General features: G+C 59.3%; 60 protein-coding genes (1 of these 60 cut by a window edge). 25 read left to right on the top strand and 35 right to left on the bottom strand.

Annotated elements, in window-relative coordinates; translation table 11 throughout:
- From ACR0IP_RS12125 to ACR0IP_RS12100, 6 genes are all read right to left on the bottom strand, one after another.
- Nucleotides 1–746, bottom strand: partial view of a GcvT family protein gene (locus tag ACR0IP_RS12125; RefSeq protein ID WP_170690660.1) — the beginning only. Its footprint begins 1,702 nt before the window's first position; only the first 746 of its 2,448 coding nucleotides appear in the window; it begins with the start codon at nt 744–746; its stop codon lies off the left edge, out of view.
- A 16-nt stretch (nt 747–762) separates the two neighbouring features.
- Nucleotides 763–1,143 (bottom strand): GFA family protein, encoded by a 381-nt coding sequence (locus tag ACR0IP_RS12120; protein WP_170375541.1) that lies wholly within the window; start codon nt 1,141–1,143, stop codon nt 763–765.
- A 4-nt stretch (nt 1,144–1,147) separates the two neighbouring features.
- Nucleotides 1,148–1,771, bottom strand: a complete 624-nt coding sequence (locus ACR0IP_RS12115; RefSeq protein ID WP_170690661.1) for a LysE family transporter — start codon at nt 1,769–1,771, stop codon at nt 1,148–1,150.
- The gene (locus ACR0IP_RS12110; RefSeq protein ID WP_170690663.1) at nt 1,771–2,340 is read right to left on the bottom strand and encodes an XRE family transcriptional regulator; all 570 of its coding nucleotides are present in this window, start codon (nt 2,338–2,340) and stop codon (nt 1,771–1,773) included. Before ACR0IP_RS12110 ends, ACR0IP_RS12115 begins: the two co-directional genes overlap by 1 nt.
- A 125-nt stretch (nt 2,341–2,465) precedes the next feature.
- A complete protein-coding gene (locus ACR0IP_RS12105) occupies nt 2,466–2,918 on the bottom strand; it encodes a GAF domain-containing protein (protein ID WP_170471370.1) in 453 nt (150 codons plus the stop codon).
- Between the two features lie 94 nt (nt 2,919–3,012).
- Nucleotides 3,013–4,185: a thiolase family protein gene (locus tag ACR0IP_RS12100; RefSeq protein ID WP_480525756.1), complete on the bottom strand. Its 1,173-nt coding sequence runs from the start codon at nt 4,183–4,185 to the stop codon at nt 3,013–3,015.
- A 100-nt stretch (nt 4,186–4,285) separates the two neighbouring features.
- On the opposite strand from ACR0IP_RS12100, the gene ACR0IP_RS12095 reads away from it, so the two are divergent.
- The 3 genes from ACR0IP_RS12095 (at nt 4,286) to ggt (ending at nt 6,900) form a co-directional block, all read left to right on the top strand.
- Nucleotides 4,286–4,624: an STAS domain-containing protein gene (locus tag ACR0IP_RS12095; RefSeq protein WP_170375551.1), complete on the top strand. Its 339-nt coding sequence runs from the start codon at nt 4,286–4,288 to the stop codon at nt 4,622–4,624.
- Nucleotides 4,625–4,638: 14 nt separating this feature from the next.
- The gene (locus ACR0IP_RS12090) at nt 4,639–5,094 is read left to right on the top strand and encodes an ATP-binding protein (RefSeq protein ID WP_170690669.1); all 456 of its coding nucleotides are present in this window, start codon (nt 4,639–4,641) and stop codon (nt 5,092–5,094) included.
- Between the two features lie 228 nt (nt 5,095–5,322).
- Nucleotides 5,323–6,900, top strand: coding sequence for a gamma-glutamyltransferase (gene ggt / locus ACR0IP_RS12085; RefSeq protein ID WP_480525754.1), 1,578 nt, complete (start codon nt 5,323–5,325; stop codon nt 6,898–6,900).
- A gap of 25 nt (nt 6,901–6,925) precedes the next feature.
- On the opposite strand, the gene hspQ is transcribed toward ggt, so the two are convergent.
- Nucleotides 6,926–7,252: a heat shock protein HspQ gene (hspQ, locus tag ACR0IP_RS12080; protein WP_170690673.1), complete on the bottom strand. Its 327-nt coding sequence runs from the start codon at nt 7,250–7,252 to the stop codon at nt 6,926–6,928.
- Nucleotides 7,253–7,332: 80 nt separating this feature from the next.
- On the opposite strand from hspQ, the gene ACR0IP_RS12075 reads away from it, so the two are divergent.
- Nucleotides 7,333–8,214, top strand: coding sequence for an AEC family transporter (locus ACR0IP_RS12075; RefSeq protein WP_480525752.1), 882 nt, complete (start codon nt 7,333–7,335; stop codon nt 8,212–8,214).
- Between the two features lie 61 nt (nt 8,215–8,275).
- Entirely contained in the window at nt 8,276–8,857 is a 582-nt protein-coding gene (locus ACR0IP_RS12070) for a transglycosylase SLT domain-containing protein (protein ID WP_170375559.1), read from the top strand.
- Nucleotides 8,858–8,867: 10 nt separating this feature from the next.
- On the opposite strand, the gene ACR0IP_RS12065 is transcribed toward ACR0IP_RS12070, so the two are convergent.
- The 4 genes from ACR0IP_RS12065 to ACR0IP_RS12050 form a co-directional block, all read right to left on the bottom strand.
- Nucleotides 8,868–9,464, bottom strand: a complete 597-nt coding sequence (locus ACR0IP_RS12065) for an outer membrane lipoprotein carrier protein LolA (protein WP_170666088.1) — start codon at nt 9,462–9,464, stop codon at nt 8,868–8,870.
- Between the two features lie 39 nt (nt 9,465–9,503).
- Complete coding sequence (locus ACR0IP_RS12060; RefSeq protein WP_480525749.1) at nt 9,504–12,437, bottom strand: DNA translocase FtsK; 2,934 nt, start codon at nt 12,435–12,437, stop codon at nt 9,504–9,506.
- 14 nt (nt 12,438–12,451) lie between these two features.
- Nucleotides 12,452–13,633 carry an aminotransferase class I/II-fold pyridoxal phosphate-dependent enzyme gene (locus ACR0IP_RS12055; RefSeq protein ID WP_480525748.1) on the bottom strand — a complete coding sequence of 394 codons (1,182 nt, stop codon included), beginning with the start codon at nt 13,631–13,633 and terminating at the stop codon, nt 12,452–12,454.
- 109 nt (nt 13,634–13,742) lie between these two features.
- Nucleotides 13,743–15,071: an amidase gene (locus ACR0IP_RS12050; RefSeq protein ID WP_480525747.1), complete on the bottom strand. Its 1,329-nt coding sequence runs from the start codon at nt 15,069–15,071 to the stop codon at nt 13,743–13,745.
- Between the two features lie 51 nt (nt 15,072–15,122).
- Between ACR0IP_RS12050 and ACR0IP_RS12045 the strand changes: the two genes are divergently transcribed.
- Nucleotides 15,123–16,385 (top strand): FAD-dependent monooxygenase, encoded by a 1,263-nt coding sequence (locus ACR0IP_RS12045; protein ID WP_480525745.1) that lies wholly within the window; start codon nt 15,123–15,125, stop codon nt 16,383–16,385.
- 25 nt (nt 16,386–16,410) lie between these two features.
- On the opposite strand, the gene ACR0IP_RS12040 is transcribed toward ACR0IP_RS12045, so the two are convergent.
- From ACR0IP_RS12040 to ACR0IP_RS12015, 6 genes are all read right to left on the bottom strand, one after another.
- Nucleotides 16,411–16,596, bottom strand: coding sequence for a Trm112 family protein (locus ACR0IP_RS12040; protein WP_170460087.1), 186 nt, complete (start codon nt 16,594–16,596; stop codon nt 16,411–16,413).
- Nucleotides 16,593–17,234, bottom strand: a complete 642-nt coding sequence (locus ACR0IP_RS12035) for an LON peptidase substrate-binding domain-containing protein (RefSeq protein WP_170690679.1) — start codon at nt 17,232–17,234, stop codon at nt 16,593–16,595. The genes ACR0IP_RS12040 and ACR0IP_RS12035 overlap by 4 nt, the downstream gene beginning before the upstream one ends.
- A gap of 27 nt (nt 17,235–17,261) precedes the next feature.
- Nucleotides 17,262–18,179 (bottom strand): thioredoxin, encoded by a 918-nt coding sequence (gene trxA / locus ACR0IP_RS12030; RefSeq protein WP_480525742.1) that lies wholly within the window; start codon nt 18,177–18,179, stop codon nt 17,262–17,264.
- A 76-nt stretch (nt 18,180–18,255) separates the two neighbouring features.
- Complete coding sequence (locus tag ACR0IP_RS12025; protein WP_480525741.1) at nt 18,256–19,044, bottom strand: exodeoxyribonuclease III; 789 nt, start codon at nt 19,042–19,044, stop codon at nt 18,256–18,258.
- 125 nt (nt 19,045–19,169) lie between these two features.
- Nucleotides 19,170–19,559: a VOC family protein gene (locus ACR0IP_RS12020; protein ID WP_170471399.1), complete on the bottom strand. Its 390-nt coding sequence runs from the start codon at nt 19,557–19,559 to the stop codon at nt 19,170–19,172.
- 342 nt (nt 19,560–19,901) lie between these two features.
- Nucleotides 19,902–20,588: a response regulator transcription factor gene (locus tag ACR0IP_RS12015; RefSeq protein WP_170375588.1), complete on the bottom strand. Its 687-nt coding sequence runs from the start codon at nt 20,586–20,588 to the stop codon at nt 19,902–19,904.
- Nucleotides 20,589–20,750: 162 nt separating this feature from the next.
- Between ACR0IP_RS12015 and ribA the strand changes: the two genes are divergently transcribed.
- Nucleotides 20,751–21,845 carry a GTP cyclohydrolase II gene (gene ribA, locus ACR0IP_RS12010; RefSeq protein WP_480525740.1) on the top strand — a complete coding sequence of 365 codons (1,095 nt, stop codon included), beginning with the start codon at nt 20,751–20,753 and terminating at the stop codon, nt 21,843–21,845.
- Nucleotides 21,842–22,342, top strand: coding sequence for a L,D-transpeptidase family protein (locus ACR0IP_RS12005; RefSeq protein ID WP_170690688.1), 501 nt, complete (start codon nt 21,842–21,844; stop codon nt 22,340–22,342). Before ribA ends, ACR0IP_RS12005 begins: the two co-directional genes overlap by 4 nt.
- Here the strand turns inward: ACR0IP_RS12005 and ACR0IP_RS12000 are convergent.
- Together ACR0IP_RS12000 and ACR0IP_RS11995 are read right to left on the bottom strand one after the other, a co-directional pair.
- Nucleotides 22,326–22,985, bottom strand: coding sequence for a YggS family pyridoxal phosphate-dependent enzyme (locus ACR0IP_RS12000; protein ID WP_170690690.1), 660 nt, complete (start codon nt 22,983–22,985; stop codon nt 22,326–22,328). The two genes, ACR0IP_RS12005 and ACR0IP_RS12000, sit on opposite strands and share 17 nt — an antisense overlap.
- A gap of 102 nt (nt 22,986–23,087) precedes the next feature.
- The gene (locus ACR0IP_RS11995) at nt 23,088–24,143 is read right to left on the bottom strand and encodes a porin (protein ID WP_170375596.1); all 1,056 of its coding nucleotides are present in this window, start codon (nt 24,141–24,143) and stop codon (nt 23,088–23,090) included.
- Nucleotides 24,144–24,425: 282 nt separating this feature from the next.
- Here ACR0IP_RS11995 and ACR0IP_RS11990 point away from each other — a divergent pair, with 282 nt between their 5' ends.
- From ACR0IP_RS11990 to holA, 4 genes are all read left to right on the top strand, one after another.
- Entirely contained in the window at nt 24,426–24,914 is a 489-nt protein-coding gene (locus tag ACR0IP_RS11990; protein WP_170376039.1) for a DUF3576 domain-containing protein, read from the top strand.
- 73 nt (nt 24,915–24,987) lie between these two features.
- Nucleotides 24,988–27,540 (top strand): leucine--tRNA ligase, encoded by a 2,553-nt coding sequence (gene leuS / locus ACR0IP_RS11985; protein WP_480525737.1) that lies wholly within the window; start codon nt 24,988–24,990, stop codon nt 27,538–27,540.
- A complete protein-coding gene (gene lptE, locus ACR0IP_RS11980) occupies nt 27,527–28,030 on the top strand; it encodes an LPS assembly lipoprotein LptE (RefSeq protein WP_480525735.1) in 504 nt (167 codons plus the stop codon). Before leuS ends, lptE begins: the two co-directional genes overlap by 14 nt.
- Nucleotides 28,027–29,055: a DNA polymerase III subunit delta gene (gene holA, locus ACR0IP_RS11975; RefSeq protein ID WP_480525733.1), complete on the top strand. Its 1,029-nt coding sequence runs from the start codon at nt 28,027–28,029 to the stop codon at nt 29,053–29,055. The genes lptE and holA overlap by 4 nt, the downstream gene beginning before the upstream one ends.
- Here the strand turns inward: holA and ACR0IP_RS11970 are convergent.
- Entirely contained in the window at nt 29,052–30,230 is a 1,179-nt protein-coding gene (locus ACR0IP_RS11970) for a TIGR03862 family flavoprotein (protein ID WP_480525731.1), read from the bottom strand. The two genes, holA and ACR0IP_RS11970, sit on opposite strands and share 4 nt — an antisense overlap.
- 46 nt (nt 30,231–30,276) lie before the next feature.
- Here ACR0IP_RS11970 and ACR0IP_RS11965 point away from each other — a divergent pair, with 46 nt between their 5' ends.
- Nucleotides 30,277–30,573 (top strand): HNH endonuclease, encoded by a 297-nt coding sequence (locus ACR0IP_RS11965; RefSeq protein ID WP_170483195.1) that lies wholly within the window; start codon nt 30,277–30,279, stop codon nt 30,571–30,573.
- Nucleotides 30,574–30,673: 100 nt separating this feature from the next.
- Here ACR0IP_RS11965 and ACR0IP_RS11960 read toward each other — a convergent pair whose 3' ends face one another.
- Genes ACR0IP_RS11960 through ACR0IP_RS11950 form a run of 3 tightly spaced genes read right to left on the bottom strand, consistent with a single transcriptional unit; the run spans nt 30,674 to nt 32,756 of the window.
- Entirely contained in the window at nt 30,674–31,417 is a 744-nt protein-coding gene (locus ACR0IP_RS11960; RefSeq protein WP_480525728.1) for a VOC family protein, read from the bottom strand.
- On the bottom strand, nt 31,408–32,016 hold the full coding sequence (locus ACR0IP_RS11955; RefSeq protein WP_480525727.1) for an enoyl-CoA hydratase/isomerase family protein: 609 nt from the start codon (nt 32,014–32,016) through the stop codon (nt 31,408–31,410). Before ACR0IP_RS11955 ends, ACR0IP_RS11960 begins: the two co-directional genes overlap by 10 nt.
- Complete coding sequence (locus ACR0IP_RS11950; protein ID WP_170375609.1) at nt 32,013–32,756, bottom strand: SDR family oxidoreductase; 744 nt, start codon at nt 32,754–32,756, stop codon at nt 32,013–32,015. Before ACR0IP_RS11950 ends, ACR0IP_RS11955 begins: the two co-directional genes overlap by 4 nt.
- A gap of 139 nt (nt 32,757–32,895) precedes the next feature.
- Between ACR0IP_RS11950 and ACR0IP_RS11945 the strand changes: the two genes are divergently transcribed.
- The 5 genes from ACR0IP_RS11945 to lpxK all read left to right on the top strand — a co-directional run bounded on the left by ACR0IP_RS11945 (nt 32,896) and on the right by lpxK (nt 38,878).
- Nucleotides 32,896–34,416, top strand: a complete 1,521-nt coding sequence (locus ACR0IP_RS11945) for a DUF2125 domain-containing protein (RefSeq protein ID WP_480525725.1) — start codon at nt 32,896–32,898, stop codon at nt 34,414–34,416.
- A gap of 108 nt (nt 34,417–34,524) precedes the next feature.
- Nucleotides 34,525–35,871: a TldD/PmbA family protein gene (locus ACR0IP_RS11940; RefSeq protein WP_170375612.1), complete on the top strand. Its 1,347-nt coding sequence runs from the start codon at nt 34,525–34,527 to the stop codon at nt 35,869–35,871.
- Nucleotides 35,858–36,658 (top strand): inositol monophosphatase family protein, encoded by an 801-nt coding sequence (locus tag ACR0IP_RS11935; RefSeq protein ID WP_480525723.1) that lies wholly within the window; start codon nt 35,858–35,860, stop codon nt 36,656–36,658. The genes ACR0IP_RS11940 and ACR0IP_RS11935 overlap by 14 nt, the downstream gene beginning before the upstream one ends.
- On the top strand, nt 36,655–37,890 hold the full coding sequence (locus ACR0IP_RS11930; protein ID WP_419738420.1) for a 3-deoxy-D-manno-octulosonic acid transferase: 1,236 nt from the start codon (nt 36,655–36,657) through the stop codon (nt 37,888–37,890). Before ACR0IP_RS11935 ends, ACR0IP_RS11930 begins: the two co-directional genes overlap by 4 nt.
- The gene (gene lpxK, locus ACR0IP_RS11925; RefSeq protein ID WP_170471430.1) at nt 37,877–38,878 is read left to right on the top strand and encodes a tetraacyldisaccharide 4'-kinase; all 1,002 of its coding nucleotides are present in this window, start codon (nt 37,877–37,879) and stop codon (nt 38,876–38,878) included. The genes ACR0IP_RS11930 and lpxK overlap by 14 nt, the downstream gene beginning before the upstream one ends.
- 40 nt (nt 38,879–38,918) lie before the next feature.
- On the opposite strand, the gene ACR0IP_RS11920 is transcribed toward lpxK, so the two are convergent.
- Nucleotides 38,919–39,581: a DsbA family protein gene (locus tag ACR0IP_RS11920; RefSeq protein WP_170552315.1), complete on the bottom strand. Its 663-nt coding sequence runs from the start codon at nt 39,579–39,581 to the stop codon at nt 38,919–38,921.
- Nucleotides 39,582–39,594: 13 nt separating this feature from the next.
- Complete coding sequence (locus ACR0IP_RS11915) at nt 39,595–40,101, bottom strand: DUF721 domain-containing protein (protein ID WP_480525720.1); 507 nt, start codon at nt 40,099–40,101, stop codon at nt 39,595–39,597.
- A gap of 81 nt (nt 40,102–40,182) precedes the next feature.
- On the opposite strand from ACR0IP_RS11915, the gene mutY reads away from it, so the two are divergent.
- Together mutY and ACR0IP_RS11905 are read left to right on the top strand one after the other, a co-directional pair.
- The gene (mutY, locus tag ACR0IP_RS11910) at nt 40,183–41,238 is read left to right on the top strand and encodes an A/G-specific adenine glycosylase (protein ID WP_480525718.1); all 1,056 of its coding nucleotides are present in this window, start codon (nt 40,183–40,185) and stop codon (nt 41,236–41,238) included.
- 61 nt (nt 41,239–41,299) lie between these two features.
- Nucleotides 41,300–42,436 carry an alkane 1-monooxygenase gene (locus tag ACR0IP_RS11905; protein ID WP_480525716.1) on the top strand — a complete coding sequence of 379 codons (1,137 nt, stop codon included), beginning with the start codon at nt 41,300–41,302 and terminating at the stop codon, nt 42,434–42,436.
- Between the two features lie 78 nt (nt 42,437–42,514).
- On the opposite strand, the gene ACR0IP_RS11900 is transcribed toward ACR0IP_RS11905, so the two are convergent.
- From ACR0IP_RS11900 to ACR0IP_RS11885, 4 genes are all read right to left on the bottom strand, one after another.
- On the bottom strand, nt 42,515–43,897 hold the full coding sequence (locus ACR0IP_RS11900) for an adenylate/guanylate cyclase domain-containing protein (protein WP_480525714.1): 1,383 nt from the start codon (nt 43,895–43,897) through the stop codon (nt 42,515–42,517).
- A 138-nt stretch (nt 43,898–44,035) separates the two neighbouring features.
- On the bottom strand, nt 44,036–45,139 hold the full coding sequence (locus ACR0IP_RS11895; protein ID WP_170552302.1) for a site-specific DNA-methyltransferase: 1,104 nt from the start codon (nt 45,137–45,139) through the stop codon (nt 44,036–44,038).
- 107 nt (nt 45,140–45,246) lie between these two features.
- Nucleotides 45,247–45,864 (bottom strand): ribonuclease HII, encoded by a 618-nt coding sequence (locus tag ACR0IP_RS11890; RefSeq protein WP_480525711.1) that lies wholly within the window; start codon nt 45,862–45,864, stop codon nt 45,247–45,249.
- Nucleotides 45,865–45,973: 109 nt separating this feature from the next.
- Nucleotides 45,974–46,441: a hypothetical protein gene (locus tag ACR0IP_RS11885; protein ID WP_170375632.1), complete on the bottom strand. Its 468-nt coding sequence runs from the start codon at nt 46,439–46,441 to the stop codon at nt 45,974–45,976.
- A gap of 177 nt (nt 46,442–46,618) precedes the next feature.
- Here ACR0IP_RS11885 and ACR0IP_RS11880 point away from each other — a divergent pair, with 177 nt between their 5' ends.
- The 3 genes from ACR0IP_RS11880 to ACR0IP_RS11870 all read left to right on the top strand — a co-directional run bounded on the left by ACR0IP_RS11880 (nt 46,619) and on the right by ACR0IP_RS11870 (nt 49,230).
- The gene (locus ACR0IP_RS11880; protein ID WP_170375633.1) at nt 46,619–46,906 is read left to right on the top strand and encodes a hypothetical protein; all 288 of its coding nucleotides are present in this window, start codon (nt 46,619–46,621) and stop codon (nt 46,904–46,906) included.
- The gene (locus tag ACR0IP_RS11875; RefSeq protein ID WP_170460025.1) at nt 46,878–47,579 is read left to right on the top strand and encodes a winged helix-turn-helix domain-containing protein; all 702 of its coding nucleotides are present in this window, start codon (nt 46,878–46,880) and stop codon (nt 47,577–47,579) included. The genes ACR0IP_RS11880 and ACR0IP_RS11875 overlap by 29 nt, the downstream gene beginning before the upstream one ends.
- Nucleotides 47,580–47,652: 73 nt before the next feature.
- A complete protein-coding gene (locus ACR0IP_RS11870; RefSeq protein ID WP_480525709.1) occupies nt 47,653–49,230 on the top strand; it encodes a DUF427 domain-containing protein in 1,578 nt (525 codons plus the stop codon).
- Nucleotides 49,231–49,341: 111 nt separating this feature from the next.
- Here the strand turns inward: ACR0IP_RS11870 and ACR0IP_RS11865 are convergent, their stop codons facing one another.
- The 6 genes from ACR0IP_RS11865 to ACR0IP_RS11840 all read right to left on the bottom strand — a co-directional run bounded on the left by ACR0IP_RS11865 (nt 49,342) and on the right by ACR0IP_RS11840 (nt 53,023).
- Nucleotides 49,342–50,136: a DUF1217 domain-containing protein gene (locus ACR0IP_RS11865; protein ID WP_480525707.1), complete on the bottom strand. Its 795-nt coding sequence runs from the start codon at nt 50,134–50,136 to the stop codon at nt 49,342–49,344.
- Entirely contained in the window at nt 50,133–50,534 is a 402-nt protein-coding gene (gene flbT / locus ACR0IP_RS11860) for a flagellar biosynthesis repressor FlbT (RefSeq protein WP_170375637.1), read from the bottom strand. The genes ACR0IP_RS11865 and flbT overlap by 4 nt, the downstream gene beginning before the upstream one ends.
- Nucleotides 50,531–50,908 (bottom strand): flagellar biosynthesis regulator FlaF, encoded by a 378-nt coding sequence (gene flaF / locus ACR0IP_RS11855; protein WP_170483159.1) that lies wholly within the window; start codon nt 50,906–50,908, stop codon nt 50,531–50,533. Before flaF ends, flbT begins: the two co-directional genes overlap by 4 nt.
- Before the next feature lie 77 nt (nt 50,909–50,985).
- Nucleotides 50,986–52,197: a flagellin gene (locus tag ACR0IP_RS11850; protein ID WP_170375639.1), complete on the bottom strand. Its 1,212-nt coding sequence runs from the start codon at nt 52,195–52,197 to the stop codon at nt 50,986–50,988.
- Nucleotides 52,198–52,404: 207 nt separating this feature from the next.
- Nucleotides 52,405–52,761, bottom strand: a complete 357-nt coding sequence (locus ACR0IP_RS11845; RefSeq protein WP_170375640.1) for a flagellar biosynthesis protein FlgN — start codon at nt 52,759–52,761, stop codon at nt 52,405–52,407.
- Nucleotides 52,751–53,023 carry a rod-binding protein gene (locus ACR0IP_RS11840; protein ID WP_170375641.1) on the bottom strand — a complete coding sequence of 91 codons (273 nt, stop codon included), beginning with the start codon at nt 53,021–53,023 and terminating at the stop codon, nt 52,751–52,753. The genes ACR0IP_RS11845 and ACR0IP_RS11840 overlap by 11 nt, the downstream gene beginning before the upstream one ends.
- 112 nt (nt 53,024–53,135) lie before the next feature.
- On the opposite strand from ACR0IP_RS11840, the gene ACR0IP_RS11835 reads away from it, so the two are divergent.
- Both ACR0IP_RS11835 and ACR0IP_RS11830 read left to right on the top strand, forming a co-directional pair.
- A complete protein-coding gene (locus tag ACR0IP_RS11835) occupies nt 53,136–54,335 on the top strand; it encodes a flagellar hook-length control protein FliK (protein WP_480525704.1) in 1,200 nt (399 codons plus the stop codon).
- A gap of 3 nt (nt 54,336–54,338) precedes the next feature.
- The gene (locus ACR0IP_RS11830; RefSeq protein WP_480525702.1) at nt 54,339–55,001 is read left to right on the top strand and encodes a flagellar hook capping FlgD N-terminal domain-containing protein; all 663 of its coding nucleotides are present in this window, start codon (nt 54,339–54,341) and stop codon (nt 54,999–55,001) included.
- The last annotated feature ends 8 nt before the right edge of the window (nt 55,002–55,009 follow it).

The following is a 55,009-nucleotide window of genomic DNA, read 5'->3' as shown; positions in this document are numbered from 1 at the left end:
TCCTTCGACCATGCCTCAACCTCGGGGACTTCATCGGTCAGCAGGTACTGGTGGCTCATGACCATCGCGGGCACCATGCGGCCGCCATAGGGTTTGAACATCTTACCCACACGCTGCGCGTAATATCCGGCTGCGTTGACGACATAGTCACAGGCAATGTCGCCCTTTTCGGTGTGAACGGTCCAAGTGCCGTCATCGTGTTGCGTTACATCGGTGGCCGGGCAGAAGCGGATGATTTTTTGGCCCAGATCACGCGCGCCTTTGGCGAAGGCTTGTGTCAGCTGCGCCGGATCGATGTCGCCATCGGTCGGGTCGTACAGCACGCCTTCAAGGTCGTGGGTTTCCAGGAACGGGTAGCGCTCTTTCGCCTGCTCTGGGGTCCACATCTCCATCGGGATGCCCTGGTACAGACCCATCGACATCGCGCGTTCGAATTCCTGCATGCGCTCTTTACTGTGCGCCAAACGGATAGACCCCGAAACGTGGTAGTTCATCGGATAGTCGACTTCTTCGGCCAGACGCGAATACAGCTCGGTCGAATAGCGCTGCATGTTCATGATCGCCCACGAAGTCGAGAAGGTCGGCACGTTACCCGCCGCGTGCCATGTAGACCCCGCAGTCAGTTCGTTCTTTTCCAGCAGAACGCAGTCCGTCCAGCCCTTTTTCGCCAGATGATACAGGGACGAGCAGCCGACAACGCCGCCACCGATGATGACCACACGGGCCTTGGTTGGAAAATCACTCATGTGTTTTGATCCTCTGTTACTGTGCCCGCTGGGGCAGATCGTCTGAGATGTCGTAGTAGTCACCCTTGTCCGCGACAAAGATGTGCTTTGAGAGTTTCAGTCCCGTTGGTTCGCTGAGCGCCCCCATCGAGATCGAAATCGTGTCTTCTTCATTGTGCTGCCAGAACAGGAATGAGCCGCACTCGCTGCAGAACCCACGCCGAGCGGTCTCTGAGGCTCGGAACCAACGCAGCGTGTCACTGGCGGTGAAGCTCAGGTTGTCCTGATGCGTCCATGTCGATGACCAGACATGACCCGATTGTTTGCGGCACTGACCGCAATGGCAGGCAGAGGGCGGCGAGAGGTCTCCGTCAATCGTAAACGCAACTTTGCCGCAAAGGCAGGATCCCGTCTGCATATAGCTACCCCCTTGCTGCGGGCGCAGAGCTGGCACCCAGCAACACGCCATAGATGATGAAACAGGTCGCCATGATCCGGCGGACCCAGATATTGAACACAGCCCCCAATGCCGCCTTGCCCATCAGCGCGCCCAGCAGGGTAAAGCCGGTATAGCTGAGCGTCGTGATGATCAGAGCGGTTGGCATGATCACCCCCATCTGCTGCCAGATCGGCACGTCGGGCTGCACGAATTGCGAAAAGGCCGCCAGATAACCAGCAACGCTTTTCGGGTTGATCGTTGCCACCGCCAGCGCATGCAGATAGACATGCCGCGCGGGGCGTTCCGTGGCAGGCGCCGGTCGTTTCGCGTTGATCCATCCGCGAATACCAACCCAGATCAGAAACCCAGCCCCGACCAGTTTAGCGATGAAGAAGGCGGTAGGTGAGGCTGCGATCAGGGCCGTTATACCCAATGCCGACAAGATCAAAAACGCGCTCGCCTGTGTCAGGATCGCAAGCACCCCAAGCATCGCCTTCGGGAAGGGTAAGCTCATACCGTTTGAGATACAATTGACCGCATTCGGGCCCGGAGTGGTGACGAACACCACCCAGAACAGCGCGAATACGGTCCAGGCCTCAAAGCTCATCAGTATACCGGTGGTGCAATGACCCAGATGGCCACGGCGGGCTCATCATAGGGGTTTGCCCATTGATAGGGTTCGTGCTTGATGCGGAAACTGTCGCCCGGCCCGACCGTGAAGTGCCGCACGCCGATCGTCAGGTCCAGTTGACCCGAGATGATATAGCCGACCTCCTGCGTTGGTCGGTCCGCGGGTTTTTGCATTTTGGATCGGGGCTCAAAGGTGGAATGCACCATCTCGAAATCATCGGTCAGGTCTGGCGACAGAAGTTCCTCGATCAAGCCTTCCTCGCCTGAACCCATCGGGCGTCGTGACACGGCGCGGACCACATAGCCCTGCTCCTCGACCGGGGCTGCGGAATGCGAAAACAGCATCGACATGGGAACGCCCAGGCATTCCGCGATCTGACGCAGGTCCGAGATTGAAGGGTCGGACATGTCCCGCTCGACCTGACTCAGCCAGCCGACCGAGCGGTTCAGGCGGTCGGCGATTTCAGTCAGCGTCAAACCTCTTGCCTTGCGCAAGGCCCGCAAGTCCGCTCCGAGCGTCGCGCGCTGAGGGGTTTGCGTGTTCAAAGCCAGACTCCGATTCTCGTGAAATTCCTGTTACGTTTTTCACGATGCCTCAGTTCCGTGAAATTTCAAAGCGTTTTTTCACGACAGGTCGTAAGTCAGCGACCAAAACCAAACATAACAGAGGTTTAGGCAGAGAACACGTTCTGAAGAATTTTGGTCAGTTCGGACGCGTCAACATCCGTGAAAGCATCCGGCTGGTCGCTGTCGATGTCAAACACGGCAATAACGGCGCCCGAGGCATCGCGCACGGGCAAAACAAGCTCTGACCTTGTGGAAGATGCGCAGGCGATATGACCCGGAAAGGCATCCACATCCGGAACCAGCTGCACCTCACCCGTGCGCGCGGCTGCGCCGCATACGCCGCGCTCGAACGGGATGACCAGACACCCGTGACCGCCTTGATACGGGCCGATTTTCAGCAAGCCCGGTTCGGTGACGCGATAGAACCCCGTCCAGTCAAAGCGATTATCGGCGTGATGCACCTCGCACGCGATGGTCGCCATCAGGGAGACCTGATCGGTTTCGCCTTCGGTTAGTGAGGCGATGGTTTTGGCGAGGGTATCATAGTCGACGGTCATGTTGGCACTTCTTCGTTTCGGGTCAGGGGGGCGCTGCCCCCTCTTGAGCCAAAGGCTCAACTCACCCCCGGAGTATTTGCAAAAAGATGAAGGGTCAAATGCGTTCGATGGCGATTGCTGTGCCCTCTCCGCCTCCGATGCAGATGGCGGCAATACCGCGTTTCAGGCCGCGTTTTTCCAGAGCGTTCAAAAGGGTGACCATGATCCGGGCACCCGATGCGCCGATTGGGTGGCCCAGGGCGCAGGCTCCGCCATTGACGTTGACCTTGTCGCGCGGCAGGCCCATTTCGTGCATGAAAGCCATCGGGACCACGGCGAAGGCCTCGTTCACCTCCCACAGGTCCACATCCTCTTTGGTCCAGCCCAGACGCTCCAACAGCTTTTGCGCTGCAGGAACCGGAGCGGTTGTGAACAGGCCCGGGGCCTGCGCATAGCTGGCGTGGCCCAAAACGCGTGCACGGACGGTCAGTCCTTGTGCTTTGGCAGCGTCTGCCGAGGCCAGAACGAGAGCCGCCGCTCCGTCGGAAATGGAAGAGGAGTTTGCCGCCGTCACCGTGCCATCCTGACGGAAGGCTGGTTTCAGTGTCGGGATTTTCTCGGGTCGGGCGGATTTGGGTTGCTCATCCGCCTCGAGCACCAACGCCCCCTTGCGGGTTTGCACCGTAACCGCTGCGATTTCCCCATCAAATGCGCCACTGTCCTGCGCGGCCAGCGCGTTCGAGAGGGATCGCAGCGCGTAGTCATCCTGCGCCTCACGGGTGAACTGATAGGTCTCGGCGCAGTCTTCTGCGAAAGTTCCCATCAGACGGCCTTTGTCATAGGCATCTTCAAGCCCGTCCAGAAACATGTGGTCCACAACCTGCCCGTGCCCAATCCGCGCACCACCGCGCATCTTGGGCAGCATGTAGGGCGCGTTCGTCATACTCTCCATCCCGCCCGCGATCATGGTATCCGTGTGGCCCAATGCGATCTGATCAAACGCGATCATGGCGGCCTTCATACCCGAACCGCACATCTTGTTGAGGGTCGTGGCGGGCACCTCTTCGCCCAACCCGGCGGCAAACCCCGCTTGACGCGCCGGAGCCTGCCCTTGCCCCGCCGGAAGCACACAGCCCATCAGGACTTCGTCGACAGTTTCCGCGCCCGCCTGCTGCAAGGCGGCGCGAATCGCGGTTCCGCCAAGTTCGGCAGCGGGAACACCCTCGAACATGCCCTGGAACCCTCCCATAGGTGTACGGGCCGCGCCTGCGATCACAACGTCTTTCATCGGAAATCCCTCCTCTTGCCGGGACTTGAATACCGAATGGTAAGATTTGCCGTCTAGCGTATTTCTACGACGCAATTTCAGCTGAAAAGGGCGGTCAATCATGGGGCTGACCAGCACAACTAACGAAGGGGCACAGATCATCACCGTTCATTCGGAACGGATAGATGCGGCCATCGCGATCCAGTTCAAGGAAGACATGCGCCGCGAAACAGAAACCGACGCAACGCGCTTCGTTCTGGATCTGGCAGGCGTGGAATTCATTGATTCAAGCGGATTGGGGGCCATTGTCGCCTCGATGAAACAAATCGGAAGCGAACGCCGCCTGGATCTGGCCGGGTTGCAACCCGTGGTCGAAAAAGTGTTTCGCCTGACGCGAATGGATACCGTTTTCAGGTTGTTCGATTCCCTCGACGACGCGCTGTCGGCGCAAGCAGAGTAATGCGGCCAACGTAGATGTGTGTACCGCTGTCCAGTGATCAAACCTGCCTGCAGTTGAGCTTTCCGGCGATTGAAGCGGAAGCCAGCACTGGCATTGCGGAATTAAGCGCAGACCTGGCCCGACACGGCTTGCCTGTCGAAAAAGCGGATGACGTGAAGATTGCCTTGGCGGAAGCGATCAACAACGTCGTCGAGCATGCCTATTCTGGCATCGAACCCGCCAAAGTGCAGGTCTGTTGCCGGTTGGAGCACAACCAACTGGACATTCTGATATCGGATACGGGGCGTCCGCTGCCCGGCTGCAAACCTCCGGATGGGACCCCGGCCTCGGTTGAGACCAGCCTGCAGAACCTGCCAGAAGGGGGTTTTGGTTGGTATCTGATTCACGAACTGACAAGCGAGATTCGGTATGAGCGTCGTGATGGTTGCAATCTGTTGTCGCTACGGTTTGACGTCCCAATACCCGAATGAACCAGAGTATTTGACGCGAAATGGCCACAATAAGGCCTTTTTCGAACCATTACGCCGCCCCAAACGACTGCCAAACCTATCACCGTAGCTCAGATAGCTTCCCTCGGCGCCAAGTGTCACAGCCCCCACCCAGTGAACGGCGCCGAGGAACCTCCCTCCCCTCATTGAAGAACTGGACAATCATTCCCAGCGCGATAGTTTCCCGGTGTTCAAAGTAAGGGGATGATGATGCGGGATTTACACAAGCCGGGCCGGTCCGAAGTTCTGGCCACAAACGGGATGTGTGCGACTTCGCACCCTCTTGCAGCGAAAACCGCCGTCGACATTCTGGAACGCGGCGGCAATGCCATGGATGCAGCCATTGCCGGGGCGGTCTTGCTGGGAATTTGCGAGCCGCAGATGACCGGTTTGGGCGGCGATTGCTTTGTCCTCTACAACCGTGCGGGGGAACAGCAGATTCGCGCTTTGAATGGCTCGGGCCGGGCTCCTGCTGCTGCGCAAGCCAGCGCACTACGGGATCGGGGCTTGACTTCGGTGCCTCTGACCAGCCCAGACGCGGTTACAATTCCGGGCGCGGTCGATGCGTTCTGCCATCTCAGTCAAACCGAAGGCCGACTGGGGCTGGATGCAATACTGCAACCGGCCATTCACTATGCGGAACAGGGTGTGCCGGTTGCTCCACGCGTTTCCTTCGACTGGCAGAACGGCGAGCCGACCCTCCAAGGGGCCGCGCGGGATCACTATTTGATACAGGGGCAAGTACCCAAGACAGGTCAGGTCTTTCGAGCGCCAAAACAGGCCGAGGTTCTACGACGGGTGGCAAAGGATGGCCGGGATGCCTTCTATTCTGGTGAAATCGCGGAGGATATGATCGCCGCCCTTTCCGCCTTGGGGGGCCTCCACACCACCGAGGATTTCCAATCGACCCAATGCACCCCCTCCGATCCGATGCGCGGCACCTATCAGGGCGTTGATCTGGTCGAGCATCCCCCCAACGGCCAAGGCGCAACGGCGATTTTGCTACTGAATATCCTCAAGCATTTTGAACTTGCCAGCATGAACCCATTGGGCGCGGAACGGGTCCACATCGAGGCCGAAGCTACGAAACTGGCCTATGACGCACGCAACCGCTTCATCGCAGATCCCGATCATATGGCGCGGGCCGAGCAGTTTTTGGACAAAGACATCGCCACATCCCTCGCGGCTTTGATTGATCCGAAACAGGCCATGCCCGCTGCCGCCCCGCTGACCGAAGCGATCCACAAGGACACCGTCTACATTACAGTCGTCGACCGCGATCAGATGGCCGTGTCGTTGATCTATTCGATCTTCCACAGTTTCGGCTCGGGTATCGCATCCGAGAAATACGGCATCTTGCTGCAAAACCGCGGCGCAGGCTTCACCCTGCAAGCCGGGCACCCAAATGAGCTGGGTGGCGGCAAACGCCCGATGCACACGATCATTCCCGGCATGCTGGCCGAGAACAACCGCGTGATGATGCCCTTCGGTGTTATGGGCGGGGCGTATCAACCCACAGGACATGCGCGGTTCGTGTCAAACCTGATGGATTTCGGCTTTGACCTACAAGAGGCCATCAACGCCCCCCGCGCCTTCGCCGACGGAGGCATCCTGAAGCTCGAGCGCGGGTTCCCCGAAGCGGTAGCTCAACAATTAAGCGAATTGGGTCACACTGTGGAAACACCAGAAACTCCACTGGGTGGCGCACAGGCCATACGAATCCGTGAAGACGGTGTTTTGGAGGGGGCCAGTGACCCCAGAAAGGACGGTTGCGCGTTGGGATATTGATAAACGCGCCGACGCGTCGCCCCGCTCAGTTCAGATGGAAGTGCAGCGGGTATGACCCATCCTCGAAAGGGCCGAACATGTTGGGGATGTCAGGATGCTCAACCGGCTCACCCGATCGGTCCTCAATCAGATTTTGTTCTGAAACATAAGCCACATAGAAGGATTGGTCGTTCTCAGCCAACAGGTGATAGAACGGCTGATCTTTGATCGGCCGACTGTCTTCGGGGATGGCTTCGTACCATTCCTCGGTATTCGAAAACTCTGGATCCACGTCAAAAATCACCCCTCGGAAGGGATGTTTCTTATGTCGCACAATTTGTCCCAGGCCGTACTTGGCATGTGTCTTTAGCATTGTTTCAGCCCCCAAAGCAGTTACTACCTCTTTCCGGGCAGAAAAGCCAATCATTGATGTGAAATTAAGGGAAACAGTCTGTGAACCTCATACTGACAGTGTTCGAAATTGCGGCACCAGTGTTCCTTTTGTCAGCAATGGGCTTTGTCTGGGTCAAGCTTGGCTTTGAGTACCGCCTACAATTTGTGACGCGTTTTGCGATGACGCTGGCAGTCCCCAGTCTGATTTTCGTGGCCTTGATGCAGACCGAAATTCCGGGTGGTGACCTGTCACGGTTCACTCTGGCCACCATTGCGGCCAATCTGGTTCTCGCGGTCGTGTTCTGGGTCATAGTAAACGTGCTAAAGCTTGAGCAACGCACCTACCTTTCGCCGTTGATCTTCGGAAACACCGGCAATTTGGGCCTTCCCCTATGCATCTTTGCATTTGGTCAGGCCGGTTTGGGATATGCCGTGATCTTTCTGGCCGTGACCGCGCTGTTTTCCTTTACCTACGGGATCTATCTGGTCGCGGGCAAAGGCGCTTTTGGACAGGTCATCCGTCAGCCCATGGTCTGGGCCACGCTGCTGGGGGCGCTGTTCTTGTGGCAAGACTGGGAAACACCTCTGTTCCTAACCAACACCTTGGATTTGCTGGGGCAAATGGCTGTTCCGATGATGCTTGTAACCGTTGGTGTGGCAATCGCGCGACTAACCTCTCGCAGTCTTCACCAGGCCATTTGGCTGTCGCTTCTCAAGCTGGTGGTCTGCTTCGCCCTTGGTTGGGGCGTTGCCATCCTCTTCGGGCTTGAAACCATCGCATTCGGTGTTCTGGTCTTGCAAATGTGTACCCCGGTCGCTGTCACGTCATACCTGCTGGCCGAGCGGTTTGAGGCCGACGCAGACGCCGTAGCAGGCATGGTTATGGTCTCAACGGTGCTGTCTGTCGCCGCGTTACCGGGTGTTTTGGCTATCGTTCTGTAACGATTGTGATTTCCTCAGCGCTCAATCTGCGCTAGAATGCCAGAAAAAAGGCACGAGGCACATGAGCAGAATTCTATTCGTACTCCTAGGGGTGCTGCTTTTGGCATCCTGTGGTGGCGGGTCTAAACAGCCACCCAGCAGACTAAATGACGCGTGCAGCATTGCGCGCGAGAAACCTGACTACATCAAAGCCTTCAAAAAAACCGAGCGGAAATGGGGTGTCCCCGTTCACGTTCAGATGGCGACGATCTATCAGGAAAGCCGCTATCGTCATGATGCGCGCACCCCGCACCGCTATGTGCTGGGCGTGATCCCGATGGGTCGGCAGAGCAGCGCCTTTGGCTACAGCCAGGCTCTGGACGGCACGTGGGAAGAATACCAGCGTGAAACCGGAAAACGCCGCGCCAAGCGGGACCGAATTCGCGACGCGTCCGATTTCATCGGCTGGTACATGAACAAAACCTACGAGCGGAACGGCATCAACCTGGGCGACACGCGCAACCAGTATCTGGCCTATCACGAAGGTCATACAGGCTATGCGCGCGGCAGCTACAACCAGAAATCCTGGCTATTGAATGTGGCCAGCGATGTCGATGCACGGGCCAACCTGTATCAAGCTCAGCTGGCCAGCTGCCGCTACTGACTTGGGCGGGTCAGCGGTCGCTAGACCCGACCCGTTTGCTGTTCGAGAACAAGCTCTGATCGAGGCGTCCGCCCTCGGTCAGTTCCCCCAGAAGAACCGTGGTTTGAGTGCCTGCGTTGTCGTGGATCACCCATTTCCGCAGCTCGACGGGGTTGTCCGTAAACATCAGCTCAATTCGCCCCGACTCAGGGTTTTTAGGGTCTTGTGCCGTCACAACGGTTGCGGTGCCGTCAAAGTCGTGACCAACGACCATATTGGCCTGCCCCAGATTTACGTTCCGAGCCAGCACAAGTGACAGAGGCGTCCGTTTCAGCGGGTATTGTTCAGGTGGCTGGTTGGATTTCGGATCAAAGATCTGAACACTCCCCGAACGCGCAAGAACAACAGCACTGTCGGGCGGATCATATTCGAACCGCATCTTACCGGGTCGTTGAATCCATAGCTTGCCGGTACTGAGCGAGCCATCATCGTTTACTTGGGTAAAGCTGGTCTGAACCGTTTTCATCTTGTTCAGATAATTGGAGATCTCCGACAGCGGCAGCTTGTCCGCCGCCCATGCGGCAGGCGCGGCCAGTGTCAAAGCAAGGGCAAAAGCAATCTGTTTCATACGACTCAGATAAGGCTTCTGCCCTTGTTATTAAATATCCTACTGCTCGGGGACGAGGATTTCCCGCTTACCGACGTGATTTGCCGCCGAAACAACGCCTTCGTCCTCCATCTGTTCGACCAGACGGGCGGCCTTGTTGTAGCCGATGGCAAGTTTCCGCTGGATGTAAGAGGTCGAGCATTTGCGATCCTTGATCACAATCGCCACCGCCTGATCATACAGCGCATCTTCGCCATTTGTGTTGCCACCGGTGTTCAGGCCCAGAACGGCGTCGATATTGTCGGCTTTTTCCTCAGCCGGGCCATCGACCACACCGCTCATGTAATCGGGCGGACCGAATTGCTTCAGGTGGTTGACGATTTCTTCGACCTCTTCGTCCGAGACAAACGGGCCGTGGCAACGGGTAATCTTGGCGCCACCCGCCATATAGAGCATGTCACCCTGTCCCAGTAGCTGCTCGGCGCCCATCTCACCCAGGATGGTGCGACTATCGACCTTCGAGGTCACCTGGAACGAAATCCGGGTCGGGAAGTTCGCCTTAATTGTACCGGTAATCACGTCGACCGAGGGGCGCTGCGTGGCCATGATCAGGTGGATACCCGAAGCCCGCGCCATTTGCGCCAGACGCTGAATGCAGGCTTCGATCTCCTTGCCTGCGACCATCATCAGGTCGGCCATCTCGTCGACGATGACGACGATATAGGGCATCGCCTCAGGCGCGAACTCTTCGGTCTCGAAGGTCGGTTCGCCGGTTTCATCGTCAAAGCCGGTCTGGACCGTGCGGCTGAACATCTCGCCTTTAGCCAGCGCGTCTTTCACCCGGCCATTATAGCCCGCAATGTTGCGGACACCCATTTTGGACATCTTGCGATAACGATCCTCCATCTCGCCCACGACCCATTTCAGAGCGACAACCGCCTTTTTCGGGTCGGTCACAACGGGCGACAGTAGATGCGGAATGCCGTCATAAACCGACAGTTCCAGCATCTTGGGGTCGATCATGATCAGGCGGCATTCATCAGGACTCAGTTTGTAAAGCAACGACAGGATCATGGTGTTGATCGCCACCGACTTACCCGAGCCGGTCGTCCCCGCGATCAGCAGGTGAGGCATCTTGGCCAGGTTGGCCACAACGGACTCGCCCCCGATATCCTTGCCCAGCGCCAGAGGCAGAGCATGGTTGCCATCGCCGAAATCACGGCTGGCGAGTATTTCGCGCAGCACCACCATCTCGCGGTTTTCATTGGGTAGTTCGATGCCAATGACCGAGCGTCCGGGCAGGGTCGAAACCCGTGCCGACAGCGCCGACATCGATCGCGCGATATCGTCGGCCAGACCAATCACCCGGCTGGCCTTCAGGCCCGGCGCGGGTTCCAGCTCGTACATGGTGACCACCGGACCGGGGCGGACGCTGACGATCTCACCTTTCACGCCGTAGTCGTCCAGCACGTTCTCCAGCATCCGCGCGTTTTCTTCCAGCGCCTCGTCACTCAGATGATGACGCTGAATGCTGGCCGGGTTGGACAACAGGCCCAAGGGGGGCAGTTCGAAATCGGAATGGCGTTCCTCGAACGACAGGGTCGGCTGCGCCTCGGCCTGCGCCCGACGGGACGGTGGCGGAGTGCGACGGACGGGTTGGGCAACAACAGGCTTGCGCGGCTCGGCAACCGGGATCTTCACGGCTGGGCGCTGTGGCACAACCGGTCCAGGTGTCGCCGTATCTTCGAACACCGCGTCATCGTCGAAATCATGCGCGGCGTAGTCATCCTCAGGCAGGTAGTCTGCCTCGGGCTCATAATCAGGCTCGGGCTGATAGTCATGCGCCGAGTCTTGCCACGTCGGCTCAGCCGACAAAACAGGCTCGGGCGGCAGGGCAGCAGCGGTCATGGGCGGCTCGGGCGGCAGTTCACCCGCCCCTCTGGGATTGAAGATCAGCGGGTCCGGCCCACGCCCGCGGCCCTTGGTCAGAGGCAGATTGGGGTCATGTTCAGGGGCCATCTCACCGGTCGCCACCTTACGATTGCGCACAGCGGCCGAAATCTTCGAGCGGATACGATCTTCGCCCGGCATTTCATCAAAACCCTGCACTGGCATGGCTTCGACCAATTCAGGCTCTGGCAGTGGCTCAGGGCGGCGGATCAGCGCTGGCATCCGGGCCAGCAGGCCGGTCTTGGGGGCAGGTTCGGGTTCTTCCTCGGCGTCTTCGAAGATTGGGTCTTCAAACGCGATCTCATCGTCGAAAACGGGTTCGATCCGCGCGGCGCGGTGCTCTTTCCATTGTTCACGACGCTCTCGCGCTGACTGTACCGTGGCCGAGGCACCCCGACCCAGCAGGTTCATCAGCATGTCGTAGGACATCACCAGCCCCAGTAGGAAAGCACGCGTTCCACGCGCGACATCAGCTTTGGTGAAGCCCAGAACAAAAATACCCAACGACAGCATTCCGACGGCCATGGCCAGCGACATCAGCTTGACCAGGAAATGGGAGGAGATCGGCAGAAGCGTCAGCAAAGCCCCCATGACGGTGTCGCCAAACAGTCCGCCCAACCCATAGCTATGTGTCGCGCGCCAGACCTCGCCCGGAACCAGAGTGGCGGCGTAAACCGAGACGATGGCGATCCAGATCGGCGCAAAGATCAGCCGCGCCACGGCGCGGTCTTCGCCGAAATGACCGGCAAAACGCACACCCCAACCAATCAGAACCAGCGCGATCCCCCAGCTGCCCCAGCCAACGATCATGAACAACGGCGCAGCGATCGAGGCACCGATCCGGCCCATCCAGTTCTGCACCGGCGCGTCGGTCGAGACCATCCAGTTCGGATCTTCCGGTGTGTAGGACCAGATCATTGCCGCAGCGGCCAGCCCCAACAGGATCAGAGCGATCCCGATCAGTTCCTTGGTGCGCCGCTCAATCGCGGCCTGAGTCGTGCTGTCCAGTAATGGATCGCGGTTGCGCGCGTTCAATGATGCCATTTTGCCCTCGTACCTCACGAATAGATGCAGTCACGAAGCTTGATCAGCCCCTGCTGCAACTCTTTTTTTGGAGCCACCAAAGCGGCCCGGATAAATTGCTCACCCGGGTTTTGCCCCGGATCACCTTGTGAAAGATATGCGCCCGGCAGGACCCGAACGCCGGTCTCCTGCCACAGCTTCAATGCGGTTTCTTCGCCGTTCTCGACTGGCAGCCACAGGAAAAACCCAGCCTCGGGCGGCATATAGCCCTGCAGGCCCGAGAAGATCTCATCCGCGATGGCGTATTTTTCCTGATAGAGCGCGCGGTTCTCGACCACATGCGTCTCATCGGCCCAGACGCGCGCAGCGGCAGCTTGCAGCGGCAGCGGCAATGGCGCACCCGCATAGTTGCGCAGCTGTTTGACCCGTTTGATACTGTCCGGCCCGCCCGCAATCAGACCCGAGCGCAGCCCGGCCAAGTTCGACCGTTTCGACAGAGAGTTGAACAGTAGGACCCGCTCAGGATCAGCGCCCAGCTCTTGTGCGACGGTCAGGGCACCAGTTGGGGCCTCATCGCGGTAAATCTCGGAATAGCACTCATCGGCGAAAATGCGGAAATCGTATTTCTCGGCCAACCCGATCAACTCGGCCCAATAGTCGCGCGAGGCGACAGCCCCCTGCGGGTTCGCGGGCGAGCAGATATAGGCGGCAACCGTCCGGTTCAGCACATCCTCAGACAGGCTGGCATAGTCCGGCAAATGGCCGGTCGCGGCGGTGGCGGACACAAAATAGGGCTGCGCCAGGACCGAGATCGAGGCGACCATATAGACCTGATAAAACGGGTTCGGACACAGAATGATGGGATCTTGTCCGTTCTTCTGTTCGGGGCACAGCGCCATCGCCGCATTGTACAGCCCCTCACGCGTGCCGTTCAGGGCCATCACATTGGTATCGGGGTCCATCGTCACGCGGTAGCGGCGCTTGATCCAGTCGGTGATCGAACCTCGCAGCTCGGGCGAGCCTTCATTCGGGGGATAGCCCTGAAACCCGGCCGCGTTTTCTGTGATGACGTCTGTGACCCAAGCGGGGAAATCATGCATCGGCGCGCCGATGGTCATGTGAATCACGTCTCCGCCCGGTTGATGATGGTCCAACAGGGTGCGCAGACGCGGGAATGCGTATTCCGGTAGGTTCGAAAACCGCTCGGGGAAATTCATATCTACTGCCTCAATATCGGGATCGTTTTCGCCCCGTTTGATTGGCAGATTACAGATCGGACACCGCCCCGTCCAGACAAAGAGGTTCCGAATCAGGGGATTGTGGCATTCACGCCAATGCGGTTTCCGCCGCGGAACCCAACCGAAGCAGTGCTTCTTCCGAGCCGGGATAGCCCAGCATCATCAAGCCACAGCCCGCAGTTCCGGTCGGCAGGGTCAGCGCCGCAAGCCCCATCAGATTGCCGATACGCGTGTTGCGCAGGGCCAGCAGATTCTCGGTCACGTAATAGTCGTGATCGCTGAGGAGCCGCTCTAGGTTGGGCGGTAGGATGGGAGCGGTTGGCGCCAGAACCGCATCAAACTCAGCGGTCGCCGCATCCCATGCCGCGCGGCAGGCCTTGAGCTTGGACCACGCGGCCACATAGTCGGGGCCTGACACGTCCTTGCCTGTGCGAAACCGTTCAAGAATCTCAGGATACATCGCTTCGGGGTTGGCTTCGATGACGTCTTTCCACAGCCCGTAGGCCTCGGTCGTGTAGAGCACACCCGAAAGCGCCATTGCATCGTGCAGTTCAGGCACCTCCAGCGGCACGATCTCGGCCCCGGCATCGCGCAAACGGTCCAGCGCATCGTCGAAGGCCTGTCGCGGCGCATCGCGCAGGTCGTCCTTGGCGACGTTTTGCAACTCGGCAAAGCGGCGGCCTTTCAGGCTGGCACCCCGCAGATCCGCCGGCGTGCCGCCTTCAAGCAAAGCCAGCATATGGGCGGCATCTTCGACGGAACGCGCCAGAGGGCCAACCGTATCGAACCGCAGACAGAGCGGCACGACCCCTTCGAGGCTGAGCCGACCGGCCGTGGTTTTCAGCCCCACCAGATTGTTCCAAGCCGCCGGTATGCGCACCGACCCACCCGTGTCCGAGCCAATCCCGCAGGCCGCCAGCCCCCAGGCCACCGAGGCCCCGGCCCCCGAGGATGAGCCGCCCGGCACGGCGTCCTCATCATCCACACAAGGCGGGGTGTCCGTGATCGGGTTCAGGCCAAGCCCTGAAAACGCCAGCTCGCTCATATGGGTTTTACCAAGGCAAACGGTGCCCATGGCCGTTGCGTTGCGCAAAACCACCGCATCCGCGTCCGGCACGCGCCCTTTCAACAGGGCCGAGCCCGCCTCGGTTCCAATACCAGCCGTGTCGAACAGATCCTTCCAGCTGATCGGCACGCCATCCAGCAAGGATCGACGCAAGCCTAAGGCGGCGCGCTCTTTCGCGGCTTTCGCCTCAGACCGGGCGCGGTCATGGGTGACGCGCGCATAGATACGGTCGCGATGGGGATGGGCGTCAATGGCGGCCAGATAGGTCTCGGTCAATTCAACGGGGTCGATTTGCCCCATACCGATACCACGGCCCAAATCACAGGCCGTCATGGTTAGCCATTCCTGCATCACACCCCTCCTTGCGTCTGACTTTCTGGGACGGTAGCGACAGGACCGCACATGGACAATCCCGAAAGGGCGCGCATATTGCAGGGCATGACACAGGCATCGAAAATCCTGATCGTGGGCGGAGGCCTGAACGGCGCGGCCCTGGCATTGGCACTGGCGCAAACCGGGCATTCTGTTTGCGTGATAGACACGTTGGGCGAAAAGGTCCGCAAAAACGCGGCATTCGACGGGCGGTCTTATGCGCTGGCGCTGGCGTCAAAGCGGTTGCTCGATGCAATCGGCGTGTGGGAGCGGGTCGAGGAACATGCCCAGCCCATGCTTGAGATCAAGGTCACCGACGGCCATGCGGGTATCGGGCCATCACCCTTTTTCATGCATTTCGACCATACCGAGATCGAGGAAGGCCCGATGGGCTACATGGTCGAAGATCGCCACCTGCGCCGCGCGTTTCTTGAGGCGATGGCGCAAGACAAAGCGATCACCCAGATCAACGGCAGAACGGTCGTTTCGCAACAGGTCGATGCAACCGGCGTGACGTTGAAGCTGGATGATGGTGCGAGTGTTGACGGCCATCTGATCGTAGGCTGCGACGGGCGCAGCAGCGGAACCGCGTCCCGCGCCGGGATCAAGCGTACCGGTTGGGATTACGGCCAGACTGCCCTTGTCTGCGCGATTGAACACGAACTGCCGCATCACGGCATTGCCCATCAGTTCTTCATGCCTCCCGGCCCACTTGCGATCCTGCCACTGACCGGCAATCGCAGCTCGATCGTCTGGAGCGAACGCACCGAAGTCGCACAGCGTATCAACACCCTGCCCGAGGCCGAGTATCTGCAGGTCTTGCGCCCCCGGTTTGGAGATTTTCTGGGCGACATTCGTCTGCAGGGCGACCGCTTCACCTATCCGTTGAACCTGACCATCGCCAATTCCTTCATCTCGGATCGACTGGCCCTTGTTGGCGACGCCGCACACGGGATGCACCCCATTGCAGGCCAGGGCCTGAACGCCGGGCTGCGGGACGTGGGTGCGTTGGCCGAAGTGCTGACCTTGGCCGGACGGCGCGGCGAGGATATCGGCTCGGTTCTGGTGCTGGAGCGCTATCAGGAATGGCGGCGGTTCGACACGGCCTCGCTGGCGATGGCGACCGATATGTTCAACAAGCTGTTTTCGAACGACAACCCGCTGCTGCGCCTTGGGCGGGACATCGGGATGGGCATTGTCGGATCCCTGCCCGGCCTGCGCCGGGGCTTTGTTCGCGAAGCCGCCGGGTTGACCGGCGACCTGCCGAAGCTGTTGCAAGGACGGCCGATCTAGAGCGTTCTTTAGCGTTCAAAAACGCTCAGTCCAACGCGCGGGCTTCATCGACCAGCATCACCGGGATGCCGTTGCGGATCGGAAAGGCCAGACCGGCAGCCTTCGACACCAACTCCTGCTTGTCCGCATCATAGTGCAGCGTCGTATGCGTCTGAGGGCAAATCAGCGCCTCAAGCATGTGGCGGTCAAAAGCGTGTTCAGGCTCGCTCATTGCAATTTTTCCTCGTTTGATCCGCCCCGCAGCGCGAATTCGATCAATGTCACCAGTGTCTCACGCCTTGTGCGCAGACAGGGGGCTTCTAGTAAGGCCTGTTTGTCTTCGGGATCGAAATCCATCAGCATCGACAGCGAATTCACCAAGAGCTCATCATCAGCTTCTTTCAGCGAATCCCAATCGGTCGACAGATCACGCGAGTCGAAGAAGCGTTCCAGCAGGTTCAGAAAGCGGCTGCGGTCGAACACGTCGTCCTTCTCGGCCTTGCCCAGATCGCGGTCAAACCCTTCCCAGGACACTTCGCACCTGCGATACGGCGTAAAAGCGTCCAGTTCGGATTTGATACGGAACCGGGACACACCGGTCAGGGTGATCAAATAGCGGCCATCCTCAGTCTCGGAGAATTGCGTTACGCGACCAGCACAACCGATACGATGTAGCTTTGTTTCATCGCTCAGCGAGGGGTTCGGCTGAACCATTCCGATCAGCCGCTCCTTCGTTTTCAGGGCATCGTCAAGCATCTGCAGGTAGCGTGGCTCGAAGATGTGCAACGGAAGTCGCGACCGGGGCAGCAACAGCGCCCCGGGCAGTGGAAACACGGATATCGTATCCGGCAAGTCGGCGGGATGAATCATAGTCCCGAGTCTAGCTCTGATCCGAAATTAGGCAAATATCATCGAGCTGAGTTTGCGCCGCCCGTTCAGAACAATCGGATCGTTTGGCTTGAGCGCGTCGAAGATCGTGAACAACTGCGTTTTGGCAGCACCCTCGTTCCACTCACGATCGCGGCGGAACAGCTCCAACAGCTGTGTCACTGCCTCTTCTACATCGCCATTGGCGTGCAAGGCCTGCGCCAGATCGAACCGGGTCTGATGATTGTCGGGATCGGCCTCAACGGCTGCGGTCAACTCGGCCACCGGGCCCGCATCCGCCGCCTGCCTGGCCAGCTCCAACTGGGCATGAGCGGCTTCGAGTTCCGGAGCGTTGGATATCTCGGCAGGCGCACCGTTCAGGATCGCCTCGGCCTGTTCCAGATCGCCCGAGGCAATATGCGCACGCACCAGACCACCATAGGCAGCGGCATGGTTGGGGTCCTCGCCCAGAATTGCGGCAAAGGTTTGCGCTGCATCTACGGCTGCACCTTCAGCCAGCATTTCCTCAGCCGCCTGCACGGCATCCTCCAGTTGACCACCGGGGCTTTCGCCTCCGGCCGCCTCAATCACGCGGTCGATAAAGGCCTTGATCTCGGACCCCGGCAACGCGCCCTGAAAGCCGTCCACCGGCTGACCCTTGAAGAATGCATAGACAGTTGGAATCGACTGGATGCGCATCTGAGACGCGATCATTTGCGCCTCATCCACGTTGATCTTAACCATCTTGACCGCACCCTTGGCAGCGGTCACCGCCTCTTCCAGCGCAGGCCCAAGCGTCTTGCACGGGCCACACCAAGGGGCCCAGAAATCCACGATCACCGGAACATCCTGAGACGCCTCGACAACATCCTCCATAAAGGTGGCTTCGCTGCTGTCCTTGATCAGATCGGTGGCTGAGGTGCTTTCCGCGCCGCTCAGAAGGTCCATGGCATTCACTCTCCGGTTCAAACGTGCGCCCTATATGCAATCACTTGCTGCAGAAACCAAGGGCCGAGTTGCGAATCTAGAGGTCGAAACTGGCGAAAACGGGGGCGTGATCGCTTGGTTTTTCCCACCCGCGCGCGTCCCGAAGGACGCGGCTGGAATGCCCAGAGTTCGAGATATCCGGGGTGGCCCAAACGTGATCCAGGCGCCGGCCCTTGTCAGCAGCGTCCCAATCGCGCGCCCGGTAGGACCACCAGCTATAAAGCTGCCCTTCGGGGATATCCTGCCGGGTGATATCGACCCAACCGCCCGCATCTTGTGTTTCGGCCAGCGCCTCAACCTCGATCGGCGTGTGCGAGACGACCTTGAGAAGTTGTTTGTGCGACCAGACATCATCCTCGCGTGGGGCGATGTTAAGATCGCCGACCAGAATGGATTTCGCGGGCTTTTCCGAATGGAACCAGTCGCGCATATCGGCGAGGTAGTCTAGCTTTTGCCCGAACTTCTCGTTCACCTCACGATCCGGCACATCCCCTCCCGCGGGGACGTAGAAGTTCTGGATGGTGACGCCATTTTCCAACCGCGCCGCGATATGACGGGCATGGCCGAGATCGGCAAAATCCTTGTCGCCGATTTCCTCCATCGGGATGCGCGATAGAATGGCGACACCATTGTAGCCCTTCTGCCCTCGGGCCACCATGTGGGTGTACCCCAGTTCCGCGAAGCCTTCGGTCGGAATCTTTTCAACCGGAGACTTGCATTCCTGCAAACACAGCACATCCGGAGCTTCTTCCTGCAGCAATTTCAGCACGATAGGCTCGCGCAGGCGGACCGAGTTGATGTTCCAGGTAGCAAGGGTGAAGGGCATAGTAGGGGAATCCTCTGTCAAAGTCGGGCTTGGCGTGGCACGGCGTTGGGCGCCACGAGAACAGGCCACAAACGGCTAGGGTTCGTCAATGACTGCTATGCGGGCGACAAGAGCTTTTGCTGCGATCAGTCCGCATCGCCGAAATAGACGAAACTCATTTTGTTGCCATCAAGATCCCGCACGTAAGCTCCATAGAAGTCAGGGCCATATTGCGGGCGTGGACCCGGCTCCCCTTCGTTGGTTCCGCCCGCAGAGAGTGCCGCCGCATGGGCTGCTTGCACTTCTTCTTCACTTTCGCACAGCAAACCGACCATATTCCCATTGCCTGGCGTTGCTGCTTCCTTGTTGTACGGCGGAGCGACCCAAATCCGCCCACCACCGCGCAGACCATAGCAAAACCCATGGGGCATGAATTCCATGACCACCGTTCCACCAATCAAGGGCAGGACGGCATCGAAGTAGTCCCTAGCCTTTGCTACATCGTTTGAACCGATCATCACGTAATTTAGGGACATAATATACCTCGCGAAAAAGATGGAACATATTAGGAACAAATGGCATCCCGTCGACCGTAGTGCAACCCCTGAATTGCGTAGGCCGTGAAAGGAGCTATGCCTCAGAAACTGGTTCAACTGACGCATCTTGCCGATTGAACAAACATTTTCTGAGCGTGTAGTGATAGGCAGCCCAACGCCGGGGCATGAGCGATTGTGGACACGCTCAACGAAAAAAAGCCGGGCCATCTGGCCCGGCAGTCCAACAGGGAGGTACATGTCATTACCCGGACATGCACGGGTTGGGAGTAACCTAATTATGACTTCAGGGTATCACTTTGATCCAAATCAATCCACCTCGGATCAAGATACCAGTCGATATCCACCTGACTCTGTGACCAAAAGGCGAGCATTTGACGGATCAGGCTCGATTTTCTGACGCAGGCGGTAGATGTGCGTCTCGAGCGTGTGGGTCGTCACACCCGCGTTATAGCCCCAGACCTCATGTAGCAGGACGTCGCGCGCCACCACACCATCGGTCGAGCGGTAGAGGAACTTGAGGATGTTGGTTTCCTTCTCGGTCAGACGGATTTTCCGGTCTTCCTCGGTGATCAGCATCTTCATTGCAGGCTTGAACGTGTAGGGACCAAGCACGAATACGGCGTCTTCGGACTGTTCATGCTGACGCAACTGCGCGCGGATACGGGCCAGCAGAACCGGGAATTTGAACGGCTTGGGGACATAGTCATTGGCACCGGCATCGAGACCCAGGATCGTGTCGGCGTCACTGTCATGGCCCGTCAGCATAAGGATCGGGCTTTTGACGCCCTGCTTGCGCATAAGGCGGCACAACTCTCGACCGTCCGTGTCAGGAAGACCCACATCCAGAATCACGAGGTCATAGATCGCTTCGCGCGCGCGCTCCATCGCGGACGCTCCGTCAGAGGCTTCGAACACGTCGAAATCCTCGGTCATCACAAGTTGCTCGCTGAGCGCCTCGCGCAGGTCCTCGTCATCATCCACCAACAGGATTTTCTTGAGCTGAGCCATTCTTGGGTCCTCCAAAGCCTTTCCCATCACTTGCGTGTGGAATATGCAATCAACAAGATTTACTGCAACCGTCTCACGCCTTCGTGTCAGACGCAGCGGAAATGTTTCACAATTCCAGCCGAAAGCGCTAGGAAAAGGGTCGAACGTTATAGGGTAACATAGATGAGTCTCATCCCCGATATCACCGAATTGCTGGCGCGCGCGCGGGCTGACCTGCGGATGGGCGTGCCAATCGTGCTGGTGGATGACAATGGCGGCAGCGTTCTGGCCATCTCGGCCGAGACGATCACACCCCAACGACTTGCCGATCTACGCAGTTTGGGTGGGACACCTGTGGTGGCCATCACCGGGCGACGGGCGGAAACGCTAAAAGCACGCGCTTACGATGGCGATCTGGCGCGGGTGTTGATCCCGGCGGATGCAGACATGGCATGGGTACAAGCCGTGGCGGACCCATCGGATGATCTGAATGCGCCGATGAAAGGCCCTCTGATGACCGAAAGGCAGGGCAATGCCAACCTGCACCGCATTGCCATCGCTCTGGCCAAATCCGCCCGATTGCTGCCTGCCGCCGTGGTGCTGCCGGTCGAAGATGGCCGCAGTTTTGTGGCGACCCACGGGTTGACTTGCATAGATCACACACTCGCCGCGCCGCATCTGGCAGATCGCAGCGCGTTGCACCCGGTTGTCGCCGCGCGCTTGCCGATGGAAGTGTCCGAGGCCGGTCGGTTGCACGTTTTCCGCCCTGAAGACGGCGGGGAAGAGCATTACGCGGTCGAGGTCGGGCGACCGGATCGCAGCAAGCCCGTCTTGGCGCGGCTTCATTCTGCGTGTTTTACCGGCGACATCATGGGCAGCCTAAAATGCGACTGCGGCCCTCAGCTGCGCGGCGCACTGGCTCAGATGGGTACCGAGGGTGCAGGCGTGTTGCTCTATCTGAACCAGGAAGGGCGCGGAATCGGACTGGCCAACAAGATGCGCGCTTATTTCCTGCAGGATCAGGGCTTTGACACAGTCGAAGCCAACCATCGCCTTGGATTTGAAGATGATGAGCGCGATTTCCGCCTCGGGTCGGATATTCTGAAATCGCTGGGCTTCAGCTCGGTCCGGTTGCTGACCAACAATCCCGCGAAGATCGCCATGATGGAGCGCACTGGAATCGCCGTCGCAGAGCGGGTTCCGCTGAAGGTCGGGGAAACCGCCCATAACCGCGGATATCTTGAGACCAAGGCCTCGAAATCCGGGCATTTGCTGTGACGCCCGAAGACTTGGTGCTGACCCCACGGGGCATTCGGTTCCGGGGGCGGTCCTTTCCTTGCTCGATCGGGAAAGGCGGGCGAAGTACCACTAAACGCGAAGGCGATGGCGCCACGCCAGTCGGTGTTCATCGCATTGTCGGCATGCTCTACCGCGCGGATCGGATCTCGGCCCCCACGTCATGGGCCATTCCGATCGGCCCGCAAGACCTGTGGTCGGACGATTCGAAGGACAGTCGTTATAACCAACTGGTCACCGCCCCCTATCCGTTCAGCCATGAACGGCTACGCCGCGCGGACCCTCTCTATGATCTGGTGCTGCTGACCGATTGGAACTGGCCGAATGCGGTGCCGGACAAAGGCTCTGCCATCTTCCTGCACCAATGGCGGAGGTTGGGTTATCCGACCGAGGGCTGTGTCGCCTTCCGTCGCGACCACCTGCGCTGGATAGCCGAGCGGATCACGCCCGGCACCCGCCTGATCATTCCTGAGGTCTGACCCGTTCGCCAAAGATCGCCGAGCCAACGCGCACGTGGGTAGCCCCCAGCGCTATCGCCTGTTCGAAATCACCGCTCATGCCCATCGAAAGACCCTCGAGGCCGTTGCGGGCGGCAATCTTGGCCAGCAAGGCAAAATGCAGCGTGGGTTCTTCCTCGACCGGCGGGATGCACATCAGACCGCGAACTGGCAGTTCCAGCGTCCGGCATTCTGCAATGAGCCCATCCGCATCTGCAGGAAGGATACCGGCCTTCTGTTCCTCTTCGCCCGTATTGACCTGGATGAACAGGTCCGGACAGGACCCCAGCTCCTGCGCCAACCGCGCCAGAGTTTTTGCCAATTTCGGGCGATCGACCGAGTGGATGGCATCGCAAAGCTCCATCGCCTGCCGGGCTTTGTTGGTTTGCAAAGGGCCGATTAGGTGAAGATCAATTCCTTCGAATTGTTCCTTGAACGCGGGCCATTTACCGGCCGCTTCCTGCACGCGGTTCTCGCCAAAGCACCGGTGGCCCTGTTCCAGCACATCCTGCACACGCTCGTTTGGTTGCACTTTGGATACGGCGATCAGCTTCACCAACCCCGCAGCCCGCCCGGCTTTGGCTTCGGCTTTTGCGATACGGGCGGAAATCTCTGACAGCGACATAGCGATCCTTAAATCTGGTTTGCAGCGAGACAAACACCAAGTCGGCGAAAAGAAAAGGGCGGGTCCGAAGACCCGCCCTAGAACCGTGTGGTTCAGATCAACTTAGAAGTTGAACTGGGCACCAAAGTCGGCGCGGACAAAGCTGTCGTCTTCACCGTTTTTGATCTGGCCGATACCACCGCGCAGCGATACACCGCCACCCAGGTCGTAGTGAGCGCCGATACCAACGTTGCGGGTATCGCCATCAGCCGAACCGTCACCGTAGACGAACTGGATGGTGGTCGCAGCGCCAACGTTGTAGGCAACCGACAGACCGTATGCAGTGCCGTCGGTGGCATCTACTTCGGTGTTATCGTCTGCAACAAACAGAGTACCTGCGAAGTCACCAAACTCAGCACCCAAGGTGAAAACGAGCAGGCTTGGGTCGTCACCCGAACCACCGTCGGTCTGACCGTAGGCCAGAGCGGCAGTGATGTTGTCGAAGGTGTAGGTCGCGCTGATGTCCCAACGGTCTGCATCTTCTTCGGTCAGAACGAGGTCGGGGCTACCCGCTGTACCGGTCGAAGTGATCGATGCGGCTTGGTCGTACGACGCGCCGAATGCGAAGTCACCAACAGCGTACTGGAAGAAGACGCCGTTTACGCCTGCGCCCGACGAGCTGTAGGTCGCAAAGCTATAGTCAACACCCGAGTACTGACCCAGGAATGTTTCCAGACCAACTTCGTAGCCGTAGTAGTTTGCAAGGTTGTCAAACGAACCGGCGATGTTGCCAGCGTCAACACGCAGACCACCGAAGATAACCGAGTAACGTGCGCCGTTCAGCTGAGCTGTACCAGCTTCACCTTGGCCATCGTCGTCAGCCTGTACACGGATACGACCTTCGAAGCGAACGCCGCCATCGGTTTCTGCGATGCCGTCAATGTTCAGACGGAAGCGCGAGACCAGGATAACGTCATCGGATTCGATCGAACCGGACGCGCTTACGTCGTCGGCGGTTCCGTTCAGGCCATCGGCGCCAGGACCGGTAGCAGTTACGGTGCGGCTACGATCTTCAACGTAACCCAGACCAAAACGGCCGTAACCGCTGAAGTTAACTTCAGCTGCTGCAACGCCTGCGGTCGCTACCAGCGCCGTCGTTGCGAAGAGAACTTTTTTCATCTTGTTTCCCTCGGTTTCAAAAAGTTTTATCTACTCGACACATGCAAAGCATATGTCTCAGCACGGACATCGTTTCGCTCTTTTCCCCCCCTTTGTGCAAGGTTGGCCTAAATACCGGGACCGCATTGAAGTTGGATTGGTGCAAGGATGCCACAGTCCTAATCACCGCTCCATCGCGCGGATATAGTGGGATTTGATAAGAATAGGCTTGTTGCGCAAAGGGTCCTTGGCTAGGAGTAGCTTCCAATGACCGCAATTATAGCGAAACAGGACCGACCAACGATGCGCTTGCCGACGACTTTGGGTTTGATCTTTCTGACTGCCACTCTTGCAGCGTGTGGACAGAATCGCAGCGCCGTTACGAACCCGGACCTACTTACCTCGAACAGCACCCGCACCGATGAGCGCGAGCTGGATGATCCCGAACGTACGTCGATCTGGGATATCTTCGGCCCCAACAATGCCGAGCAGACCACCAACGTGAACCGTTACCTATGGGCGGCGTCATTGGATGTTCTGAATTTCCTGCCCGTGCAAGAGGTTGATCCCTTTACCGGTGTAATCGTAACGGGTTACGGCACCCCTCCGGGCGGTGGGCGGCAGTATCGCGCCACCGTGCATATAAGTGACCCGGCGCTTGCGGCGCGCTCCCTTTCGGTTGCGCTGCAGTCCAGCGGGGGCTCTCCGGTCAGCGCCGCAACGACCCGCGCGGTTGAGGATGCGATCCTCTCGCGCGCAAGACAGCTACGGATTGCAGACAACAAGTTCTAGCAACCCGATCAAAATCGCTCTAAAGACCACGCCGGGTTCCTACCCGGCGTTTTCAGTTACGAAGGACCGCATGATGTCGCGCTACTCGGCCAGTGAAATCGAAACAAAATGGCAAGAGGCCTGGGACAAGGCCGGAATCTTCACCGCCGACCACAAGGCGGACAAGCCGAAATACTACGTGCTTGAGATGTTTCCCTACCCATCTGGCCGAATCCATATGGGGCATGTGCGCAACTATACGATGGGCGACGTGATCGCGCGGCACAAGCTGGCGACCGGCCATAACGTCCTGCACCCGATGGGGTGGGACGCGTTCGGTATGCCGGCCGAAAACGCCGCGATGGCGATTGGCGGCCACCCCAAAGACTGGACCTATGGCAATATCGCCGACATGCGCGGGCAGATGAAACCTCTGGGCCTGTCGATCGACTGGTCGCGCGAATTCGCCACCTGTGACCCGGAATATTATGGCCAGCAGCAAGCGCTGTTCCTCGATATGCTCGAAGCCGGTCTGGTTTATCGCAAGAACGCCGTCGTGAACTGGGACCCGGTCGATATGACCGTTCTGGCCAATGAGCAGGTTGAAAACGGGCGCGGCTGGCGTTCGGGCGCGCTGGTGGAACGGCGCGAGCTGACGCAATGGTTCTTCAAGATCTCGGACTATTCCGAGGAATTGCTGGACGCGCTAGACGCGCTTGAAAACTGGCCCGCCAAAGTCCGCCTGATGCAAGAGAACTGGATCGGCAAGTCGCGTGGCCTGCAATTTGGCTTTGAACGCACCGACGGAGGTGAGCCGATCACCGTCTATACGACTCGCCCCGACACCCTGCTGGGCGCGTCTTTTGTCGGTATCTCACCAGATCACCCGATTGCCAAAAAGCTTGAGGCCGAAAACCCGGAAGTCGCTGAATTCGTTTCTGAATGCCGCAAGGGTGGCACCACCGAAGAAGCGATCGAGACCGCCGAGAAGCTGGGCTATGACACTGGCATCAAGGTGAAGCACCCGCTGGATCCGAATTGGGAATTACCGGTCTGGATCGCGAATTTCATCCTGATGGATTACGGCACCGGCGCGATCTTCGCCTGCCCGGCCCATGACCAGCGCGATCTGGATTTCTGCCGCAAATACGGCCTGCCCGTGGTCGATACGTTCTTTGCGCTGGACGATGAGTCTCCGGTCGACAAGCTCGCATTCGTTCCGCCAAAAACCGAGAAAGTCCGCTGGGTGAACCATTTCGCGGGTCTGACCGAGGCAACCGGCGAAGAGGCCATCAACGCCACTGTCGATTTTGCCGAAAAGGCGGGTTGGGGCGAAGGTGTCACCAAATTCCGTCTGCGCGACTGGGGTCTGAGCCGCCAGCGCTACTGGGGCTGCCCGATTCCCGTGGTCCACTGCGAAAAATGCGGCACGGTGCCCGAGAAGAAAGAGAATCTGCCGATCGAGCTGCCCTATGATGACGGCAACGGCAAACCCATCGACTTCTCAATCCCCGGCAATCCGCTGGACCGCCACCCCAGCTGGCGGGATACGCCCTGCCCGTCCTGTGGCGCTCCGGCCAAGCGTGAAACCGATACGATGGACACGTTCGTCGATTCGTCTTGGTACTACGCGCGCTTCACCGCCCCACGCGCGGAAACCCCGACCGATCTGGCAGAAGCCGAGTACTGGATGAATGTCGACCAGTATATTGGCGGCATTGAGCATGCCATTCTGCACCTGCTCTATTCGCGCTTCTTCGCACGGGCGATGCAGATCACCGGCCACCTACCGAAAAAGGCCATCGAGCCGTTCAATGCACTGTTCACTCAGGGCATGGTAACGCATGAGATCTACCAGACGCGCGACGCGAATGGCCGCCCGGTCTATCACCTGCCCGAGGACGTGACCGACGGCAAATTGGCCGATGGCACCGAGGTCGAAATCATCCCGTCGGCCAAAATGTCGAAATCCAAGAAAAACGTCGTGGACCCAGTCAGCATCATCTCGGCGTTCGGCGCAGATACTGCCCGTTGGTTCGTCCTGTCCGATTCGCCGCCCGAGCGGGACGTGGAATGGACAGCTTCCGGCGCCGAGGCCGCGTTCAAGCACCTTAGCCGTGTGCATCGCATCGCGTCCGAGATCGCCGAGTCGGACGTTCCGGGCAATGGAGAAGACGAAACCCTGCTGCGCGAGATGCACAAAGCGATCCATGATGTTTCGGGGGGAGTCGAATCCTTTGGCTTCAACGCCTCGATTGCCAAGCTTTATGCCTTCACCAACACTCTGGCGAAGTCGAAAGCAGGGACCGAGGCCAAGCGTGAAGCCGCTAAGACTTTGGCACAGTTGATGTCGCTAATGACGCCGCACCTGTCCGAGGAGCTCTGGCAGCTGCTGGGTGGTGAGGGTCTTGTGGCAACAGCTGCTTGGCCGGTCGCGGATGAGGCGATGCTGGTCGATGACACCATCACCTTGCCGATCCAGATCAACGGCAAACGCCGCGCGGAAATCAGCGTGCCCAAGGATATGCCCAAGGATGAGGTTGAAAAAATCGCGCTCAGCACCGAAGCTGTGCAAAAGGCGTTGGAGGGAGCCGCGCCGAAGAAGGTGATTGTTGTCCCGGGCCGGATCGTGAATGTCGTCGTTTAACCGCAGAAGTTTTTTGTTTGCCCCGCTGGCTGCCTGTTTTCTTGGGGCCGCCTGCGGGTTTGAACCGATCTATGCGCCTGGTGGGGCGGGGTCGGAACTGTTTGGCAAGGTTGAGGTATCGGCCCCGAACACGGTCGAGAGTTACCTGCTGGTTCAGAACCTCGAACAAAAGCTGGGGCGCAGCGCGACCTCAGGCAATGCCTACCGTCTGGATGTCCGTGTTGAGACCGCCGTCCAGGCAGCTGCGATCACGTCCACCAACGAAATCAACCGTTTGTCCATCGAGGGGCGCGCCGAATACACGCTGAAATCGAATGAAACCGGGCAGATTCTGGCCTCGGGCGCAGTCACGGATTTCGTAGGCTATTCGGCGGCAGGTTCCAGCGTTTCGACCCTTGCGGATGAGCGCGACGCCCGAGAGCGCCTGATGGTGATTCTGTCCGACCAGATCGTCAATCGCCTCTATGCGACGCCGGGCCTGACCTCATGAAGTTGAGCCCGCGCGAGGCTGACGGGTATTTTGCCAGACCGGACACGGACAAAACCGGGTTGCTGATCTACGGCGCCGACACCATGCGCGTGGCTTTGAAGCGCCAGCAGGTGTTGACCGCGTTGCTTGGGGCAAATGCCGAAGAAGAGATGCGCCTGACCCGGATGCCCGACAGCGATCTGCGCGGTGACCCGGCGTTATTGCTGGATGCGGTCAAAGCGGTTGGGTTTTTCCCCGGCCCCCGCGCGGTGTTCGTGGAGGAAGCAACCGATACCGCCGCGCCCGCGATCCTTGCTGCGCTTGAGGATTGGACGGCCGGAGATGCTCAGATCATCGTGACGGCGGGCCAGCTGAAAGCCAGCTCGAAAATCCGCAAGGCCTTCGAATCACATCCGGCGGCCTATGCGGTGGGCATATACGACGATCCGCCCTCTCGGGCCGAAGTTGAACGGATCCTGACTCAAGCCGGCTTGCAGAACATCCCGCGCGACGCGATGTCGGCGCTGGGAGAGTTAGCGGTCAGCCTCAGCCCCGGTGATTTCACCCAAACGGTCGAGAAGCTGTCGCTGTATAAACGCGGCGACGATAGCGAACTCAGCCTCGAAGACATCGAAGCCTGCGCGCCCCGCTCGACCGAGGCCGCGCTAGATGATGTATTGAACGTGGTCGCCGAAGGCCGCGCCGGAGAAATAGGCCCGCTGATCCGTCGCCTGCAGGCGCAGGGCACCAACGGGGTGACGCTGTGCATCGGCGCGACCAGGCATTTCCGCACGCTTTACGCCTGTGCCTCCGACCCCGGTGGGGCGGCGCAAGGGATCGGCAAATTGCGCCCGCCCGTCTATGGCAAAAGACGCGACCGTATTTTGCGGCAGGCTCAAGGGTGGGGTGCGCCCAAGCTGCAGACAGCGCTGACAGTGCTGACAGATACCGACCTGTCGCTGCGCTCGGCGGGGCAAACGGCTCCTGCGATGGCCTTGGTCGAACGCGCGATGATCCGGCTGGCGATGCTGGCCCGGTCGCGTTAGCGGTTCAACCAGTCCGCCGCAGCCCGTCCAGCCCAGCGCCCGGTCGCCAGACAGGCGGTGAGAAGATAGCCGCCGGTAGGTGCCTCCCAATCCAACATCTCACCGGCACAGAACACTCCGGGCATCGCGCTCAGCATCAATCCGTCGGTCATGGCAGCGCGTGTGATCCCTCCAGCGGTTGAGATCGCCTCATCCATCGGGCGCAATCCTGCGTGGCGTACCGGTAGGGCCTTGATCAGTGCGGCGACGTCGTCGGGCGCGTTTGGAAGGGGACGGGCGAACTCCATCAGCAACGCAGTTCGCACCGGCCCGAGCTTCAGAGCTTTGCGCAGGTGATTGGACAAGCTCGCCTTGCCGCGCGGTTTTGCCAGTCGTGCCGCCACTTCTGAGACAGGCAGGTCAGGCATCAAATCGATCGACAGGGGCGCACCCTCTCGCACGGGCTTGCAGATAGAGTAGATACCCCCGCCTTCCAAGCCGCGGGCCGATACCACTGCCTCGCCGCGTGTGCGCTGGGTTCCGGCTTGTAGCGCGACACCTTTGATCGGCGCCCCAAAATGCGCGGTCATGTGATCCGACCAGTCGACCAATAACCCAGCATTTGCCGCTGCAAAGGGCGCAAGCTGCACAGCTTTTTCTGCCAGCCATGGCGCCCAGGCTCCATCCGAGCCCAACCGCGCCCAGCTGGCCCCGCCCATGGCAAGCACAGTTGCGTCGGGCTGCAGCCGTTGCGGACCATCCGGGGTATCAAAAGCCAGCGCGTCGCCCTCCCACCCGGTCCACCGCCAGCGGGTTCTGATCTCGACACCGCGATCAGCCAGACGCGCCAGCCATGCACGCAGCAAGGGTGAGGCTTTCATAACGGTTGGAAAAACACGGCCTGTTGAGCCGGTGAAAAGCTCTTGCCCCAAGGCGCGCGCCCAGTTCTGCACGGCCTGCGCATCAAACTCAGCCAGCATCGGGCGCAGCCAGTCTGCGGCTTCTACATACGATTGGATCAGTGCCTCAAGGGGCTCATCCTTGGTCAAGTTCAGACCCGACTTTCCGGCCATCAGGAACTTGCGCGCGACCGAGGGCTTGGCCTCGGCCACAAGAACCGAGTGACCGGCAAGGGCAAGCTGCTCGGCCGCCATCAGCCCGGCCGGTCCTGCCCCGATCACCACTGCCTGCGCCATCCTCGCCCTCTTGCCTTCGCCGCCCGCAGGCGCATCATTCCCAATCATGACGAACAGCGATCCGATCTGCCCGCTTTGCGACCGCCCCATTCCCGATGGCGGCGGCAGCCTGCATCATCTGATCCCAAAACTCAAAGGAGGCAAGGGCGGACCAACCGTTCTGCTGCACCAGATCTGCCACAAAGAGGTCCACGCCACCCTGTCCGAGGCCGAGCTGGCGCGCAGCTTCAACACGGTTGAGGCCCTGCGCGCCCATCCAAGGCTTGAGAAATTCCTGAACTGGGTGCGCAAGCGTCCGCCCGGTTTCCGGTCGAAAGTTCCGGGCAAGCGGCGCGGGCGCTGATCAGATCGCTTTGCGTTTGATTTGAATCGAAATACGCTGCCTCTCTCTGCGGTCGAACGCGGATTTCGATGATCTCACCTCAATTAAAACGCAAAACGCTTTAGCCGGGCAGAACCGGATCGCCAAACGCATCCGAAAGCGCGGCGGGTAGCCCCTCGACTTCGATCCCCTGATAGTCGGGAACAGGCGCGAATTGGGCGTCTTGCACATGCTGGAACTCGAGCGTTGTGTAGGGTCGTTTCCAGAGCCATTCGCGATTCTCAACCGCCCAAAGGTCAGGATCGGGCGGAGCCTCAAGCGTGAAGGCATAAAAATGCAGGTCAAACCCATAGGCCGCTACGTCCTGCATCGACAGAAGCTCCATACCCTGAGCGCGACAAAACGCATCCTCGGCGGAGATATCTCCTGTGCGTAAGGTGATCTGACCCACTCGTGCCCCTGCAAACGGGGCCGCGGGGTCGGCGGCATTTTCCGGGCGGTTGCCTTCAAAATCATGCTGCAAAAGCTCGATCACAAAGCCTTCAGGGTCGCTGAGATGCGCCATATACCCGATATCGAGGAACTGACGCGGTTCGCTGACAGCATAGCCTTTGGCCCGCAGCGCCTCGGCGGCCAGATCGACATCGGGCAGAGTGATCCCGATCTTCCAATAGCGATGCCCCTGATTGTGGGAATACCCCGTACCCCCCGGTAGCAGCAGCAGATCAGCATCTTCGCCGGCGTATCCCACACGCCAGGATTCGCCGATTTCCTGCACCGACATACCCAAAACATCCCGATAGAACCCGGCCAGACGAGCCGGATCAGCAACGCGCAGCCTGACTGCGGACAACCTCAGCGACAAAGCTCTGCAATCCCCGCTGCGATTTCTGGCTTGGCCGCGAGGCTATCGGCAACTAGCTCGCGTGCCGTCGGCATTAGCTCGTCCGGCGAGACGATGCGATCCACCAGACCGAACGCATACGCCTCCTCAGCTGAGATCTTCTGGCCTGACATCAGAATCAGCTTGGTGCGCGCCGGACCAATCAATGAGGCCATGCGCTTGGGGTCGGAGGGTTGCGGCAGAAAGCCCAGCTTCATCACCGGATAGAAGAACTTGGCCGAAGACACCGCGATTCGCAGGTCGCAGGCCAAGGCCATGCCGTTTGCACCTCCCGCCAGCGTCCCGTTCAGTGCCGCAACGGTCAGGCAGGGCAGCGCCGCGATTGCACCCGACAACCGCTCCCAGACGTCCGAGGTCGCAAGCCCCGCGCGGGCTTCCTCCAGATCAGCACCGGCGCTGAAGACGTTGCCAGCGCCGGTCAGGATCAGGGCGCGCGCCTCGGTTGCGGCCTCGGAAATTTCGGCCAACTCGGTCAGCATCGCGCCGGTCAGTGCGTTGGCCTTGCCCGGATTGTTGATCGTGACGGTCCACAATCCGTCTTCCTTAGTCAGTTCAATCACGTCAGGCCGATCCTTTGGCGAATATCGTCTTGGCGCAGGGAAATCTCGGCCCCCAAATATTCGTCGGCGTCCGAAGAACACATCCACAGCAGTGCCTTTGCGGGCCAATCCGCCGGGATGTGAACATCCCAGTCTAGCTGGCTGACAGGGTTGATGCCGCTGGCCTTGATGACACGCTGCATGTCAGTTGCCACTGTGCCCGGTGACAGGCCCATGGCGCGGATGCCATTATGAGCCTCTTCCAGATGCAGGCATTCCGTCAGCATCTTCGCACCGGCTTTCGAGGCGCAATAGTGGCTCCATGCCTCAACCGGGTTCGAGGCAGCGCCTGACGAAACGGTCAGAACCGTCCCTCCACCTGCGGCCCGCATCACCGGCAGAGCGGCCCGCATACCGTAGAAAACACCCTTGAGGTTGATGTCTATGGCCTGGCTCCACGCACTGACATCAGCGTTCGATAGGTGAAAGATCGGCTCGATCACTCCGGCATTGCCGATCAGAACGTCCAAACCGCCGAAACGCGCGACGCAATCGGCCACCGCTTGTTCGACCTGCGCGAAATCGCTGACGTCACAGGCCAGCGCCATCGCATTGTCTCCCAAAGCGGCCGCAAGCGCGTCAATCTGATCATGACTACGGGCCACCAACGCGACATTCGCCCCTGCTGCGGCAAACACGCGCGCGGCCTCGGCACCGATTCCACGGCTGGCCCCTGTTATGAGTACTGTTTTTCCCTGCATTTAACGCTCCTCACGTCTTGGGCTGACCTTTGGCTACAGGCGTAACGCGGAAACGGGGAAAGGGTCCAGCCCTTGCCCCCTTGACGATGCCTGCCACAAGCCCGACCATGCGCGCAAATTGATCAAGAAGGGTTACCTTATGTCTGTTTTCATCCGCCGCAGCTGTGGCGCCGTTCTGGCCTATGCCGTCGCAACTCAAGGTGCATATGCCGACCTGACTGCAAATGACGTCTGGAACGACTGGCAAGAGTATTTCCGGTCCGTAGGTTACACGGTCGAGGGCGAACCCAGCAGCGCTGGCGATGTCATGACCATCAACGACATGACCCTGTCCATGGACTTCCCTGAAGAGGACGGCCAGTTCCAGATGACCATGCCCGAGGTCACGTTGACCGAAAACGGCGATGGCACCGTCAACGTCGGCTTCCCCGGTAGCTTTCCGATGGTCATTTCGGGCGGTGTCGAAGATGAAAAGTTCACAGCAAACCTGACCTACAGCCAGACAGATCTGGAAATGGTTGTGTCAGGTGATCCTTCCGACATGACTTATGACTACACGGCGGCAGCCCTCGGGATTGTGTTGGATTCGATCGAGGGCGGAGACGAGCCAATTCCCGAAGATGCGCTGGAAGGTGGTATCGAATTTACAGGTATGGCTGGCACATCGCGCATGCTGATCGGCGACAATCGCGAGATCACGCAGACGCTCGACGCCGACCAAATGGCCTATAAGTTTAGCTTCAAAGACCCTGAAACCGGGGAATCGGGGTTGATTGACGGGGTACTGAACGGCCTGACATCCAGCGGCGACAGTGTCCTGCCCTCTGGGTTCGATCTGGCTGATCCGCAGGCATTGTATGACGCAGGCTTCGCCTTTTCCGGCATGGTCGCCTATGGCTCGGGCAAGACAGACATCAGCGGCGTCAGCGAAGGTGAGCAATTCACCATGGCAAGCTCGTCCCAAGGTGGCCGACTTGAGGCCAGCGTAGATGGCGAGCGTGTGGCCTATGACCTTGAACAGAATGACGCGAAACTGGCAGTGACGACCGGTGACCTGCCCTTTCCCATCGAGATCGCGATGGCTAAGGCGGGTCTGAACCTGGACATCCCAGTGCAAGAATCGGAGGAAGCCGCGCCCTTCGCCTTCGGCCTGAACCTGACCGATTTCACCATGTCAGATGTCCTCTGGAGCATTTTCGACCCGGCAGGCAACCTGCCGCGCGATCCGGCCACCATTGCGCTGGACACGACCGGCACGGCGAAAGTTCTGTTGAACATCTTCGATCCTGAGCAGGCTGCAGCCCTTGAAGAAGAAGCAGAAGTCCCAGCCGAGCTGCATTCGCTGAAAATCAACGAATTGCTGGTCTCGATGGTTGGCGCGCGCTTGACCGGGGACGGTGATTTTACGTTGGACAACGAGAATCTCGACGAATTCGGCATGCCCATTCCGACTGGCGTTGCGAACCTGAAATTGGTTGGGGCCAACGCACTGATCGACAAACTGATCGGCATGGGCCTGATGTCCGACAACGACGCCTTGGGTGCGCGTATGATGATGGGCATGATGGCTGTTCCGGGTGATGAACCCGACACGCTGAATTCGACAATCGAATTCACTGAAGACGGTCAGATTAAGGCCAATGGTCAGCGCATTAAGTAATGATATTAGAGAGGGCCGCTAGTGATCGGCCCTCCCACACAATACCGTCAGGGTCTTGCGAGAGGCGCGGTGCAAGGCTAGGTCCTTGGCAACACATCCGGAGGCCGCATGACCCGCACACCAGAAGAAATCAGCCAGCAATTGCTTGACGCCGCACGCCTCGCCGGGGCAGAGGCGGCAGATGCCATCGTGATCGACGGATCTTCCGTATCGGTCGAGGTACGTGGCGGCGCGCTGGAACATGCGGAACGCTCAGAAGGCACCGATCTGGGGCTTCGGGTGTTTCTGGGAAAGCAACAGGCCATTGTTTCAAGCTCTGACAGCCGTCCCGAAACGCTGACGGCCATGGCCGAACGGGCCGTCGCCATGGCGCGCGAAGCGCCCGAAGATCCTTTTACCGGTCTGGCGGCCAGCGAGGAATTGACCAACAGCTGGGATCTCGACGCGCTTGAGCTCTTTGATCCCTCCCCCGAACCCTCTGCCGAAGCGCTGATGCAAGATGCGCTGTCGGCTGAGGCCGCAGCTCTGGCTGTTTCCGGCGTATCGCAAGTCTCGGATGCGGCGGCGGGCTATGGCACACATCGGGTGCATCTGGCTGCCACCAACGGCTTCTCGGGCGGGTATGCGCGCAGTAGCCGATCAACATCCTGCGTTGCGATTTCGGGCGAAGGCACCGGAATGGAGCGGGACTATGACGGCGACAGCCGCACCTTCCAAGCCGACCTGCGGGACGCCGAGGAGATCGGACGCAAGGCCGGGGAACGCGCGGTCGAACAGGTTGGCGCGCGCCAGCCCGCAACGGGCAGTTTTCCGGTACTGTTTGACGAGCGGATTTCATCATCGTTGATCGGGCACTTACTCGCCGCCAGCAACGGCGCAGCGATCGCGCGTGGGGCGTCGTGGCTGCAGGATTGTTTGGGCGAACAGGTATTGCCGGAACATCTGTCGCTGGTCGAAGACCCGCACCGCCCACGTATCTCAGGCTCGCGCCCATTTGACGCCGAAGGGCTGGCAACGCGCCGCCGGGCGATTGTCGAGAACGGAGTGCTGACCGGCTGGACGCTGGATCTGGCCAGCGCACGTAAGCTTGGCATGACCTCAACCGGCAATGCAGCGCGCGGTGTCTCTGGGCCGCCCTCGCCCAGCAACTGGAACCTCAGCCTGACCCAAGGCACCCAAAGCCGCGCGGATCTGATGCGCGATATGGGTACCGGGTTGCTGGTCACCTCGATGATCGGATCGACGATCAACCCCAATACGGGGGATTACTCGCGCGGGGCCTCTGGGTTTTGGGTCGAGAATGGTGAAATTACGCATCCAGTCAATGAATGCACCATCGCGGGCAACCTGCGCGACATGCTGAAACGGATCATCCCGGCCAATGACGCGCGCAATTATCTGTCGCGCGTTGTGCCCTCGGTGCTGATCGAAGGGATGACCCTTGCCGGCAACTGACCTGCCACTGCTGATTGACGCCGCACGCAAGGCCGGAGAGATCGCGACCCGTTTCTCAGGGGCGCAGGCGCAGCGTTGGGACAAGCCCGACGGCGCCGGGCCGGTTACCGAGGCCGATCTGGCCGTCAACGAAATGCTGGAACATATGCTGCCCACAGCGCGGCCCGACTATGGCTGGCTCAGCGAAGAGACCGAGGATAGCCCGGACCGCCTGTCGCGGGACCGCGCCTTCATCATCGACCCGATTGACGGTACCCGCAGCTTTGCCGAAGGCTCGCGCACCTGGGCACATTCGCTGGCCGTCACTGAGTACGGAGAAGTCACCGCCGCCGTGATCTACCTGCCCCTGCGCGACCTGTTCTATGCGGCGGCGAAAGGTCAGGGCGCCACCCTGAATGGTGCGCCAATCCGCGCCTCGGAGGCTTCGGCGCTTGGGGCTGCCACAATTCTTGCCGCCAAACCCAACATGAACAGCCAACACTGGCGCGATGGCGAGGTGCCGGAGTTTGACCGTGCCTATCGCCCGTCGCTGGCCTATCGCATGGCCCTGGTCGGTGAGGGGCGTTTTGACGGCATGTTGACCCTACGACCCAGTTGGGAATGGGATATCGCGGCGGGCGACCTGATCATTCGCGAGGCCGGAGGGATCTGTACCGACCGCGCAGGCCAGCCCCTTCGGTTCAACAACGCGCAGCCTCGGCTAAACGGCGTTCTGGCCGCGGCGCAGGACATCCACAACCAGCTTTCGTCCCGGCTTGATCCGAACGGCCCTGGCATCGCCCCATGAGCAAACCGCGATCTCTGAGTCTTGCGGCCTACCGGGTCCTGTCGTGGGGGGGTGCACAGCAAAACATCCGACCAGATCAGCCCCGCCCGGACGGAGAGCTTGTCTGGGTTCACATCGCAACACGCGACCGCTTGCGTGCGATCAGTGACTTTTGCCTCAGACTGCAACAGGCCCGACCCGGCCTGTCGATTCTGCTGAGCACCCCGCCAGAGATCGACCTGAGCCGCTGGACCGGAAGCCCCTTTCCCATGGTCAACCTACCCGCCGAACAAACCGGGGCGGCGCGGGCCTTTCTGGACCATTGGCACCCCGATCTGGGTCTTTGGGTCGGAGGGGGATTGATGCCCAGCATCATTACCCGCGCGGAAGAGCGCAAAATCCCGATGCTTCTGATCGAGGCGCAGTTGGACGTCGTCTTGTCCCGCAATGCGCGGTGGCTGCCGGATATCAGCAGATATACGTTCGATTGCTTCGAGCATATCCTCACCACCACCGACGAAACGGCCCGCCAGATCCGGCGGATGGGGGTTGCTTCCTCCAAAGTGCGCAAGGCGCCCCCACTGCAGTTCAGTCCGAACCCGCACCCCTGGCCCGAGGACGAATTGATCGAGACCAACCACGCCCTCGCCGGACGTCCGGTCTGGCTGGCCGCGCGGGTTCAGGCGAAAGAGTTCATCTCGGTCCTCAGTGCCCATCGGCAAGCGCTGCGCATTCTGCCGCGATTGGCGCTGATCTTGCACGTGGCGGATCGGGCCGAGGCCGCGCCGCTGCAGCGGCGGCTTGAAACCATGGATCTGCGCTGTTCCAGTTGGGATGACGGCGGCCCTATCGAGGACACGACGCAGGTGATTGTCAGCTCTGAGCCCGAAGATCTTGGCCTTTGGCAACGCGTTTCACCGGTGTCCTTCATGGCTAGCTCGCTGGAACGCGGCGCGGGCGGGCAGGACCCGCTGGATGCTGTCGCACTGGGATCGGCGGTTATCTATGGCCCTCATATCGATATCTATCAGTCGGTTTATGCTCGCCTTGCCGAGGCCGGTGCCGCCCATCCGGTCAAAACCGCGACCGAGCTTGGAGATGCGGTCGTCGCCCTTCTGGCCCCGGATCGCGCGGCGGGGATGGCGCTGGCGGGATGGCAGGCGATCACCGAAGGGGCACCTCAGGCCGAGCTGTTAGTCGACATGCTGCAGGACCTTCTGGACCAGCGGAGTAACCACAATGCGCGCCCCTGACTTTTGGAACTCGGACCCCGCGCGCCCGGCGCTGCGTGCCCGACTGCTCAGCCCATTGGGGCGGCTTTATGCGGCGGCCACTGCGCGACGGGTCGGCTCTAATTCTGGACTGCAGCCGGGTGTGCCAGTGATTTGCATCGGCAACCTGAATGCTGGCGGAACCGGCAAGACCCCTACGGTGATCTGGGTGCTGGAACAGCTGCGCAATGCCTGGCACGAGCCGCATGTCGTCACGCGCGGCCATGGCGGGTCGCTGGAAGGCCCTGTTCGGGTTGACCCCACCAAACACAGCGCCGCGCAGGTCGGGGATGAGCCGCTTCTGCTGGCCATGTTCGCCGAGGTTTGGGTCTCCAAGGACCGTGCCGCGGGTGCGCGCGCCGCGGCCGAGGCGGGCGCAAGCGTGATTGTTCTGGATGATGGCTTTCAAAATCCCGCGGTCGCTAAGGATTTCTCGATCATTGTGGTGGATGCCCAGCGTGGATTCGGCAACGGCCTGTGCCTGCCCGCCGGTCCTCTGCGCGAACCCGTAGAGGTCGGCCTGAAACGCGCCGATCTGGTTCTGTCATTGGGCGATACGCAAGCGCAAGAGCACTTCGCGGCACAATGGGGTCACAAGCTAACGGTGCCCCATGCAACGGGCGTTGTCGCGCCGTTGCAAACCGGCATGGACTGGGCTGGATCGCGGGTTCTGGCTTTTGCCGGGATCGGCCACCCTGAGAAATTCTTTCAGACCCTGCGCCAGCAAGGGGCCGAGCTCTTGCGTGCCGAGGCGCTCGACGATCATCAACCACTGACCTCGGCGCTGATGACCCGGCTTGAAAACGAGGCGCGCCTGCTTGGCGCTCAGATGGTTACAACGGAAAAAGACGCAGTGCGCCTGCCGCAAGCTTTCCGCAACAAGGTCGTCACCCTGCCCGTCCGGCTGCAAGTGAACGACCCCGAGCAGGTCAAAGAGATGATCCTGAAAGCGGCCCCATCTCCTAAGTGACGGAAATGGTCGGCCCGAGAACAGGCCGACCAAAGAGCAATTAGCTGCCCAATTCGTCTTCGATCAGCTTCTTGAAATCCTCATAGGACTGGTTCGAAACCTTCTTGCCGTTCACAACAAAGGACGGAGTGCCCGTCACATCATCGCGCTCAGCGTTTTCCTGATACCACGCCACCAGAGTCTGGGCGCGCGTGCCGTCCTGCAGGCAGGCCTCAAGTTGGTCATTGTCGATACCCGCCAGACGGCCGATCTTGCGCAGCTCGTCCACGATCTCGGTTGGACCACCTGCTTGGGTCCATTCGGACTGGCCCTGATAGATCAGATCGGTAATGCCAAAAAACTTCTCAGGCCCTGCGCAGCGCGCAACCATCGACGCCCACAGGCCGTAGCGGTCAAAGTAGACCTCACGATAGATGAACTTGACCTTGCCGGTGTCGATGAAGTCCTTCTTCAGCTGCTTATACGCCCCCTGATGGAAGGTGGCGCAATGCGGACAGGTGTAAGAGGCATATTCGATGATCTCGACCGGCGCATCCTCGGCCCCTTGCACCATCTCGATGATCGTGGAGGTGTCCAGATTGGCCTCTTGCGCGATGGCGCTGCCGACCAGAGGATTGACGGAAGACGTGTTCGAAGCTGTCATCCAATAGCCACCAGCGGCCACTGCGACAGCCGCACAGATTACGGTTGCAATACGGCTCATTCTCAGCCCTTTCTCAGCGTTTCTGCTTGGATAAAACGTTGCGGCCCAAACGTTCAAGGGCCGCACGCAAATCTTCATCATGGACATCCTGCGAGACCCTGCCCGCTTCGGCCATGATTTCAGGTTTGATCTCTGGTTTCGCTTGCTTCGGCTTATGCCCGAAACTGGCCTGCCCCTCGGCAAATCCGGTCGGAGCGGTCTGGGTGATGCGCACTCGGCTGATCGCATTGTAGCCGTAGACGGCGTTCACCTTTCCGCGCAGTTGTTCTTTCTGCATTTCCAGCATGGGGGCCTGCGGCCCTGTTGTCAGCACGGTCAGGGTCGCCCCCATCCCGTTCCTGCCATAGCCCACATTCACGGGTCTTGCGATGGCGGCAGTGTCCTGGCCCACGATCTCGGCCCAGTGGGTCAGAAGGCGCGCAACGGCAAAGCCCCGGCTTTCGCCGGCGCGCCTGATCTGATCGTTCAGCAATGTCGCGGTGCGTTTGAACCCGCGGGTCGAAGAACGTCTGCGCTGCATCTGGTTTCCAACTCCTGCACCGCTATTGTAATAGGCAGGCCAGCAGGCGCCAGCGAAACCCGACAGTGAGACAGATAAAACTTGCGTGACAGCCCCGAATTTAACCTGAGCGCTGAATTGCTCGACTGGTATGACCGCCACGCGCGTGAGATGCCGTGGCGTGTTGGCCCAGCCGACCGCGCCGCAGGCGTGGCGCCGGACCCTTACCGGGTCTGGTTGTCCGAGGTCATGCTGCAACAGACGACCGTCGCTGCCGTGCGGGACTATTTCACCCGCTTTACAACGCGCTGGCCCACAGTGCAGTCGCTGGCCGCAGCCCCTGATGATCAGGTCATGGGGGAATGGGCGGGCCTCGGCTACTATGCCCGCGCCCGCAACCTGCTGAAGTGCGCACGTGTAGTGGCAGAGGAGTACGACGGACAGTTCCCCGACACCTATGACGCGCTGTTGGACCTGCCAGGGATCGGCCCCTACACCGCCGCCGCGATCTCGGCCATTGCGTTTGACCAGCCCGAAACCGTGCTAGATGGCAATGTCGAGAGGGTGATGGCACGGCTCTACGATATTCACGACCCGTTGCCCGGATCAAAACCTGTTCTGAAGGAGAAAGCGGCCGCTCTGACACCCGAGCGGCGCCCCGGGGACTACGCGCAGGCCGTAATGGATCTGGGCGCCACAATCTGCACACCCAAATCCCCGGCCTGTGGAATCTGCCCCGTGCAGACCCCCTGCCTTGCCCGCTCTGCTGGCACGCAGCCGGAACTGCCAAAGAAGACGCCCAAAAAGCCGAAACCCACGCGATTCGGCCATGTCTACATTGCGCAAGACCCAAACGGAGCGTTCCTGCTGGAACGCCGCCCCGACAAGGGTCTTCTGGGTGGTATGTTGGGCTGGCCCGGCTCGGACTGGTCCGAGACCCCGCCCGAGGCCCCACCGTTTTCGGCAGAATGGCGCGCGCTGAACGGCGAAGTGCGCCATACGTTCACGCATTTCCATCTGGTGCTGCGAATCTGGACCGCACCGCTGCCCGAGGGCACCGAACCCGACGGGCTGACCCTATTGCCCAAGCATGACTTCAAGCCAAGCGACTTGCCGACAGTGATGCGCAAAGCCTACGACATGTGGCGGGGTCAATAAGCCCGCTGGGCAAGCCCGGTCCGTCCGGCTAGGGTGCATCTGCCTATTCGGAGCATCATGGATGATCGCGACTCAAACCCTCTCGCGCTGGCAAGCTGCCCTACCCTATTGGGTGTCCTTCTTGCTGATCCCGCTGATCTGGGCCACGGCCTTTGCAGGGGGCTGGTGGGTTTTGCTGATCCCCCTCTCCACATGGTGGGCCTTTGCGGTTCTGGACCGCCTGACCGGCCTCAACCTGCAGAACGCCGACCCTGAAACCCCCGATGACGCGCTGCATTGGTATATCATGCTGACCAAGCTCTGGGCACCTGTCCAATTCCTCACGCTGTTTGGCCTGATCTGGTACGCGACCCATAGCGAACACCTGTCGAGCTGGTCGAAAATCGGGCTGTTCTTCGGTATGGGGGTCATTTCAGGCACGATCGGGATCAACTACAGCCATGAGCTGATGCACCAGAAATCCCGGTCCGAACGATGGCTGGGCGATCTCCTTCTCGCGATGGTCCTCTATTCTCATTTCCGGTCCGAGCATCTGCTGGTCCATCACCGTCATGTCGGCACCCCTAGCGACCCAGTGACGGCGCGCTACAACGAAGGTTTCCACCGCTTCTACCCTCGCGTCCTTTGGGAATGCCTGATCTCGGCCTTCCGGGCCGAGCGGGACAAGCTGACCCGCAAGGATCGTCCGTGGACTGACCGCTCGAACCCGTTCTGGCGCTACTGGGCACTGCAAACCGGCATGCTAACCCTCGCCGCCCTGATCGGAGGTTGGCCCGGCCTCGTCCTGTTCCTGCTGCAAGCGGGCGTCGCGATCTGGCAGTTAGAGCTGGTCAACTACGTGGAACACTACGGGCTGACGCGAAAACACTTGGGTGAGGGCAAATACGAACACGTTCTGCCCAGGCATTCATGGAACGCCTCGCAAAAAGCGTCGAACTGGCTGCTGATCAACCTGCAGCGACACTCGGACCACCACTACAAACCCAACCGTCGCTTCCCGTTGTTGCAAAACCACGCGCAAGAGGACGCACCGCAACTGCCCTACGGCTACCCGGTCATGACCCTCGCCGCGATGTTCCCGCCGCTGTGGCGCCGCGTTATGAACCCGCGCGTCCGCGCCTGGCGGCGGCACTACTACCCCGAGATCACCGACTGGCACCCCTACAACAAAGCACTGAACCCCGGCCCAAGGGCGTGACCGCAGCGCGCACCGCGCGCTGCCCGGCCCAACTGGAGGGTCCGCATCGTTGATGCTGCCCAAACAGGCGGGAGCCGTTCACAACACCCAGATATCCATAGGGGTTTCTACACCGCGAACGGTCTGACCCTGGCGTTGCTGGAACCCATCCATCAACGCTCCACCATTCGGATTCTCGCGCAACGCCTGCTCCCGCAACGCATCACTGACCACGATCCGGGCGTTAAAATCACGGGTCATCGCCTCCAGCTTGGCCGAGACATTCACCGCATCTCCAATCACAGCAAATTCCAACCGGTTGGCCCCGATATCCCCCAGAACGACCGAACCAAAATGCACGCCGATCCCGACGTGGATATCATGCTCTCGCGCATGAAGCCGTTCCTGGTTCCAATCGTCGATGACGCCAACCATCGCGCGCGCGCAGCCCAGCGCATTGCTTGCGTCCAAAGGCGTTGCGACCGGAGTGCCAAACGTCGCCATCAGCCCGTCACCCAGATATTTGTCCAACGTGCCATGGTGGCGGAAAACCTCGGCCTCCATCCGAGCATGAAACCCGCGCAACACCTCAATCACCTCATAGGGGTCCCGTCCGGCCGCAAATTTCGTAAAGCCCACAATGTCGATAAACAGCACCGCGATATCCGCCTTGCGCACCTGCTTTAGCGGCTCGTCATTCTGGCTGAGCTCATCGACGACATTGGGCGAGAAGTAACGCGACAGATTCGCCCGTTCCCGCTCCAGCCCCGCATTGCTCATCAACAAGCGATTTAGCCGTCGCATCGACACGCCAAGCGTCACAGCGACCATGACGAACACGATCACCTGCTGAATGCGCTGCGGGATGTCAAAACTGTTGGGGTCCAACAGCTCTGCGACGTCCGGATAGCCCTGCAGAGCCGCCGCCACCTTTTGGCTGATCCCCGGTATCGGCGTAGCCACCCACCAGGCGATGATCCAACCCGCCGTCCAAATCAGTGCCGTCCAAGAGCCAATCGCGACAACCGTGCGCCACGAATAGGCCAGCGTGCCTGCGGCCAGAATAATGAAGAAATATTGAAAATTGTCGAACCGGTACTGCATGGCCAGCGGCCGCACATCATCGCTGAACGGGTTCGGAACGATCATCCCCAGCGTCATGATCAGCAGATCGACAAAGATCAGCAACAGCTCGGTCCGTGATTGCCCAACCCGCCCTGCGCGCCGGATCAACCAGCCATTCGCGCAGATGAGAAGCAGGATGAAATGATACCACAGAACCTCCCATTGCGGGTTCAGAAAGATCAGTAGAACGCCGGTCAAGGCCATAGCAATCCACCGTGCGCGGACGGCCAGTTCCAGACCCTCTTGCTTGTGCCGTTGCATTGCTGCTTCGGTGTATTTGTTGTCCAGATCCACAGCATCCGGCTGCGTAACGGCGAACCGTTCCAGTCTGGATGGGCTGGCAGTTATCTCGCTCATGACAGGAACCTCTGAGGCAGTGCTGGCGACGCGCCCATGCAATCACCTCTGACTGGAAAACAAAAGACCCCGCCGAGAACGGCGGGGCAAGGCGTAGTGCCTTGTGTCAGGCCACAGGCACCGGCGGTTTTCGTGATTTCAGTTGTGCATCTCGGCCCGGATCTGCTGGCGCAGAACGTCGATCGGCACCGTTTTGCCATCGCGCTTGAAGCACCAATAGGTCCAACCGTTGCAGGAAGGGGCATTCTCAAGATGTGCGCCAACCTGATGGATCGAGCCTTTGACGTTGTCGCCAACCAGCGTGCCATCCGCGCGAACCTTGGCCTTGTGACGCTGGTTCATCGAATACAGCTCTTCGCCTGGGCGCAGCATCCCACGTTCAACCAATTGGCCGAAAGGAACACGCGGCTCGGCGCGTTTGCTGGCACTGACCTCCAGTGCTTCGCGGTCGAACTTGCGCACCTTCGAGATCCGCTTCTCGGCCACCTTACGATAGCTTTCTTCGCGCTCGATGCCGATGAACTCACGGCCCAGCATCTTGGCGACGGCCCCTGTTGTGCCTGTGCCAAAGAACGGATCGAGGATCACATCACCCGGATTGGTCGAGCCAATCAAAACGCGGTGCAGCAGAGACTCGGGCTTCTGTGTCGGATGCGCCTTGTCGCCGTTTTCGTCCTTGAGGCGCTCGTGCCCTGTGCAGATCGGCAGAACCCAGTCACTGCGCATCTGCACCCCTTCGTTCAGCGCTTTCAGAGCTTCATAGTTGAACGTGTATTTCGCGCCTTCGCGCTTCGAGGCCCAGATCATCGTCTCATGCGCGTTGGTGAAACGCTTGCCGCGGAAATTCGGCATCGGGTTCGACTTGCGCCATACGACGTCGTTCAAAATCCAGTATCCCGCGTCCTGCAGGGCTGAGCCTACGCGGAAGATGTTGTGGTACGAGCCGATCACCCAGATCGCGCCGTTCGGCTTGAGCAACCGGTGCGCCGCTTTGAGCCAATCGCGGGTGAATTGGTCATAGGCCCCAAAGCTTGAGAATTGATCCCAGTGATCGTCAACCGCATCCACCTGGCTGTTGTCGGGGCGATGCAACTGGCCTTTCAGCTGCAAATTATAGGGCGGATCCGCAAAGATCAGATCAACCGACGCCTCGGGCAGACTGTTCATCACATCGATGCAGTCGCCAGATAGAATCGTGTTTAAAGGGAGCGCTTTTGCGCCCTTTTTGGTGGTCGTTGTCATATCACTGCCTCAAGTATCCACGGCGCTTTTGCGCTCATTTGGTTGAGACAAGGATGAGTCAAAGACGATTCGCCGTCAATTTCTTTTTTGAATCAGAGACTTACGATTTACTCTTGATACAAGATATTGTGTACCGTCTTGAACGAACGCCTATGATGTGGGGTCACGCCAAGATTTTGCAGCGCCTCGCGGTGCTGTTTTGTCGGATATCCGGCGTTTGCCTCCCAGCCGTAGCCGGGATGCTGTTGCGCTAAATCCACCATCAGCTGATCGCGCCAGTTTTTCGCGATGATCGAAGCCGCCGCAATCGACACGGATTTGCCATCCCCCTTGATCACAGCCTCGGACGGGATCTGCAGCCCGTTTGGAATCATGTTCCCGTCGATTAGAAGGTAATCGGGTGCCGGATCCAGTGCCTGCACCGCGCGCACCATGGCCAGATGCGAAGCGCGCAGGATATTGAGCTCATCAATCTCGGCGACCGAGGCCTCGGCCACGGCGATCTCGGCCCGGTCCCGCAACTCTGCCTCCAACGCTGTGCGTCGCTTGAGCGAGAGCTTCTTGGAATCGTTCAGCCCCTCGGGAATATCGTCTGGATTCAGGATCACGGCGGCGGCAACCACAGGTCCGGCCAACGGGCCGCGCCCGACCTCATCCACGCCTGCAACCCGGACATAGCCCCGCGCGTGCAGCCCCTGTTCAAGTTCAAAAGTCGGTTTTATCATCCCTTCGGAAAACCGCGTTTTCACAGCCGCCGCAACAAAAAAAGAGAGGGCAGCTTGCGCCACCCTCTCTCAGCGCGGTGCTGTTTCGCACCGCTCCTGCTCGACCGTGTTACTTGTAAACGACGCGGTATCCGTGATGACGCAGGCATGCAGGTTCATACGCCCGCTTAACCTTGTTGCCATTCCAGAAACCGACCTTGCACTCTTGCGGCAGGCTTTTGGAATGTTTGTAGTGCTTGTTGAGGCACTTTGTTCCCAGCAGCGGACGCGGCCCGTAATTGTCATGCTGGCGCAGGCAGCGTTGTGGAAGGTCATAGCGTGCCACGTGTCTGGGCAAAGGCTTCACCTTGGGATACTTGACCTGAGGCGCAGTTTGCACATGGTTGTATTGCCGCGCGGCTTTCTCACGATCCTTGCGCTTTTCCTTGTTATAGTAGTGCACACCTGCGCCAATGATCGCGATCGCGGCCAACCCCCCGAGGATATCCCCAGTGTCCGCAGCACGCGCCTTTGAGGCCGACACGCCGGTAATCGCCATAGCCGTCGCGATGATCAGAGCGATGAATTTCTTGTGCATGATGCCTGTCCTTTCCGAGATTTTTGGCGACCCCGTGATGGACCGCGTCTTTGATGCCTCAACACTGGGTCCACCCCCCTCAGACAAGCAATATCGGCCCCGTGTTATTGGATATCAGGCGCCGCAAACCCCTTTGGTCATTGAATATCAGCCCAAGCCATGCGCAGGATGCAGCTTATGAAACAGATCTTCTCTTCTCTGGTCGCAGCTGCGCTGATATCGGTGGCCCCGGTGGCGTTGGCTGCGGAATGTTATGCCGATTACAAGGCCAAACAGGACAACCCGCTGCGCCTGCACTATGGCGTGATGCAGGTTTCGTCCTGCGACAAGGGACAGGCAACGAGTGAAGTCGCCCAGCGCCTCAGCGGTTCAGGGTGGACCCTGCTGAATGTCCAGTCCGTTTTTGGGCCGGAAGGGTTAGATCAAAGGAAGGCCAATGCCGGAAAATTCTATCTCCGTTTCTGAGGCGCGACGCTCGGGCGTGCGCCTTGTCGGTCTGGGCATTGCCGCCATTGTCGTGATCCTAATCACCGCCGCGCTGTTCCTGTTCTGGACACTGCCCGATGCCAATGCCTTCAACGCTCGCGTCGAACGGTTATTTGTTGAGGCGGATCTGACCTCACAAACCGAAATCCGGTTGCTTGAGATTCTGGCCCAATCGGGAACGGCCTTTGCCGATACGCTGTCCAGCTACCGCATGGTGATCTATGTACTGCTGGTCTTTGCCTGCGCGATGATGATCTCAGCCCTTGTGTTTCTGGTGATGCTTGCGCTGCTGAACCGGCGCATGGCACAGATCGAACGCACCGGCATCCAGGTGACATCGCTGCTGATCAGCCGCGAGGAAAACACCGTCTACCTGAACAACATGGACTTCAAATTGACCCCAGCGGCCATGGAGACCCTCTCGGTGCTGGCGGAATCCCGTTTGGATGATGAGGTCCTGTCAGGCGCTCAGATCGAGGCGACGATATCGGGGCGCGATGCAGCCGATTGTGACGAGGCCGCAGGCGCCACCCGCATCAAACGGCTGCGCGACGCCTTGGGCAATCAGATGGTCAGTGAGTTGCTGGTCAAGAATATCGCCAAGAAGGGCTATATGCTTTCGATCGAAAAAGACGTCATCCAGATGGTTTAGAATCCGCGCCCCTCTTGGAATGCTCGACCAAAACGCCCATTCTATAGAGACCCCGGGCAAGGGAGGGATGGCGATGAACGTCCACACCACACCAAAATCCAACGGCTATGATATCTCGGTAGAACATCTGTCCGACAGGGTCGCGATTTTTCGCGATGGCATCCTGTTGGCCGAAAGTCGGAATGCCAAGGTGATGTATGAAACCCGGCTGCCGCCGACGATCTACGTCCCTCGTTCGGATGTTTGCGTCGACCTGAGCGGTGAAACCGGCCTGCAAACCTTTTGCCCCTTCAAAGGAACCGCGACCTATCACGATATCAACCTGCCCGGAGATCGCCTGGCCAATTCGGTATGGGCTTATGACGACGCCCTGCCAGAGAGCGCTGCAATTCGGGGACATATTGGGTTCATGCCCAGTGCCTATACGGATATCGACCTGGGCAAGAACAAATTGCGTGACACCGAAGACACCAATATCAGCGGCCCGCTGATTGACTGGCTGATGCGTGGGGCGTCCCTGTCGGATACACCCGAAGCGTTCACCAAGGCGTTGGCTGAAAAGATGCTGGAACACGGGATAGCGATCCAGCGCCTCAGCATTCTGGCATGGTCCTTGCACCCCTTGATCGCGGGTAAACACTTTATTTGGGAGAAGGGCGAGGATGAGATCCTGACCCGCGCGCCCACCTATGAAATCTACGACCACCCTGCGTTCATCAACAGCCCGTTGCGCCATGTCTCGAACGGGTTGGGCGGCGTGCGCCAAAGGGTGAACGACGAGAACCCGCATAACAGCTTTCCCATCATTGAAGATCTGCGCGCCAAAGGGGCCACAGACTATGTCGCCATGCCGCTACCGTTCTCGGACGGTCGAACAAACGTGCTGACGCTCAGCTGCGATCATCCCGATGGGTTCACGACCGAGAATCTTGGTCTGGTGTTCGAATGCTCGGCCGTGATCGCCCGCTTTTACGAGGTGTTCATGCAGCGCGAAAACGCACAGGTTCTGCTGGAAACCTATGTTGGCAAACGCTCAGGCGCGCGCGTGCTGGGCGGAGAGATCCGACGCGGAGACGGGGATGAGATTGATGCGGCCATCATGTTCTGCGATCTGCGAAACTCGACCAGCCTGGAGGAGAGCCTTGACCGGGATGCCTATATCAATCTGCTTAACGAGTTCTTTGAGACGGTCTCGGGTATCGTGGATGAAAACGGGGGTGAGGTTCTGAAATTCATTGGCGACGCCGTTCTGGCCGTTTTCCCAGCAGGTGAGGAATCTGCGCAGGCCCGCGCGAATGCCCAACAGGCGGCTACAGAAATTGTTGAAAAACTCGCCGAACTGCGTTCAGCGGATCCTGATATCCACTGCGACTGCTCGATCGGCGTGTCCTTTGGCCGGGTGACCTATGGCAATGTCGGCTCGCGCGAACGGCTGGATTTCACCGTTATCGGGCAAGCCGCCAACGTCGCTGCGCGTCTGGGTGAGCATAGCAAATCAACCGGTTACCGTATTGTTGTCTCGCAAGACATTGAGCCCGCATGCTGCAATGCAATCCCACTTGGTGATATCAAACTGCGCAACGTGTCCCAGCCGGTCACTTGTTTTGCCCTGCGAACGGCGGCTGATGTTGAGGTCGGTGGTCCAGCTTAACCTCGGCGACTTATCAAGCTCGCTGCGTTTGATTTGGTTCGACCATATGATGCGTAGGCTAGATTGGGTCCCATTCCACCACCCTGACGATTGGTGCATAAAGCACCAACTCTAGCCCGCACCCAACAAAATCAAAGCGGTCTGCGCCGGTGATATTGTGCTTTGCAACTGCGCGATCTGACTGCGAGCCAGATACGTATCCGTCAGTTTCTGAATAGCTTCAGGCTCTGTGAATTGGGCCAGATCATCCGATCCGGTTAAGCCCGACAAACGGTCCTTGAACACCTCAAGCTGCCTGTCCAGATCGAGCTGCGAAAACGAGGATGGCAGGCCAAGCGCAGTCTCCATTATGCTACGCAAGGGTGGCAAGCCCATCAAGTCGAACCATTTTGTGTCCGCGCTGCTGTCACCGGCAGCCAGTTCACCAAGCGCATGTTGCGCGTAGAGGGAAATCCGCATTGCCTCATTCGTCTCACCCACGGAAACTTCGAAACGGGACACCAGATTGTCTTTGGCGATCTGCTCCATATTCGTGATAAGGCCGGTCTTGTGCACCTCTCCGGGGCCAAAACCGAAGGCTTGAGAAAACTCGCGATACCGCTTGTCGGACAATCGGTTGGACAGGGCATCATCGGTTTTGGTTCCATCCTCCAATATCTTTTGGATGAAGAACCGATTGTTGATGTCCTCTTCCAACCCGAAAGCGCCCAAAGCAACCTGTAGCAACCGACGATCCGACACAAGGTCTTCGGCGGATTGAACCTTGCTTATGTTTTCCAGAAAATACAGCCTGTCCCTCTGGTTGACGCTGGAGTTCGTAAAGCTCTCCAGCTGTGCGTCATAGGTCCGCTGCAAAAAACGCCAGCCGACAATGCCTCCAGAGGGTATGACAGGCTGGAACGTCATTGTTGGTACGCCATCAGCCGCTCTTCCCGTGGCAGCAAAGAGCGGAGAGATTTGAGACATTTATAGTATTGCTCGGCCACCAGCGCTTCAGTCGCTTCGCTCAGGACACGGCGACTGTCTGAATCCGTGAACACCTGGCTCAGTTCCTCGACCCTTCGCAGCAATTGCTGGCGCGCCTGATCAGGCTCCATATCTCCAGACAATACCAATTGAGCAGCATAGCAAACGCGGCGCACAGGTGTTGTGACTTCGTCCGGGTGGATCGCATCGCGCAGACGCAAAACGTTGGCTTGCGGTGTCATGATCGAAAACCGGCTGCGGCGGTCTCCATTTTCGATCACTACACCATTGATCAACACCCTCTCTTTCGGGGCAAGTTTCAGGACCAGGCCACTCATCCGGCGGCCCTCATGTGTCGCAGACCGCGCAAAACCGCCATGTTGATCTCCAGCAAAGGTTCTACCGTCGCAGTGTTCCCCAAAACCTGTGCGCTGTGCTGCTCCGTAAACTCGGCCAGGTAGAAAATCCGCGCGCGCAGGTCTTTCGGAAGCGAGTTGTCTGAGTCCGCCACGCCGGTCGCCAGCACGGTCCACAACCGCCGATTTTCATGCAATGCCTGAACAAATCCAGAAAAATCGGTTGCCTTCCGGGCCGCTGCTGCCTTGAGCCGATGCGTGATCTTCGAGATCGCCTCATACTCCGTGTCCCGCGGCGTGCGGGTCGGAGCGGCAGATTGCGCATAGGCGCGTTGAGCGTAACTTTGCGGTGTCACTTGAAATCCTTCCAATAGGCCGTCTTGAGGCAGTCAGCGCCGGGGCGCGGTGTTCACTCCCCGGCCAGGTTCCGAATTTAACGGAACAAAGACAGGATCGACTGCGGTGCCTGGTTGGCAATCGACAGCGACTGGGTGGCTAGCTGCTGCTGCACCTGTAGCGCCTGCAACCGGGCCGAGGTTTCTTCCATATTGGCGTCTACCAACGAGCCGATGCCCGATTTAAACGAGTCTGTCAGGTTCGAAATAAACTCTTTCTGGGTCTCGATCCGACCCTGGGCCGAACCGAAAGCGGCCGAAGCGTCGATCGAGGTGTCGATCAGCGATTCAACGGCTGCCAGCGCGGCGGTTGCTCCCGGACCGGTCGACACGTCAATGCCAGTCAGCGCTCCCAGACCACCCGAGCCTGCGTTCACGTACTGAGCAGAGAACGAAACGTCTGAACCCGTGCCATTCGTAACAGACAGAGTGCCCGCCGTGCCCGAGTCGTAGTCAACGGTCAGACCGGTTATGCCTAATTCTTCGATCTTGGCTTTCAAACCAACGGCAACAAGGTCACCGGTTGTGGTGGCTGCCGCATCTGCCGCAGACACGGTGTAGGACACAACCTGATCATCAATAGCGACAACCACTTTATCGCCCGCCGCGAAAGCACCACTGGACTCATCGGTCACCAATGCGGTTGCCGATGTAGCACCAGCGGCAATGGTGGCACCGACGCGGTCATTGGCTGTCGACGAGCCGGTCGAGCCGTCGAATACCGCCGCTGAGGTATAGCCACCAGTCGACAGGTTCTGACCCGCCACCGTGATGGAAGAAGCCGTCACAGCACCGGTGTTGTCCCGATCCAAAGAGGCTAGGATGGATGCTGAACCAGCCGAACCATCAACAAGGTTCAACCCATTGAATTGGGCAGCACCCACAACCGAAGTGATCTGGTTCTTCAGCGCAGTCACATCATCGTTGATCTTGCCACGATCCACGTTGTCTTCCTGCGCGGCGACGATCTTTTCCTTCATCTGGGTCAGAAGGTCGGTGACAGTTTCAGACGCGTTTCGCGCAACAGCGACCGTCGATTCACCCAGCGAAAGGCTGTCTTTGATCGCGTTGAAACCTTTGACGTCCGATTCCATCACTTTGGAAATCGCCCAGACGGCCGAGTTGTCTTTTGCTGTAGCGACATCCTTGCCGGTCGAGATTGCGTTCTGAGTCATCTCGAGGTTTTTGTTGACCGATTTCAGGGTCTGCAGCGCAACCATCGCGCCGTTGTTTGTCAGAATACTGGACATAATTCCATCCTTTTGCGTTAGGGCTTCAGCGCCCAAGATCACCCCGCTAGACAAGCGGGCTTTGGTGTCTTTCTGACCTGTGCGATGCGCCGTCCGACCCATCGCGCCACCCGCTGTTTCAGGTGCAGCACCACCTTTGACCTCGATCCCCTAACGGAGTGCTAAAGCGGCCCAACTCGAAATTTCAGATTTGAATCAACTCTGCCCCTATGCGCGTTTTTCCAGCTTTGCCTGAGCCCTTACGGTAAAACCATTGCGTTGCCCGTCGGCCCCATAGGTGCTGAATTCCTGCCGGACGCTGCGCAGCTCTGCCATCCGGCTGGCCACCGCGCGAATTCCCTCGGCCGCGCTATTAAGCAACGTCTGATTGCGCTCCACCTTTTGATGGACGCGAATCAGATCATCGCTGCTCAGCACCTGAAGATCGTTGATCGCGCCGATCAGTTTCTCTTTTTCAGGGACCATATGATTGAGACGCTCAAGATCACCGTCCACAAGCGCGGCGCGCTCAAGATCGAGGACCTCCTCCAGTGATTTGACCAGAAGGTTGGGCTCATGTGTCATCGGAATTCTCCATCAAGGATTGGAACAGAAGTTCAGACAGGCCAACTCCGCCGGATTGCGCCATTTGCCGGGCCTGATGCTGCAAAAGAAAGGACGAGAACTGGTCCTCACCTGCACCGCCACCGAACGAATCGCGTGCTTTTCCCAAGCCTGCGGATTTCAGCATTTCGGCCAGAAACGCCGCCTCGAGCTCGACTGCAGCGGCTTGCAGGCGGTCTTGGGTTGAGGGCGGCGGCATCGACTGGAGGGGAGGGATATTCATCGGCTTCTCCGAAAATTGCATCGAACTTTCTTGATCAAAGACGAAAGCGGTTAAAATAAACGTAACCTCCTTTGGGCAGTTTGACGGTCAACCACTACGGAGCCGGAGCAAAATGCCCAACCCTCTTACGCTGATGACACCAACGCAAACTGCGGCCACGAAACCGGGGACACGCGAAACCACATCGGAGACGTCTACGCGCTTTCAGGATGTTCTGAAGGAAGAGACGCCGAAGCCTGAATCTGAGGTTGTAGCCGAGGATGAAACCGCCGTTGAGCAGGACGTCGTGCCGGAGGATCCTGCCCTAGAAAAGGTTCTTGCTGACCCTCTGTCAACCCAGCCTGACGCTCCTGAGGAACACGTGTTTGGGGACTTGGTCGTACTGCCCGTGCAGAGCGCGACGCAGGTAACGCAAGGGTCTGAAACTGCGCCTATTCCATCGAATCTCGAGCGTACAGAGGCGCCGAAAACCGACCCGTGCGCAATGCAACAGGTTTCGAATGCCGCACCGCAAAGGCCCGAAGTCGAAAACACGCGCAGTTCACCTGTTCAGCCACAACCCAACACGGTCCAACAGGATTCGGCCAAGGCCTCGGACGGTCAGGTCTTGCCTGCAAAGCCGATTGCTGGGCAGCCTGTTATAGCTGAGCGTGCGCAACCTTCCGCTTCGGCGCTACCCGCTGAAACAACGGTTGCGCCCCAGATAAATGCGGCTCCAACTGCGCCTCAATCTCCCAGACCCACACCGACTCTCGCGCAGATGCAGGTGATGGCGTCAGTTCGGAACGCAGATGCCGAAACCGCCGCAGTGATTCCTGAAACGGATGGTGTGATTGCCACGCGCGAAGAACCGCTGTTTCAAAACGTCCGCGACACGGCTTCGGTTGCGCAGCCAGCCTCACAGGCTGCCAAGGCTGAGATCACCCGAGCCATCGCCGGGCAGATGGCGGCGGCGATTCAGGTTCGGGCGGGTTCCGGTACGATCGAGATCGCGCTCAGCCCCGAGGAACTGGGGCGGGTCTCCATCACGCTCAACGGTCGCGAGGATGGGATGGTTCTGACCATAGCCGCCGAGCGCCCCGAAACACTGGACCTGATACGCCGACATCTCGCCGTCTTGGAGGCTGAATTCCAAAACCTTGGATATGGCGACATCTCGTTTGACCTAAGCACATCAGACGATGCGCAGGATGATACTGCAAACCCGAAGGCAAGCGACTATGGACCTTCCTATTCGAATGAACCGGACGCGCCAAACACTCCGATCATTCCCCGAAATCTCTCGGGTCGTGGCATTGATATGAGGCTTTGACAGATGATCACTCCTACAAGTTCCGCTCAGACCCCGATACTGACCCCGACCTCGGCTGCCTCGCAGGCATCCAAGCTGACCTCGGATTTTGAGACCTTTCTGCTGATGCTCACCGCACAAGCGCGAAACCAGGACCCGTTGGAGCCTATGGATTCCTCGGAATACGCATCTCAGCTGGCCCAGTTCTCGATGGTCGAACAGCAGGTTCAGACCAATGACCTGTTGTCTTCCCTGAGCACGGCCTTGGGTGGGCAAAAGCTGAGTGAGCTTTCCAATTGGGTGGGCGTTGATGTTCGATCCGCTTCAGCCTTTCGATTCGAAGGCCAGCCGGTCACTCTGTTTGCTCAGGCCGATGCAACAAGTGATGAAGCCATCATGGTGATCCGCAATTCAACCGGCACCGTAATCGACCGCATTCCAGTCAATCACACAGTCACCGAACTCCTCTGGGCCGGCACCGATGCTTCTGGCGATCCGCTGGGACAGGGCACGTATTCCGCCACGTTGGAGAGTTACAAGAATGACGAACTGTTATCGGAGCGATTGGCCGCTAGCTACAACCGCGTGGTTGAGGCGCAAATCGCGGATGGCACGGTGCATCTGTCCCTGCAAAGTGGGGCCACTGTCCGCTCGGACGAGGTGACGGCGATCCGAACAGGCGCTTGATCTGATCG

This window comes from Ruegeria sp. AL11, from assembly GCF_056540865.1.
The sequence above is the reverse complement of the archived record's forward strand: the minus strand, read 5'-3'. Positions and strand labels throughout refer to the sequence as shown.

Coding starts and splice junctions, on each gene's coding strand:
- ACR0IP_RS12120 (WP_170375541.1), bottom strand. CDS start 1,143: ATGCAGACGGGATCCTGCCTTTGCGGCAAAGTTGCGTTTACGATTGAC.
- ACR0IP_RS12115 (WP_170690661.1), bottom strand. CDS start 1,771: ATGAGCTTTGAGGCCTGGACCGTATTCGCGCTGTTCTGGGTGGTGTTC.
- ACR0IP_RS12105 (WP_170471370.1), bottom strand. CDS start 2,918: ATGACCGTCGACTATGATACCCTCGCCAAAACCATCGCCTCACTAACC.
- ACR0IP_RS12100 (WP_480525756.1), bottom strand. CDS start 4,185: ATGAAAGACGTTGTGATCGCAGGCGCGGCCCGTACACCTATGGGAGGG.
- ACR0IP_RS12095 (WP_170375551.1), top strand. CDS start 4,286: ATGGGGCTGACCAGCACAACTAACGAAGGGGCACAGATCATCACCGTT.
- ACR0IP_RS12090 (WP_170690669.1), top strand. CDS start 4,639: ATGTGTGTACCGCTGTCCAGTGATCAAACCTGCCTGCAGTTGAGCTTT.
- ggt (WP_480525754.1), top strand. CDS start 5,323: ATGCGGGATTTACACAAGCCGGGCCGGTCCGAAGTTCTGGCCACAAAC.
- hspQ (WP_170690673.1), bottom strand. CDS start 7,252: ATGCTAAAGACACATGCCAAGTACGGCCTGGGACAAATTGTGCGACAT.
- ACR0IP_RS12070 (WP_170375559.1), top strand. CDS start 8,276: ATGAGCAGAATTCTATTCGTACTCCTAGGGGTGCTGCTTTTGGCATCC.
- ACR0IP_RS12065 (WP_170666088.1), bottom strand. CDS start 9,464: ATGAAACAGATTGCTTTTGCCCTTGCTTTGACACTGGCCGCGCCTGCC.
- ACR0IP_RS12060 (WP_480525749.1), bottom strand. CDS start 12,437: ATGGCATCATTGAACGCGCGCAACCGCGATCCATTACTGGACAGCACG.
- ACR0IP_RS12055 (WP_480525748.1), bottom strand. CDS start 13,633: ATGAATTTCCCCGAGCGGTTTTCGAACCTACCGGAATACGCATTCCCG.
- ACR0IP_RS12050 (WP_480525747.1), bottom strand. CDS start 15,071: ATGCAGGAATGGCTAACCATGACGGCCTGTGATTTGGGCCGTGGTATC.
- ACR0IP_RS12045 (WP_480525745.1), top strand. CDS start 15,123: ATGGACAATCCCGAAAGGGCGCGCATATTGCAGGGCATGACACAGGCA.
- ACR0IP_RS12040 (WP_170460087.1), bottom strand. CDS start 16,596: ATGAGCGAGCCTGAACACGCTTTTGACCGCCACATGCTTGAGGCGCTG.
- ACR0IP_RS12035 (WP_170690679.1), bottom strand. CDS start 17,234: ATGATTCATCCCGCCGACTTGCCGGATACGATATCCGTGTTTCCACTG.
- trxA (WP_480525742.1), bottom strand. CDS start 18,179: ATGGACCTTCTGAGCGGCGCGGAAAGCACCTCAGCCACCGATCTGATC.
- ACR0IP_RS12025 (WP_480525741.1), bottom strand. CDS start 19,044: ATGCCCTTCACCCTTGCTACCTGGAACATCAACTCGGTCCGCCTGCGC.
- ACR0IP_RS12020 (WP_170471399.1), bottom strand. CDS start 19,559: ATGTCCCTAAATTACGTGATGATCGGTTCAAACGATGTAGCAAAGGCT.
- ACR0IP_RS12015 (WP_170375588.1), bottom strand. CDS start 20,588: ATGGCTCAGCTCAAGAAAATCCTGTTGGTGGATGATGACGAGGACCTG.
- ribA (WP_480525740.1), top strand. CDS start 20,751: ATGAGTCTCATCCCCGATATCACCGAATTGCTGGCGCGCGCGCGGGCT.
- ACR0IP_RS12000 (WP_170690690.1), bottom strand. CDS start 22,985: ATGTCGCTGTCAGAGATTTCCGCCCGTATCGCAAAAGCCGAAGCCAAA.
- ACR0IP_RS11995 (WP_170375596.1), bottom strand. CDS start 24,143: ATGAAAAAAGTTCTCTTCGCAACGACGGCGCTGGTAGCGACCGCAGGC.
- ACR0IP_RS11990 (WP_170376039.1), top strand. CDS start 24,426: ATGCGCTTGCCGACGACTTTGGGTTTGATCTTTCTGACTGCCACTCTT.
- leuS (WP_480525737.1), top strand. CDS start 24,988: ATGTCGCGCTACTCGGCCAGTGAAATCGAAACAAAATGGCAAGAGGCC.
- lptE (WP_480525735.1), top strand. CDS start 27,527: ATGTCGTCGTTTAACCGCAGAAGTTTTTTGTTTGCCCCGCTGGCTGCC.
- holA (WP_480525733.1), top strand. CDS start 28,027: ATGAAGTTGAGCCCGCGCGAGGCTGACGGGTATTTTGCCAGACCGGAC.
- ACR0IP_RS11970 (WP_480525731.1), bottom strand. CDS start 30,230: ATGGCGCAGGCAGTGGTGATCGGGGCAGGACCGGCCGGGCTGATGGCG.
- ACR0IP_RS11965 (WP_170483195.1), top strand. CDS start 30,277: ATGACGAACAGCGATCCGATCTGCCCGCTTTGCGACCGCCCCATTCCC.
- ACR0IP_RS11950 (WP_170375609.1), bottom strand. CDS start 32,756: ATGCAGGGAAAAACAGTACTCATAACAGGGGCCAGCCGTGGAATCGGT.
- ACR0IP_RS11945 (WP_480525725.1), top strand. CDS start 32,896: ATGTCTGTTTTCATCCGCCGCAGCTGTGGCGCCGTTCTGGCCTATGCC.
- ACR0IP_RS11940 (WP_170375612.1), top strand. CDS start 34,525: ATGACCCGCACACCAGAAGAAATCAGCCAGCAATTGCTTGACGCCGCA.
- ACR0IP_RS11930 (WP_419738420.1), top strand. CDS start 36,655: ATGAGCAAACCGCGATCTCTGAGTCTTGCGGCCTACCGGGTCCTGTCG.
- lpxK (WP_170471430.1), top strand. CDS start 37,877: ATGCGCGCCCCTGACTTTTGGAACTCGGACCCCGCGCGCCCGGCGCTG.
- ACR0IP_RS11920 (WP_170552315.1), bottom strand. CDS start 39,581: ATGAGCCGTATTGCAACCGTAATCTGTGCGGCTGTCGCAGTGGCCGCT.
- ACR0IP_RS11915 (WP_480525720.1), bottom strand. CDS start 40,101: ATGCAGCGCAGACGTTCTTCGACCCGCGGGTTCAAACGCACCGCGACA.
- ACR0IP_RS11905 (WP_480525716.1), top strand. CDS start 41,300: ATGATCGCGACTCAAACCCTCTCGCGCTGGCAAGCTGCCCTACCCTAT.
- ACR0IP_RS11900 (WP_480525714.1), bottom strand. CDS start 43,897: ATGAGCGAGATAACTGCCAGCCCATCCAGACTGGAACGGTTCGCCGTT.
- ACR0IP_RS11895 (WP_170552302.1), bottom strand. CDS start 45,139: ATGACAACGACCACCAAAAAGGGCGCAAAAGCGCTCCCTTTAAACACG.
- ACR0IP_RS11890 (WP_480525711.1), bottom strand. CDS start 45,864: ATGATAAAACCGACTTTTGAACTTGAACAGGGGCTGCACGCGCGGGGC.
- ACR0IP_RS11885 (WP_170375632.1), bottom strand. CDS start 46,441: ATGCACAAGAAATTCATCGCTCTGATCATCGCGACGGCTATGGCGATT.
- ACR0IP_RS11880 (WP_170375633.1), top strand. CDS start 46,619: ATGAAACAGATCTTCTCTTCTCTGGTCGCAGCTGCGCTGATATCGGTG.
- ACR0IP_RS11875 (WP_170460025.1), top strand. CDS start 46,878: ATGCCGGAAAATTCTATCTCCGTTTCTGAGGCGCGACGCTCGGGCGTG.
- ACR0IP_RS11870 (WP_480525709.1), top strand. CDS start 47,653: ATGAACGTCCACACCACACCAAAATCCAACGGCTATGATATCTCGGTA.
- ACR0IP_RS11865 (WP_480525707.1), bottom strand. CDS start 50,136: ATGACGTTCCAGCCTGTCATACCCTCTGGAGGCATTGTCGGCTGGCGT.
- flbT (WP_170375637.1), bottom strand. CDS start 50,534: ATGAGTGGCCTGGTCCTGAAACTTGCCCCGAAAGAGAGGGTGTTGATC.
- ACR0IP_RS11850 (WP_170375639.1), bottom strand. CDS start 52,197: ATGTCCAGTATTCTGACAAACAACGGCGCGATGGTTGCGCTGCAGACC.
- ACR0IP_RS11845 (WP_170375640.1), bottom strand. CDS start 52,761: ATGACACATGAGCCCAACCTTCTGGTCAAATCACTGGAGGAGGTCCTC.
- ACR0IP_RS11840 (WP_170375641.1), bottom strand. CDS start 53,023: ATGAATATCCCTCCCCTCCAGTCGATGCCGCCGCCCTCAACCCAAGAC.
- ACR0IP_RS11835 (WP_480525704.1), top strand. CDS start 53,136: ATGCCCAACCCTCTTACGCTGATGACACCAACGCAAACTGCGGCCACG.
- ACR0IP_RS11830 (WP_480525702.1), top strand. CDS start 54,339: ATGATCACTCCTACAAGTTCCGCTCAGACCCCGATACTGACCCCGACC.